The organism is Rhodococcus sp. 5G237, from assembly GCF_053764735.1.
This window is the reverse complement of record NZ_JBSNCD010000008.1, coordinates 172,318-229,072: the sequence shown is the minus strand read 5'-3', so window position 1 is coordinate 229,072 and position 56,755 is coordinate 172,318. Positions and strand designations below refer to the sequence as shown.

Sequence of the window (56,755 nt, the reverse complement as noted above, 5' to 3'; positions counted from 1 at the left end):
GTGAACACCTGGCGCGGCTTGCGCGCGAGCGCCACGAGCAGGTCGAACTCGAGGGGCGTGAGCGAGATCGCCTCGTCGCCGCGGGTGACCTTGTGGGCGGGGACGTCGATGGTGATGTCCCCGATGGTCAGGACCTCCGCCGGTTCCTGCTCGGTGCGACGCAGCCGGGCCCGCACGCGTGCGACGAGCTCCTTCGGCTTGAACGGCTTGACGATGTAGTCGTCGGCGCCCGATTCGAGGCCGAGCACGACGTCGACGGTGTCGGACTTGGCGGTGAGCATCACGATCGGCACACCGGAATCCGCGCGGAGCACACGGCACACGTCGATGCCGTTCATGCCGGGGAGCATGAGATCGAGCAGGATGAGGTCGGGCCGGATCTCGCGCACGGCGCCCAGCGCCTGAGTGCCGTCCCCCACCACGAACGGTTCGAATCCCTCGCCGCGCAGCACGATCGTGAGCATCTCGGCCAGCGCGGTGTCGTCGTCGACTACCAGAATCCTCGGCTTCATAGCCTCTATCGTGTCACCCCTTCACCGTCGTGAAGCAGATTTGAGATGTCAACGGCGAGTTGTCGCGGGGAGGTCTGCGGGCCTGCGACCTCCCACGGAGACATCCACTGCTGCTGCGCGAGCTCGTCGTACACCTCGCCGGTGCGGTGTTGCAGGCCGGCATCGCGCTCGTAGGCGTCGCGATCGCGGTCGGCCTCGGTCGCGGCGCGGTTACGGGCACGCTCGGCGGCGAGGGCGACCGGAACGCGGAGCAGCACCTGCAGATCGGGCACCGGGAGCCCGAACCGTTCGAACTCGAGACGGCGGATCCACTCCACCGCCGGGCCGGTCGCATCCTGGTTCCGGCGCGCCGCGGTGTACGCGGCGTTGGACGCGACATACCGGTCGAGCAGCACGATGTCGTTGTCGGCGAGCAGCTTCCGCAGCTCGTCGGCAGCATCGCGTCGGTCGAGCGCCCACAGCAACGCCATCGCCTCGACGCTCGAGGCGGTGTCGCCGTGCTGCCCGCGCAACGCCTCCGCGCCCAGATCGGCGTGGATCGACTGCCCGTACCGCGGGAAGGCCAGCGTCGCGACCTTCCGTCCGGCCTCGCGCCAGGTCTCGACGAGACCGGCGGACAACGTCCGCTTGCCGGCCCCGTCGAGACCCTCGACGACGATCAGATCACCCATGTGCCCTGTGATTCCCGTCGAATCAACGGGATCAGTACCGGTAGTGCTCGGGCTTGTACGGGCCCTCGACGTCGACACCGATGTACTCGGCCTGCTCCTTGGTCAGCTTCGTGATCTGTCCACCGAGCGCCTCGACGTGGATCTTCGCGACCTTCTCGTCGAGGTGCTTGGGCAGGCGGTAGACCTCGTTGTCGTACTCGTCGGGCTTGGTCCACAGCTCGATCTGGGCGATCACCTGGTTGGCGAACGAGTTGCTCATCACGAAGGAGGGGTGGCCCGTGGCGTTGCCCAGGTTGAGCAGGCGGCCCTCCGACAGGACGATGATCGAATGGCCGTCGGCGAAGGTGAACTCGTCGACCTGCGGCTTGATGTTGATCCGCGTGACGTCGGCGGCCCGCTCGAGGCCGGCCATGTCGATCTCGTTGTCGAAGTGGCCGATGTTGCCGAGGATGGCCTGGTGCTTCATCGCCTTCATGTGCTCGAAGGTGATGATGTCCTTGTTGCCGGTCGCAGTGATGACGATGTCGGCCTGGCCGATGAAGTCCTCGACCGTCACGACGTCGTAGCCGTCCATCATGGCCTGCAGGGCGTTGATCGGGTCGACCTCGGTGACCGAGACGCGTGCGCCCTGGCCGCGCAGGGCCTCGGCGCAGCCCTTGCCGACGTCGCCGTAGCCGCACACGAGCGCGGCCTTGCCGCCGATGAGGACGTCGGTGCCGCGGTTGATGCCGTCGAGCAGCGAGTGCCGGGTGCCGTACTTGTTGTCGAACTTGCTCTTGGTGACCGAGTCGTTGACATTGATCGCGGGGAACGCGAGCTCGCCGGCTGCGGAGAGCTGGTACAGGCGCAGGACGCCCGTGGTGGTCTCCTCCGTGACGCCCTTGACGGACTCGGCGACGGTGGTCCACTTCTTCGAGTCGGCCGCGAGCGAGCGGCGCAGCAGCTCGAGGAAGACCTTGTACTCGGCGGAGTCCTGCTCCTCGTCGATCGGCGGGACGACGCCGGCCTTCTCGAACTGGGCGCCCTTGAGCACGAGCATCGTGGCGTCGCCGCCGTCGTCGAGGATCATGTTGGCGGGTTCGCCGGGCCAGGTGAGCATCTGCTCGGCCGCCCACCAGTACTCCTCGAGGGTCTCGCCCTTCCAGGCGAAGACCGGGACGCCCTTGGGCTCTTCGGGGGTGCCGTGCGGGCCGACGACGACGGCCGCGGCGGCGTGGTCCTGGGTGGAGAAGATGTTGCACGACGCCCAGCGCACCTGCGCGCCGAGGGAGACGAGCGTTTCGATGAGCACAGCGGTCTGGACCGTCATGTGCAGCGAGCCGGAGATCCGTGCGCCCTTCAGCGGCTGCACCTCCGCGTACTCGCGACGCAGCGCCATCAGGCCCGGCATCTCGTGTTCGGCGAGCCGGATCTCCTTGCGCCCGAACTCGGCGAGGGACAGATCGGCGACCTTGAAATCGAGACCGTTGACCCGGTCGGCTACGAGCGTGGTGTCAGACACGTGCAGATGCCTCTTCCTGTCGGCAGACGATGTTGGTTCCAGGCTATACAACCTGCGCAAGAAGAGGCCCGGCAGATCGTCCCCCGACGGGATCCGTCCGTCGCACCTCCGTACGGCGCCCGGGCGTCAACCGCGTACGGCGGCCCGTTCGACGAACGGCACGAGCAGATCGGCGAGGTCGGCGGCGACATCACGCCCCGAGGCCGGGGGCATCGAGACGAAGCTCAGCGCGACCCGCACGACAGCGCGCGCGAGGATCCCGGCGTCGGACTCGGACGCCGCGATCCAGCTGTGGTGGAAGGTCTCCGTGAGGCGACCCGCGCCCCGTTCGAGGATGGGGGCGGCGTCGGTCGTGATCAACCGCAGCAGGTCGGGTTTGGCCTCCCCGCTCAGCAGCGACTGCACCAGGGGGTCGGCGGCGGACGCCTCGAAGAAGAAGGTGAATCCGTCCACGAGCGCGGCCCGCGCGTCGCCGACGTGGGCGTACACCGAATCGGCCACGGCGTCGACGAACTCGTCGACCAGACGCAGCGCATAGCCCTGGGCGAGCCCCTGCCGGGAGGAGAACTCCTTGTACAGGGTCTGCCGGCTGATGCCGGCAGCCCGGGCGACGTCGCTCATGGTGACGGCCGACCAGTCGCGTTCGTGCAGCAGCTCGCGCATGGCGTCGAGGATCGTCGAGCGCAGCAGCACCCGACTTGCCTCGTGGAAGGGAACCCGCGCGTTCGACATGGTGGGAACGCTCTCACGCGCGGAAGTGCTCGTCAAAGCAAGGCGGGTCGTGATCCCCCGGGCAGCGGTTCACCGGCGGGCGATCTCGACCATCTCGAAGTCGGCCTTGGCGGCGCCGCAGTCCGGGCACGACCAGTCGTCGGGGATGTCCTCCCATCGGGTGCCGGGTCCGATGCCCTCGTCGGGCCACCCTTCGGCCTCGTCGTATTCGAATCCGCAGACGAGACAACGGAACAGACGGTAGTCGGTACTCACGGGGTGTGCTCCTCGAAATCGGTCTTCTCCCGGACTCCGCAGTCGGGACACGGCCAGTCGTCGGGTACGTCGGACCACGGGGTGCCGGCCGGAAAGCCCTCGCGGGGAACGCCGGCGGTCTCGTCGTACACGAACTCGCAGACGGGACAGCGGTAGGACGCCACGATCATTTTCCTTCCGCGGCAGCGGGATCCGATGCTCCGTAGCGGGCCAGGATCTTCTCGCGTCGACGCGGTTCGATATTGACGCGGGTGATGTCGCCGTCGTAGTGGTCGAGCACGCGGTGGTCCATGACCTTGCGCCACAGCGGTGGGATGTAGGCGAGGGTGATCATCGTCGCGTAGCCCGCGGGCAGTTGCGGTGAGATCTCCATGCTGCGCAGGGTCTGGTAGCGCCGCGTGGGATTGGCGTGATGGTCGCTGTGCCGCTGCAGGTGGTACAGGAAGATGTTCGTCACCAGGTGGTCGCTGTTCCAGCTGTGCGCGGGCGAGCAGCGCTCGTAGCGTCCCTTCGCCGTCTTCTGCCGCAGCAGACCGTAGTGCTCGAGATAGTTCACGACCTCGAGCAACGAGAACCCGAAGACCGCCTGGATCACGAGATACGGCGCGATCGACAGACCGAAGACGCCGAGAAGCACCGCGTACAGCACGACGGAGATCGCCCACGCGTTGAGGACGTCGTTGTGCACGCTCCACACCGGCTTGTCGAGCCGCTCGAGGCGGGCTCGTTCGAGGCGCCACGCCGACCGCAGACTGCCGACGACGCTGCGGGGCAGGAATCGCCAGAAGCTCTCCCCGAACCGGGCCGAGGCCGGGTCCTCCGGGGTGGCGACCCGCACGTGGTGGCCGCGATTGTGCTCGATGTAGAAGTGCCCGTAGAACGACGGGGCGAGCGCCCACTTCGACAGTCGCCGTTCGAATTCGACCTTCTTGTGGCCGAGCTCGTGCGCCGTGTTGATACCGATGCCCGCGACCACGCCGACCGAGATCGCGAGTCCGATCTTCGACATCACGCCGAGCCCGCCGTCGATGCCGAGCCAGGACAGGTCGCCGGCCGACCAGAGGTAGCAGGCGAAGACCAGCGACGCGAACTGGAAGGGCAGGTAGAGGTAGGTGCAGTAGCGGTAGAAGCGGTCGTTCTCGAGTTGCTCGAACAACTCGTCGGGTGGGTTCTCGCCGTCGGGCCCGACGAACAGGTCGAGCAGCGGGACGAGGACGTAGATCAGCAGGGGGCCGATCCACCACAGGATCGGGGTGACGCTCTGCAGGCCGAGTTCGTTACCGCCCCACACCAGGGCGGTGGCGACGAACAGCGCCGTCGGGGGCACCAGGCCCAGAAGCCACAGATGGCGCTTTCGGTCGCGCCACTGAAGGTCGGGTCGATCCACCGAATCCGCGGATGCCGTACTCATGTCGGGTCTCCTCATCACCGTCGATGGCGCCGGGCACGCCACCACACGGTGACGCACACCACTCATGCCTTGACTCTAGGCCGCTATTCGTCCGAGGTCTAGACATTTGGAGGAATTTGTAAATCTCCCGAAGATGCGTCCGGAAACGACGAAGGCGAGCCCGTGCGGGCTCGCCTTCGATTCGATTCCGTCCCTACCGGGACTTTGCTTCAGGACTCGTCGGTCGCCGATCCCGGTATCTCGCCGAGCCGGGCCCGGAAGACCTGGGTGTCCGCGGCACAACCGTGGACGGTCGGATTCCGGTCGCACGCCGACAACCACGCCGAGTCGCCGGGCCTCAGCGTCACCGACTCGCCGTCGCACTCGACGCGGGCATCGCCTGCGGTGCACAGCAGGATCTGTGGTCCGTCGGCACCGACCCCGAGGGCGTCGCCCGGGGCGAGATCGATGCGGGACAACGCGAACTCCGGTGCCGGGGTGCGGTAGCGGCGCTCGATCGGGCCCTGCCCCGTCCCGGTCTCCGCCGACTCCTCCGGTACGGCTTCGAGAATCGGCACCGAGGCCGCACCGAAGTCGAGCACCCGCAGCAGTTCGGGCACGTCCACATGCTTCGGGGTGAGACCACCGCGCAGCACGTTGTCGGAGTTCGCCATGATCTCGACACCCATGCCGTGCAGGTAGGCGTGCAGATTTCCCGCGTCGAGGTACAGACCCTGGCCCGGCTGCAGGGTGATGCGGTTGAGCAGCAGCGAGGCGAGCACTCCGGCGTCGCCGGGATAGAAGTCCGCCAGCTGCAGGGCCGTGCGCACCTCCGGAACGAAATCGCGTTCGCCGTTCCGTCCGGCTGCGAGATAGGTGACGCAACCGTCGAGCACACGCGGCAACAGCGCCGCGAGAGCGGGCGGGGGCAACGTGATCCAGGTGGTGAACAGTGCCCGCAGACCACTCGAATCGGGTTGGCCCGCGAGCAGTCCTACATAGGGGTCGAGTTCCGGCACGGCCAGCGCCTCGAACAGCTCCACGGTCCGTTTCGGATCGCGAAAGCCGGCCAGGGCCTCGAACCGGGTCAGAGCCACGACGAGTTCGGGCTTGTGGCTGGCGTCCTTGTAGTTGCGGACGGGCGAGTCGATCGGGATGCCGAGTGCTTCCTCACGAGCGAAGCCCTCGGCTGCCTGACCGGCGCTGGGATGCGCCTGCAGCGACAGCGGTTCCTCCGCCGCCAGCAGCTTGAGGAGGAAGGGCAGGCGGGGACCGAATGCCCCCACCGTGCGATCACCGAGGTGTCGCTGCGGATCGGCCGACAGTACGTCGAGCAGCGAGTGCTCGTCGCCGTCCGAATCCACCAGCCTGGCGGGATCGGCCGGGTGCGCACCGAGCCACAACTCGGCCTCGGGATGATGGGACGGCACATTGCGGCCACGCAGGGCGGCGATCGCGGTCCGCGATCCCCAGGCGTACGAGCGCACCGCACCTTCGAGTCGGTGCACTATCTCCCCCCTGCCAATCCGAGATATGCGGCCGCCATCTCTGTGCGGACGGTCAACACTGCCACCTGTTCCAGCACGGTCGGAACCGTGCTCGATTCGAACTCTCCGATCACGGACATCAATTCCACATCCGGAAGTGCCGCCGTCCTGCGCTGCGCCGCCGAGCGGTCGGGGTCGGTGCTGAGTACGAACACCCGTGCCGGTGCGATCGGTGCCGGTCCGTCCAGCTCCTCGTCGTGGAAGAACGGGTCGTAGTTCTCACCGCTCGCGGTGACGACGTTCGTGAGCCGGTCGCGCGCGACCAGCACGTCGCTCAGCGCCGCCGCGCCGGCAACCACACCCGCTTCCTGGAGCAGGGACTCCGACGCGTGCCGGGCGAGCACCGCAGTCGCGGCGGAATCACCCGCGAACACCACGCGGCGCGACTGCATGCGCACCGCGAGCGACTTGGCGGGATTGTGGAAGACCTCGTTCGCCGGGTGATTGCGCGCCGCTTCCTCGTCGGCCGTGTCGGCGACCTGGGCGAGCGGCGGGACACCGGTGATCCGGACGGCGCGCTGCAGCACACCGAGCACCGCGCAGAACACCGCGACGTGCCGGGCGAGTACGTACCGGGTCTGGACCCGGACGCGCGGCGGCAACGACATCGCGCGACCGGCCGAGACCGCCCGCACCGGACCTTCGTCGGGGGCGTCGACGACGACCTCCGCGCTGCGACGCAGTCCGGCGTCGATGCTGCGCGCCAGCTCGGGATCGCCGGCGTCGTTCCCCGAGACCACCACGACGTCGAGCGCGCCGACCCACGGCGGGGTGGCCGGCGCGGAAACCAGGGGCACACCGGCCTGCCCACCGAACATCGCGACGACCAATTCGGCGGCCGAGCGGGCGCGGGCGTCGGTGCCGACGAAGACCACACTGCGGGGGTGCATATCGGTGAGCCGGCCGAGCAGACCTTCGTCGACCGCCGCGGCGACCGCGCGGATCTGGGCGCCGCCGAGGGCCGCGCTCCTGAGGATGCCGTCGACATCGGCGGCGAGAACACCGCCCGCATCGTCGAAGTCGAACAGCGGTGAGGGTGCCGTCACGACCGCATCACCTTCCTTCCGCCGCCGCGACCTCGGCGAGTCGGCTGACAGGGCCCGGTGGGGCCACCGACCCGAGATCGGTACTCCGCCGAACCGACACCGGCACGACCTGTACCGGCACTTCGATTATTCCCGTTGTCCCTCCGTCTACGCACGAACGACGGAAAGGATCTCCTTCACCAATGCCTCGACCTCACCGTCCGTGCGGGCCTCCACGTTGAGCCGCAGCAACGGCTCGGTGTTGGACGCGCGCAGGTTGAACCATGCGTTGTCGGGCAGGTCGACGGTGACACCGTCGAGCCGGTCGATCGACACCGCGCGGTCCTCGAACGCCGCGACGACGGCCTCGGTGCGCTCGGCGGCATCGGCGACCGTCGAGTTGATCTCGCCCGACGCCGCGTACCGGTTGTAGGAGCTCATCAGCTCGGAGAGCGGACCGTCCTGCGAGGCGAGTGCGGCGAGGACGTGCAGGGCCGCGAGCATGCCGGAGTCGGCACCCCAGAAGTCGCGGAAGTAGTAGTGCGCCGAGTGTTCCCCGCCGAAGACGGCACCGGTCTCGGCCATCTGCTGCTTGATGAACGAATGCCCGACCCGGGTGCGCACCGGCTTGCCGCCCTGCTCGGCGACGAGTTCGGGCACCACGCGCGAGGTGATGAGGTTGTGGATGATCGTCGAACCGGGTTCCTTGGCGAGTTCGCGGGCGGCGACGAGCGCCGTGACCGCGGACGGGGTGACCGGCTCGCCACGCTCGTCGACGACGAAGCAGCGGTCGGCGTCGCCGTCGAAGGCCAGACCCACGTCGGCGCCGGACTCGACGACCAGACGCTGGAGGTCGACGAGGTTGGCGGGGTCGAGGGGGTTGGCCTCGTGGTTCGGGAAGGTGCCGTCGAGTTCGAAGTACAGGGGCACGAGATCGACGGGCAGGGCGCCGAAGACGGCGGGGACGGTGTGGCCGCCCATGCCGTTGCCGGCGTCGACCGCCACCTTCAGCGGCCGCATCTCCGCGAGATCGACCAGGCCGCGGACGAACGAGGCGTAGTCCTCGAGGACGTCCTGCTCGGTGATGCTGCCGCGCTCGCCGTCGTAGGCGGGCACACCCTCGACGAGGTCGGCGGAGATCTGTGCCAGACCGGTGTCCTGGCCGACGGGCTTGGCACCGGCACGGCAGAGCTTGATGCCGTTGTACTTCGCGGGATTGTGGCTGGCGGTGAACATGGCGCCGGGTGCGTCGAGCAGGCCCGACGCGAAGTAGAGCTGGTCGGTGGATGCGAGGCCGATCAGCACCACGTCGAGCCCCTGGGCGGTGACCCCGTCGGCGAAGGCCTGCGAGAGCGAAGGGGACGAGGCGCGCATGTCGTGCCCGATCACCACACGGTCCGCGCTGCCCTCACTGCGCAACAGGCGTGCGAACGATGCTCCGACCTCGCGGACGAACTCTTCGTCGATCTGCTCTCCGACGACTCCCCGTACGTCGTAGGCCTTGATGACTGCTGACACCGACTCGGCAGCTCTCGCCACTGTATTAGCTCCTGAACTCGACTCGTGCGATGCCGTCCTCCGCGACATCGCACTCGCTCAGCCTAGTGCGAACGGCTCAGGACGTGGGATCGGGAAGAACACGCAGGTGGCCGCGTCGGCCGGTGCGTGCGGTGGGCGGCACGACGGCCCGTTGGGGTTCCTCGGCGTCGTCGTCGCTCGAGTCGGAACGGGAACGCTCCCCCAGGCCGGCCTCGCGTACGGCCTCGGCGAGGGCGGTCAGATCGTCCTCGTCGGGGGTGGCCGACGAGAACGCTCCCTCGTATCGGACGAGTTCCCAGCCCTTGGGTGCCGTGATGCGCGAACCGTGCATCTCGCAGAGATCCCACGAGTGCGGTTCCGCGACGGTCGCCAGGGGACCGACAACGGCAGTGGAGTCCGAGTACACGTAGGTCAGCGTCGCAACAGCAGGGTTCTTGCACCCAGGCCGGCAGCATCGACGCAGTGTTCTCACGACTGGGAGCGTAGCGCGCCGGACGCGCCAGGACTATTCGGACACACCGAAAGGGTGGAGCGATTTTCGTGTCGTAGTGTCCATGGCATGGTCCGCGCACGACGTTCCCGCCCTGTGTCGTCCCGTTCCGTGGCACGCCGCGGCAGGGGAATCCGCGGTCCCCTGTTCCCGCAGAGCCTGCCCGCGTGGAAGACACGCGCCGAGAAATTCGACCTGCTCGTCCTGGGGGCGTTCGCGCCGATCGACGCGCGCTGGCACGACCGCCTCACCAAGCTCGACATCGCCGTCGACGAGGTCCCGAAGATCCGGGCGCGCGACCCCGACTCGGTCAACTGGCCGGACGAGGTGGTTGCCGACGGGCCGGTGCCGCTGTCCCGGCTCGTGCCGGCGGGGATCGATCGACGAGGCGCTGCCACCCGGGCGCGGATCGTGTTGTTCCGCCGGCCTCTCGAGGTGCGCGCGAAGGATCCGGACGATCTGACGGATCTGGTGCACGACGTCCTCGTGCACCAGGTGGCCACCTATCTCGGCGTGGAGCCGGAAGTGGTGGATCCGACACTCGGTGAGGACGACGAGGACTGAAGAACCTTCCCGAAACATGACGAAGGCCGGGTTGCTCGTCCCCCACGGCCGCAACCCGACCTTCGTCGTCCGACTCGGTGTTTCACTCGGTCCCGTACTCCCCGTACCGGGCCGAACCCCTCGTCAGACTATTCCGCGCTTGAGGCGACGGCGTTCCCTCTCGGAAAGCCCGCCCCAGATACCGAACCGCTCGTCGTGGGCGAGTGCGTATTCGAGACAGTCGTCCCGGACCTCACACCCCATGCAGATGCGCTTGGCCTCTCTGGTGGAGCCACCCTTCTCGGGGAAGAATGCCTCCGGATCGGTCTGCGCACAGAGCGCACGCTCCTGCCACTGCTCCTCGCCATCCGCTGGGTCGCCGAATCCCGAGATCAAACTCAGGACGGGCACCCCGACGTCCGGGTAGTCACAGACAGCCTCGACTGCAGTATCGCTTCGAGTGAGCTCGAAGCTGTCGCGCTCGCCGGCCATTGTCCCTCCTCACCTGCAGCGCCGAATCATGACCGGGGATCAACCCGCTGCCACCCTTCGAATACTCGTTCGAATGCGGGTTCACCGCAAGGGATCTCGAATTCGATTATCGAATGACATGTATGTGATTAGACACTTCGGGTGTGTCGCGGTCAAGCGGAGCGGCGTTGTTCACATATCATCGGCCGCTTTGCCGAAACGCGTTTCGGACGGCGCGCGACCGGGTAGGCGACGCACCGCTTAGGCTTGGGCCGTGAATGTGACTGTATTGGTCGGAGGTGTCGGTGGGGCGCGTTTTCTCTCAGGTTTGCGCCGGCTTCTCGATATTTCCCCGGGCGTGGAGCCGAATCCGGACGCGGCACACCGCATCACCGCGATCGTCAACGTCGGCGACGACGTGTGGATGCACGGCCTGAGGATCTGTCCGGATCTCGACACCTGCATGTACACCCTCGGCGGTGGGATCGACACCGAACGCGGCTGGGGCCGCGCCGGTGAGACCTGGAACGCCAAGGAGGAACTCGCCGCCTACGGGGCGATCCCCGACTGGTTCGGTCTCGGCGACCGCGACATCGCCACCCACCTGATCCGGACGCAGATGCTGCGGACCGGCTATCCGCTCTCCGCGATCACCGAAGCGCTGTGCACGCGGTGGAAGCCGGGGGTGACCCTGCTGCCGGTCTCCGACGACCGCAGCGAGACCCACGTCGTCATCACCGATCCCGAGGACGGTGAACAGCGGGCCGTGCACTTCGAGGAATGGTGGGTCCGCCACCGCGCCCAGGTGCCGACCCACAGCTTCGCCCACATCGGCGCAGAAGAGGCCAAGCCGGCTCCCGGTGTGCTCGAGGCGATCGAGAACGCCGACGCCGTCGTCCTGGCTCCGTCGAACCCCGTTGTGAGCGTCGGGGCGATCCTCGCGATCCCCGGTATCCGCGGAGCGCTGCGCACCACCTCGGCGAAGGTCGTCGGCCTGTCCCCAGTCATCGACGGCAAGCCCCTGCGCGGCATGGCCGATGCGTGCCTGGACGTCATCGGAGTGGAGACCACCGCCGAGGCGGTCGGCCGGTACTACGGTGCCCGCTCGGGCACAGGCATTCTCGACGGCTGGCTCGTGCACTCGACCGACAGCGCCGAGGTGCCGGGCGTCGAGGTCCGATCCGTTCCCCTGCTCATGACCGACACCGACGCGACGGCCGAGATGGCCCGCGCCGCCCTCGACCTCGCCGGAGTGACCCTGTGATGCCGGACGCCGTCGCCGACCCCGCAGTGCGCGACCACGCGCCGGGCGGCCCGATCGAGATCCTGCCCGTCGCCGGACTTCCCGAGTTCCGGCCCGGCGACGACCTGGCCGCAGCCGTCGCTCAGGCCGCGCCGTGGCTGGCCGACGGGGACGTCCTCGTCGTCACCAGCAAGGTGGTCTCGAAGGTCGAGGGGCGGATCGTCGCCGCGCCCACCGATCCCGACGCCCGCGACGCGCTCCGCCGGCGCCTGGTGAACGAGGAAGCGGTGCGCGTGCTGGCACGCAAGGGCCGCACCCTCATCACCGAGAACAAGCTCGGCATCGTGCAGGCGGCCTCCGGCATCGACGGATCCAACGTCGACAGCGCCGAACTCGCGCTGCTGCCCGAGAACCCCGACGCGAGCGCAGCGGCACTCCGCGAACGGATCGGTGCGCTGCTCGGCGTCCGGGTCGCCGTGGTGGTCACCGACACCATGGGCCGCGCCTGGCGCAACGGCCAGACCGACGCCGCGATCGGCTCGTCCGGGCTTCCCGTCCTGCACGGCTACGCCGGCTCGCACGACTCGCAAGGCAACGAACTGCAGGTGACGTCCGTGGCGGTCGCCGACGAGATCGCCGCCGCAGGCGATCTGGTCAAGGGCAAGCTCGGCGGTGTGCCCGTCGCCGTGGTGCGCGGACTCGACCTGCCCGACGACGGATCCACCGCCCGCGCCCTGATCCGCAGCGGCGAGGACGACCTGTTCTGGCTCGGCACCGAGGAGGCCCTCGAACGCGGTCGGCGCGAGGCACTGCTGCTGCGCCGGTCCGTGCGGCAGTTCGCCTCCGAACCCGTCGATCCCGAGGATCTGCGCGAGGCGGTCGCCGAGGCCCTCACCGCACCCGCACCCCATCACACCCGCCCGGTGCGGTTCGTGTGGGTGCGCACCGAGCAGGTGCGGCGCCGGCTCCTCGACCGCATGCGCGACAGGTGGGCCGAGGATCTCCACGGCGACGGACTCGACCCGGTGGCCGTCGAACGCCGACTCTCCCGCGGCGCGATCCTCTACGACGCACCCGAGGTGATCGTCCCGTTCTGGGTGCCCGACGGCGCACACCACTATCCGGATGCGCGTCGCACCGCGGCGGAGGCGACGATGTTCACCGTCGCCGCCGGCGCCGCGGTGCAGGGTCTGCTCGTGTCCCTCGCCACCCGCGGGCTCGGAAGCTGCTGGATCGGTTCGACGATCTTCGCTCCCGAGGTGGTCCGCGAGGAACTCGGGCTTCCTGCCGAGTGGTCGCCGCTCGGGGCGGTCGCCGTCGGTTACCCGCTCATCGAACCGGAGCCGCGCGAACCCGCGGACCCGGGCGAAGCGCTCGTGGAGCTGTAGCCGTGTCGGCACGTTCCCTGCACGCCTCCGCGATCGACCGGCTCACCGCCTGGCGCACCGACTCCGAGGACGCCGAATCGCTGCGGCACACGATGCTGGCGTTCCTCGATTCTGCGCCCGACGGGTGCCTGCGCGACCACGTGCCCGGGCACATCACGGCGTCGTCGATCGTGCTCGACGTCGACCACCGCAACGTGTTGCTCACCCTGCATCCGCGGGTGGGGCGGTGGATCCAGCTCGGCGGTCACTGCGAGCCGTCGGACGAGACGGTCGTCGACGCGGCCCTGCGCGAGGCCACCGAGGAATCCGGCATCGCCGAGCTGGTGATCGATCCGGAACTGCTGTCGGCGCACACGCATCCGATCATGTGCTCCCTCGGGGTGCCCACCCGTCACCTCGACCTGCGGTTCCTGGTGACCGCACCCGTCGGTGCCCGGCCGGTGCGCAGCAACGAATCCACCGACCTGCAGTGGTGGCCCGTCGACGCGCTACCACCGGAGGCCGAGCACGAGACGATCGCGCACATGGTCCGGCTCGCCGCGGCCCGACGGGCCTGAGACGACGCGGCCCGACGGGCCTGAAACGACGCGGCCCGACGGGCCTGAAACGACCACGCTCGTCCCGGCGGGTCGCCGGGACGAGCGTGAGGTCGGAACCGGCCGTGAGGTCAGAACCGGACAGGGCCGAGTTCGGGGTATTTCGGGGTGATGCCGTCGCCGGAGGACACCCCGCGCAGCCGCCGGCCCACCCAGGGGACGAGGAACTCGCGCATCCACGCACGGTCTGCGGCGCGTTCCTGGGCCCGTGTGAGGACGGGCGCCTCGTCGAACTCCACCGGTCCGAGACCGTGTGCGACGCCCAGCAGGTCGAGCACGCGGATCGCCATGTTGTGGTGGCCGGCCGCGGACATGTGGAGCCGGTCGAAGTCCCACATGCGCAGATCGCGGTACTCGTCGAACCGCCAGAAGTCGACGATGGTCGCCCCGTGCCGGTCGGCGATCGCCCGGACGAGTTCGTTGTACACGGCCCAGCGGCCGCGCAGCATCCCGAAGACCGGTGCCCAGCTGCCGTCGTAGGCCGTCCACATCAGGATGCGGGCGCCGGTCGCGGCGAGCTTGCCGATCGCCTCGTCGTACTCGGCCGCGAGCGCGTCGAGGTCGAGCTTCGGACGCATGAGGTTGTTGCCGCCGGCATAGATCGTCACGAGATCGGGACGCATCGCCACGGCGGTCTCGAGCTGCTCGTCGACGATCGGTCGCAGCAACCGGCCCCGGATGGCGAGGTTCGCGTACGCGAAGTTCTCCGAGTGCCGCGCCAGCTCACCGGCGACGAGATCGGCCCAGCCGCGCAGCCCGTTGGGACGCGACGGATCCGGATCGCCGACTCCCTCGGTGAACGAATCACCGAGGGCCACATACCGTTCGAAGCTCACTTCGTCCTCTCGACTCAGACGTCGGTACTGAAGCGGATGCCGCCGTCGGGGATCTTCACCCCGGGCCACACCCGCGCACCGCGCAACAGCTCACACCGGGCACCGATGTCGGCGCCGTCGCCGATCACGCCGTCGCGGATCAGGGCGCGCGGACCGACCCGCACACCGAAACCGATGATGGTCCGCTCGATCACCGCACCCGCCTCGACCCGTGCGCCGTCGAAGATCACCGCGCCGTCCAGGCGGGCGCCGGCACCGATCTCCGCGCCGCGGCCGACGACCGTGCCGCCGATCAGCAGTGCGCCGGGAGCGACGGAGGCACCCGGATGCACGAGCGACTCGCCGCGCTGCGGCGGAAGCGCCGGCGACGGGGCGATACCGCGGACCAGATCGGCCGAGCCGCGGACGAAGTCCTCCGGGGTGCCCATGTCGCGCCAGTAGGCGGCGTCGACATGGCCGTAGACCTTCTTGCCCTCGGTCAGCAGCGCCGGGAACACCTCGCGCTCCACCGAGACCGGGCGGCCCTCGGGGATCTGCTCGATGATCTCGCGGCGGAAGACGTAGCAACCGGCGTTGATCTGATCGGTCGGCGGATCCTGGGTCTTCTCGAGGAAGGCGGTCACCCGGCCGTCCTCGTCGGTCGGCACACAGCCGAAGGCACGCGGATCGCTCACCCGCACCAGGTGCAGGGTCACATCCGCTTCCGTACGCACGTGGGTGTCGAGCACGGCGCCGAGATCGGTGCCACCGAGCACGTCGCCGTTGAAGACCATGACGTTGTCGGCGCGCAGCTTCGGCAGCACATTGCGGATACCACCGCCGGTGCCGAGCGGCTCGGTCTCGGTGACGTACTCGATCTCGAGGCCGAAGTCGGACCCGTCGGCGAAGTACTCCTCGAAGACCTCGGCCTTGAACGAGGTGCCGAGCACGACGTGCTTGATGCCCGCCTCACGGATCCGCGCGAGCAGGTGGGTGAGGAAGGGCACCCCCGCGGTGGGCAGCATCGGCTTGGGTGCCGACAGCGTCAACGGCCGTAGCCGCGTGCCCTGTCCGCCGACCAGAATCACCGCATCGGTGTGCGGTGCCGAATCACTCGTCATCGTCTCCCCTGTTCACTGTCGTGCCGACCGGAATGTTCTGGTCGGTCCTCCCGTTCCGACGCTCCCGCACGGCCGCCGCGACCGCCACTCGCGATCGCACCGCGAGCCCGGCCCGCAACGCCCACCGCAGCGGTGCCTGCCACCCGTGGGGGTGACGGTCCGCCTGGAAGCGGTAGGCACTCTCATGATGTGCCGGAAGCATCAGTTCGGGGTGCCGTCCGGCCGCGTGGCCCTTGGCGTGCGTGACCACCGCGGACGGCACGTACACGTTGAGCCAGCCCGCTCGTCCGAGCCGGTCGCCCAGGTCCACGTCCTCCATGTACATGAAGTATCGCGAATCGAAGCCGTCGATCGAATCGAAGGCGGCGCGCCGCAGCAGCAGGCACGATCCGGACAGCCAGCCCACGGGGCGTTCGCTGATCTCCTCGTTCTCCTGGCGGTAGCGGCGCGTCCACGGATTGGCCGGCCAGACGGTGCCGAGCAGCGCGTGACCGGCACCGGAGGCGAGGGTGGGGACGGTGCGCGCCGAGGGGTAGACGCTTCCGTCGGGTTCGTGGATCAGCGGCCCGAGCGAACCGGCGCGGGGCCAGCGACGCGCCGCGTCGAGCATCTCGTCGAGCGAACCGGGGTGCCACCGGACGTCCGGGTTCGCGACGACGACGAACTCCGCGGACGGGTCGACCTCGGCGACCGCGCGGTTGATCGCACCGCCGTAACCGATGTTCCCGCCGGTCCGGAGCAGTCGCACGTTCTCGTGTGCCGCCTCGGCGGCCTCGGGAGCACCGTCGGTCGAACCGTTGTCGGCCAGGATCACCTGCGTCGGCAGAACGGTCGCGGAGGTGAGCGAGGTGAGAAAGTTCTCGAGGTGCTCTCCGGGCGAGTAGGTCACCGTCACCACGGCCAGCGTCGATTCCACGCCGGTCACCTTAGCGACCTCGACGGTGTGCGACACCTCACGGGCCGCTTCGTCGGATGTCATCGTGCAGGCGGCACGACTCCGTCACCGGCGATCGCCTCGTGCAGTGCCTCCCGCCACGGACGGAAGGGTGTCAGGCCGGCGCCGATCCATGCGCTGTCGTCGAGCACCGAGTAGGCGGGCCGGGGCGCGGGGCGGACGAACTCGTCGCTGCTGCACGGGTGCACCCGCTCCGGATCGGCGCCGATCTCCTCGAAGACCGCTCGGGCGAGGTCGAACCACGTCGCTTCCCCGGCGTTGGTCGCGTGCAGGATCCCACCGGGGATGCCGTCGGCGCGGGAGGCGAGTTCGAGCAGGCCGTCCGCCAGGTCGCGGGCATAGGTGGGGCAACCACGCTGGTCGTCGACGACGCGCAGGGTCTCGCGTTCGCCCTCGAGTCGACGCATGGTCGCGACGAAGTCGCTGCCGTCGCCCGTGTACACCCAGGCGGTGCGCACGACGTGCGCGGTGGGCAGCGCCTCCAGCACCGCTCTTTCACCTGCGAGTTTGGTGCGTCCGTAGGCCGTGCGCGGGCCGGTCGGCGCGTCCACCCGGTACGGCTCGCTCGCGTCGCCGGCGAAGACGTAGTCGGTGGAGACATGGACGAGACGGGCACCCTTGTCGGCGCAGACGGCGGCCAACACGCCCGGGCCCGTGCCGTTCACCACAGCAGCCCGGTCCTCGTCGGTCTCGGCCGCGTCGACGGCGGTGTACGCGGCGGCGTTGATCACCACGGATCCCGGTTCGACCGCGGCGGCCACGGCCTGCGGATCGGTGATGTCCACCTCGGACGATCCGACACCGCGGATCGGTATCCCCGCCGCGGTGCCGCGGTTCACGAGATGACGGCCGAGCTGGCCACGGGCTCCGGTGACGAGAACGCTACGCACTCGGAGAAGTCTGGCACGCCGGAGTGGTGCGCGCCGGGCGAGCGTCCCCACCAGTAGCCTTCAACCGAGAGCTACATACACAGACCCCGTACCACCCACAGGAGGAGTACCAGGTGCCGCCAGAGCCGCGTCGCCGCACCGGCCGACGTCCCGATCCGACGGGACGTCGCACCCGCGCGGGCGATCCGACAGCTGCCGACGGCAGGTACGGGTCGGATCCCGGTCCCCGGCAGTCCCGGCGTTCCGCCCGGCGCGAGCCCCCCTCGCGCAGCCCCGGAGCACCGGCGGAGGCGCGGGTGTACAGCGGCAGGCCGTGGCAGATCGCCGTCGCGATCGCGGCGTGCCTGGTGCTGGTCGTCACCGGTGTGGCGTGGCGCAGCGTCGACGCGCTGCAGTCGTCGCTGGCCTCGGTCCGCGGCCTGGCCCTCGGCGACGGCGAGGACGGCGCCGTCGACATCCTGCTGGTGGGCACGGACAGCCGCACCGACGCGCACGGCAATCCCCTCTCCCAGCGCGAGCTCGACGCGTTGCGCGCGGGTGAGGAAGTAGCGAACAACACCGACACGATCATCCTGATCCGCGTACCGAACGACGGCCGGTCTGCCACCGCGATGTCGATCCCCCGCGACACCTACGTCGAGGTGCCCGAGATCGGGATGTCGAAGATCAACGCGGCCTACGGCGCCACGAAGGCGAACCGGCGCGCCGAGCTCGTCGAAGCGGACGCCGACGCGACCGAGGCCGAACTCGAGAAGGAATCGACCCAGGCAGGCCGGGAGGCGCTCATCGAGTCGGTCGCCGACCTGACGGGTGTGACGGTCGACCACTACGCCGAGGTCGGACTCCTCGGCTTCGTGCTGCTCACCGACGCCGTCGGCGGTGTCGACGTGTGCCTGAACGCACCGGTCGACGAGCCGCTGTCGGGTGCCCGTTTCGATGCCGGTGAGCAGACCCTGCAGGGTTCGGACGCACTGAGCTTCGTCCGCCAGCGTCACGACCTGCCGCGCGGCGATCTCGACCGGATCGTGCGGCAGCAGGTGTTCATGGCGTCGCTGGCACAGAAGGTGCTCAGCGCCAAGACGTTGTCCAACCCGTCGAAGGTGAGTCAGCTGACCGCCGCGGTGCAGCGTTCGGTGGTGCTCGACTCCGATTGGGACATCATGGCGCTCGCGACGCAGTTGCAGGGCCTCGCCGGTGGCGACGTGACCTTCTCGACGATCCCGGTGCAGGACATCAACGCGATGACCGACTACGGCGAGTCGGTCGTGCAGGTCGATCCGGACGAGGTGCGCTCCTTCGTCGCCGAGTTGATCGGCCGCGAACCGGACGGCAGCGAGACCACCTCGACCCCGGTGCCCGCTCCCGACATCGACGCGTCGACCGTCACGGTCGACGTCGCGAACGCCGGATCCGTGTCCGGCCTGGCCTCCCAGGTCTCCACGGCTCTGTCCGAGGAGGGCTACGTCGAGGGCGAGGTGGGCAACTACACCGGTTCCGGTGTGGGCACGTCGACGGTCTTCGGTGCCGACGAGGACTCCGACGAGACCCGCGCGGTGGCCGCGGCGCTCGGTGGTCTCGCCACCGAGTCCGATCCCTCGCTCCCGGCCGGCACCGTGCGGGTCGTGCTCGCCGGCGACTACACCGGCCCCGGCTCGTCGTCGTACTCCGGTTCGTCCACCGCCGCATCCGCCTCCGACATCGGCGTGAGCCCGGCCGGTGGCACCGCCACCCCGGCTCCCGCCGCACCGCCCATCGATGCGGGCTCCGACGGCCCGCGCTGCGTGAACTGACACCTGTGTGAACCGACAGTCGCGCGAACAGAATCCGAGAAGAAGGACATCGTGACCACCCTGACCGACGCACTGCTCGACCCGATCCTCGCCGAAGATCCGGCGGGTCCGCGGATCACCTGGTACGACGACGCGACCGGCGCGCGGATCGAACTGTCGGCGCTCACCCTCGCCAACTGGGCTGCCAAGACGGCCAATATGATTCGCGACCAGTTCGGAGTCCTTCCGGGAGGTCGGGTGGCGGTGCTGCTTCCCGCCCACTGGCAGAGCGCCGCGGTCCTGCTGGGCGTGTGGTGGGCAGGGGCCGAGGTCGTCCTCGACGCCGACCCGGATGCCGATCTCGCTCTCGTCACCCCCGACCGGTTGGACGAGGTCGACACGGTTGCCGAGGTCGCGGCGTTGTCGCTCGACGCCTTCGGTGCCCCCGTGCGCGACCTGCCGCCCGGGATCACGGACTATGCGACGGACGTGCGGATGCACGGCGACCAGTTCCGATCCTCCGGTGCGGGCGACGCGGTGCTCGCCGGACGTTCACAGTCGGACGTGCTCGCTGCCGCCACGGAGTCGGCGTCGGCGGCGGGTATCGGCACCGGCGAGCGCGTGTTGTCGTCCCGGTCCTGGTCTCAGCCCGACGATCTCGTCGCCGGACTGCTCGCGGTGCTCGCGGCCCGGGCGTCGCTGGTGCAGGTGAGCAATCCCGACCCGGAGGCCACCGAACGCCGCGTCGCGAGCGAGAAGATCACGGTTCGTCTGGACGGGTGATCCCGCGCTCCGCGCGGTAGCCGCCGTCGGCGAGTCCCGCCTCGATCTCGAACCTGTTGCGGGACCCCGGGTTGCGGAGTTCCTCCCACAGATAGCGCGCCGCGAAGCCGATGCCGTAGCGGGCCCACTGGTCGACGTGGATCGCCTCGTGCCGCAACAGCCGGCGCGGCGGGGCCTTCCGGGTGAGGAAGACCCCGCCGACGGTGGTGCCGCCGCGCGCGAACCCACCACGCATTCCGGTGGCGACGTAGAGGCCGTACTCGTGATCGAATGTCACGGTGCCGCCCCACATCCGGGCCCAGCACAACGCCAGCATCGTCACGACCCGCACGGCGGGCACTCCACGCGCTGCCCGGGTCGCACGATCGGGCATCCCTCTCGCCACGAACCGAGTCTACCGACCCGACCGCACCACGACCTCAGCCCGCCGCGGCGGCGACCGGCGACACCCTGCTCGCACGTTGCGCCGGGATCAGCGAGGCGATCACGCCGGCACCGCCACCGGCGAGGACGATGCCTGCGAGCTGCCACCAGGGAACCGATCCCAGGCCGACATGCTCCGCCCCGATCACCGACGCGGTTCCGGCCGTCCCGAGCAGCAGTCCCAGAGCCACGCCCAGGACGGACGCCACGCCCGCGATGATCAGCGCCTCGCGGACGAGCACGCTCCGCACCCCCGCCCGCGACAGGCCGACTGCCCGCAGCACCGCGTTCTCCCGGCGCCGCTCGAGCACCGACAACGCCATCGTGTTGCCCACCCCGATCAACGCGATCACCACGGCCACCGACAACAGCCCGCCGACGATCATCAGCATGGTATCGAGGACCTTCTCGAACATCTGACGCGTCTGCACCGCGCCCTCGACGGTGCTACCGGGGAACGCCGTCGCGGCGACTCGGGAGACCTCGTCGGAGACCGCAGCGAGATCGGCGTCGGACAACCCGTCGTCCAGCTTCAACCACACCGTGTCCGCCGCGGAACGAGCTAGCGCACTCAGATCACCGATGTCCATCAGGTCCGGGCCACCACGTTCGGTGGTCGCGACCGTCAATGCGCGCGTACCGACTTCGCCGCCGACCGTCACGATCTCGCCGTCGCCCACCCCCAACTCGGCGGCGAGAGACTCCTCGAGCACGATCGTTCCCGGTTCCGGCAATCGGAGGTCTGCGCGGACGGTGGACGCCGCCGATCGCGCGTCGAGACCGAGCACCGAGAACTCCGTGTCCGCGACGGTGACCGAACCCGTCGCGACCTCGACACCCGACCGGACGCCGTCGATCGCCGTCAATCGCTCGGCCGCACCGGCCGGAACCGCACCCGGCGCAGCCACCACGAGGTCCACCGGCAGGTTCTCGTCGAGGAGGTCGGGGGCGCCGGCCTTCAGAGTGCCGATGCCGACGACCAGAGTCGAGGTGAGAGTGACACCGATGAACAGGGCCGTCGCGGTCGAGGCCGTGCGTCGCGGAGCCCGGCGGACATTGCCCGCCGCCAGTGCCGCGACGGGACCGCCGAACCGGGCCAGCGCATCCCCGACCGTTCCCACCGCAGCCGGCACCATCCGGCGGGAGGCGAGGATCGTCCCGACGAAGAGCAGCAATCCGCCGGGGCACGCGAGGAGCACGTTGGCGGTCGCGACTCCGAGGACGAGCAGTGCCGCTCCCATCGTGATCGCTCCTGCTGCGCAGATGCGGCGGAGCCGGGAATCCGAGACCGGTTCGGGCTGCGTCTCGAGTGGTTGCAGCGCTGCGAGCGCGGGGACCCGGGTCGATGCGCGCGCCGCACCGTTCGCGGCGACCACCGTCATCACGCTTCCGAGAACGAGGCCCAGCAGGATCGTCGCGGGGGTCACCGAGACCGATGTCAGGGGCAGCGGGACGTCCGCTGCCCGGGCGAGAGCGACGACCGCCGCGGCGAAACCGCATCCGGCCAGCACCCCGAGGACAGCCGAGACGAAGCCGACGACGAGCGCTTCACCGCGCACACTGCGGCGCACCTGCGCGGCGGTGACGCCGACACAGCGCATGAGCGCGAGCTCGCGGGTCCGGGCGGCCAGCAGCACCGCGAAGGTGTTCGCGATCACGAGTCCGGCGACGACCACGGCGATGGCGGCGAAGCACAGCAGGATGTTGCGCAGCAACGCGATGTCGCCGACGTAGGAATCGGCGACCCGGGTGGCCCGATCGGCACCCGACATCACCTCGGCCTCCGGTACCAGCGCCGCGACGACGTCCCGCACTGCGGAAGCGTCTCCCGTGACACGGATCTCCCAGTCCGTGACCTCCCCCGTCCACGAACGCACCGGTCCGGAATCGGCGAAGATCGTGCGCGAATCGAGTGCGAGAGGGGAACCGCCGAGGTCGACGGTGCCCACCACTTCGACGGTCGCGGGCACCGTCGCACCGAGCACGTCGCCGATCGTCATCGAATCGCCGATCGCCCGGCCCGACGACGAACCGACGAGAACCTCGCCGGGGCCCTCCGGCCACCGGCCGTCCTGCAGTTGCTGCCAGCGCAGGCCGTCGTCGGATGCGATCGACACGGCCTCCCCGGTACCGGATCCCCCGGCCGCGTCGGTCACGATCACCGGACCGGACACGTCCAACGCGGTCGTTTCCACACCGGGGAGTGCGACGATCTCGGCGAACAGGTCGTCGGGCTCCGTATCCGATCCACCTTCGGTGACCACGGTTGCCACCCCCTCGTAGCGGGCGGCGGTGGACTTCGTGATCGAAGAATCGACGGTATCGCCGAGCACGAGAGTGGTCACGACGAAGGCCACCGCGACGAGCACTGCGAGCACCGACGCGACGTACCGGCCTCGGTTGGCGCGGGCCTGCGCGAGAACGAGATGTCTCATCGGACCGACACCGCCACACTCGACATGCGCAGTCCGCGCATCGCGTCGATCACGGAATCCGCTGTGGGGTGCAGGATCTCACCGGCGAGTCGACCGTCGGCCAGCAGCACCACTCGATCGGAGTACGACGCGGCGACCGGATCGTGCGTCACCATCACCACGGTCTGCCCGGTCTCTCGCACACTCGAACGGAGCATCGAGAGCACTTCGGCGCCGGACTGCGAATCGAGATTGCCGGTGGGCTCGTCCGCGAAGATCACGTCGGGTTGCGGCAGAAGCGCGCGGGCCACCGCGACACGCTGCTGTTGACCACCCGACATCTCGTGCGGTCGGTGATCGAGACGGTCGGCGAGGCCGAGGCGACCGGTGACCTCGTCGAACCAGGCTGCCGAAGGGCCGGTGCCGGCGAGCCGCATCGGCAGGAGCATGTTGTCGCGGGCGGTCAGGACCGGCAGCAGGTTGAATGCCTGGAACACGAAACCGATGCGGTCGCGGCGCAATCCGGTGAGGACGGAGTCGGAGGCCGCACCGATCTCCACGTCGTCGCGACGGCCGTCACCGTGGAGGACGACGCGCCCTGCGTCGATGTCGTCGAGGCCTGCGAGTGCGTGCATGAGAGTCGATTTGCCCGATCCGGACGGGCCCATGATCGCGGTGAACCGGCCGCGTTCGAAGGTGACGGACACGCCGTCGAGGGCGCGCACCTCGGCGTCGCCGCGTCCGTAGACACGCACGACGTTCTCGGCGGAGCAGGCCGGGACGAAAGAACTGGTCGAAGTCATACCATCGACCGTAGAAATTCTGCGGCGCAGGAACATCGGAGAACAGGGCGATCTTCCCTCAACCCGCGTCATACCCCGGTAGGACACGCTCGGTCCGGGGTCCGCCCGCGGTCCTACTCTCCCGTGCCGAGCAATTCGTCGGGGCGGACGAGCCCGGCCCGGAACGCGAACAGCACGGCCTGCACCCGATCGCGCGAACCGGTCTTCGCGAGAACCCGGCCCACATGGGTCTTCACCGTGGCCGCCGACAGCACGAAGCGTTCGGCGATCTCCCCGTTCGTCAACCCGTGTGCCATCGCGACGAGCACCTCGAGTTCGCGGGGGGTGAGGTCCTCGGGCAGCTCCACACGCCGCGCAGGGGAATCACCGCCGAGCAGTGGCGAAACATGCTGCAGCAGACGACGTGTCGCACGCGGCGCCATGACGGCGTCGCCGCGGTGAACGGTGCGGACCGCGGAGAGCAGGTCCTCGGGAGGGGCGTCCTTGAGCAGAAACCCACTGGCACCGGCAGCGATGGCCTGCACCACGTACTCGTCGTTGTCGAAGGTGGTGAGCACCACGACCTTCGGTGCATCCGGATCACGAAGCAGGGTGCGAGTCGCCGAAATCCCGTCGAGGTGGGGCATCTGGACGTCCATGAGCACGACGTCCGCATGCACCCGCCCGAGTACCGCGATGGCAGCTTCGCCGTCGGATGCCTCGGTGACCACCTCGATGTCGGGCTGCGATTCGAGCACCATGCGAAAACCCGCTCGTACGAGTTGCTGGTCGTCGACGAGTGCGACGCGGATGGGAGCGGCGGATTCGGTCACGTCCGTCACCCTATGTGGGGAGTTCTGCGCAGACACGATAGCCACCGCCCTGCCGGGGGCCGGCGTCGGCGCGGCCACCGTGCAGCCGAGCCCGTTCCTCGATGCCCGTCAGCCCCTGTCCGCCGGGTCGCGCCTCCACCAGTGCTGCGGCCCCACGGCCGTCGTCGACGATCTCCACGACGATGCGGTCGCTGTGCCACCGGAGTGTGACCTCGGCGTGCGCGCGAGGTCCGGCATGCTTGAGGACGTTCGTGAGGGACTCCTGCACGATCCGGTAGATCGACAGGCCGAGCCCTTCGGGCACCGCACAGGGCTCGCCGGCGACCGACAGTGTCACCTCGAGCCCGCTCGCCCGGATCCCGTCGACGAGCACCGGCACGTCGTCGACGCCCGGAGTGGTGGTGAACTCACGTGGCGAATCCTCGCGCAGCACCGACAGCAGTGAACGCATATCCGTGAGCGCGCGTCGACCGGTTTCGGAGATCGTACCGAGGACGTCGGCCGCGGTCTGCGGGTTCGCCGCGGCCGCGTATCGTCCGCCGTCGGCCTGCGCGATGATCGCGGTGAGGGAATGAGCGACGATGTCGTGCATCTCCCGGGCGATCCGGGTGCGTTCCTGCGTCGCTGCGAGTTCCGCTTCCTTGAGACGCTCGAGTTCGAGCAGCCGATTACGTTCGGTCAGGGCGTCCATCTCCCGCAGCCGCAATCCGCGCATCCGGCCGAACGCCCACACGCCGGCGACGAACATCGCGACAAGCACCGCCGAGGTCACCGTGGCGAACACCGTGCGACCCTCGTACTGGTCGAAGTACCGCGCACCTGCTGCGGCACCGCCGACGACTCCCAGCACCAGTCCGGCGTTCGCGGCCCAGCGCGGCGCGTAGGCGGCGAGCGCGTACACCGCCGCCGGGACCGCGAACGCCGCGACGGCATTCATCGCGGGAAGGACCACCAGATGCGTGTAGGCGGCCACGGCGACTGCCCCACCGGCGATGACGGGACGCGTGCGCCGCCATGCCAGTGGCACCGTCATGGCGAGCGCGATGGCCGTCCCCGGAAGGCCGTAGTCGTCGACGGTCCCGGTCAGCCCTACGAAGACGAGCAGACCGGCAAGCGTCGCATCGATCGCCCATATGTGGGCACGACTCCAGCGATGCCACCGCTCGACGAGAGGCATCTCGGGCTCCGTCAGCCGAGCAGTTTCTGCCGCAGCGCCTCGTCCTTCTCGAGCACCATCTGCTCGAGACCCGCCTGGAACTTCTCCATCTGCTCGCGCAGCGCCGGGTCGGAGGCGCCGAGGATGCGCGCGGCGAGCAGACCCGCGTTGCGGGCGCCGCCGATCGAGACGGTGGCGACGGGGACACCGGCGGGCATCTGCACGATCGACAGCAGCGAATCCATGCCGTCGAGGTACTTGAGCGGCACCGGGACACCGATGACCGGCAGCGGGGTCGCCGAGGCGACCATGCCGGGCAGGTGGGCGGCGCCGCCGGCGCCCGCGATGATGACCTTGATCCCGCGACCGGCGGCGTCCCTGGCGTAGTCGAGCATCCGCTGCGGCGTGCGGTGCGCCGAGACGACACCCACCTCGAAGCGGATCCCGAACTCGACCAGCGCCTCGGCCGCGGCCTGCATGGTCGGCCAGTCCGAGTCGCTGCCCATGATCAGACCGACCTGCGCACCCTGTGCCACGTCACTCACCGCTTTCTCCCGTGTGTTCGTTCCAACCGTCGGTCCACACCGCGTGCGAGAGCCAGTGCGCCGCGCGTTCCGCGCGTTCGCGCACGGCGGCGACGTACTCCGGATCGTCGATCGATCCGGACGGCGCACCGAGCACGTTGACGTGGCCGATCTTGCGGTCCTTGCGCTCGCCCTTGCCGTAGAGGTGCACGTGCACGTCGGGCATCCGGGCGAACAGGTGGTGCAGCCGCTCGTCCATGCTCATCGCCGGTGCCTCGGGCGCGCCGAGCACGTTCGCCATCACCGTCACCGGCGCGATCGGGCTCGTATCGCCGAGCGGGTAGTCGAGCACGGCGCGCAGGTGCTGTTCGAACTGGCCGGTGCGGGCACCGTCCATGCCCCAGTGACCGGAGTTGTGCGGACGCATCGCCAGTTCGTTGACGATCAGCTCACCGGAGCGCGTCTCGAACAGCTCGACCGCCATCACACCGACGACGCCGAGCTCTCCGGCGATGCGCAGCGCGAGCTGCTCGGCCGCGGTGGCGACGTCCTCGGGCAGGTTCGGGGCGGGTGCGATGACGACGGCGCACTGGCCGTCGCGCTGGACGGTCTCGACGACCGGCCACGACGCGCCCTGGCCGAACGGGGACCGCGCGACCATCGCCGACAGCTCGCGCGTCCACTCGACCTTCTCCTCCGCGAGGAGCGGGACACCGGCGGCGAGCTGATCGGCGACGACCCTTTCGAGTTCGGCGTGGTCGTCGAGGATCCACACGCCGCGGCCGTCGTAACCGCCGCGTGCAGCCTTGAGCACGTACGGATCGCCGAGCGCGTCGAGGGCGGCGCGGGCGTCCTCGACGGAGGTGATCTCCGCGAACTTCGGCATCGGTGCGCCGAGCTCACCGAGCCGCTTGCGCATCGCGATCTTGTCCTGGGCGTAGATCAGGGCCTGCGGGGGCGGCAGCACGGCGACGCCTTCGCGCTGCAGGACCTCGAGATGTTCGGTCGGAACACCCTCGTGGTCGAACGTGAGTGCGTGCGCACCGGTCGCGGCGCGACGGAGGGCGTCGAGGTCGTCGTGGCTGCCGAGCACCACGTTCGGGCTGACCTGCGCGGCGGGTTCGTCGGCGCTCCCGGCGAGGACGCGGAGTGTCTGACCGAGCGCGATCGCCGCCTGATGGGTCATCCGCGCGAGCTGTCCACCACCGATCATCGTGACGACCGGCATGCCCGTCGTCAGAGTGCGGGGCGTGTCGGATCTGGGGGACGATTCAGGTCTGCCTGTCACGGCTGTCCATGGTGTCACAGCATGTCGTGACGTCGTTCCGCTGCTCCCCCGCCGAGCGTCGAGGGACCTCTCACCGACCCGCGCGGCGTGTGGGGATGCCGACATGTGTGGTCGGGTTTCGGAAATTCACCTCTTCGTTTCGTACACTTCTCCAAGTGACAATCGTCGATGAAGCGTTGAGCAGAGTTCCCCAGCCTTTCCGGGGGCTGTTGCTCCGGCATCGCGAATTGATCAAATTCGCCATCGTCGGCGGCACCACCTTCGTGATCGACTCGGCGATCTTCTACACGCTCAAGCTCACAGTTCTGTCCGAGAAGCCGGTGACCGCCAAGATCATCGCCGGTGTCGTCGCGGTGATCTGCTCGTACATCCTCAACCGCGAATGGTCCTTCCGTAATCGCGGCGGTCGCGAGCGCGCCCACGAGGCGTTCCTGTTCTTCTTCGTCAGCGGTATCGGCGTCGTGCTCTCGTTCATCCCGTTGTGGATCTCGAGTTACGTCTTCGACCTGCGCGTACCCGAGGTGAGCCTCGCGACGGAGAACATCGCCGACTTCGTCAGCGCGTACATCATCGGCAACCTGCTGCAGATGATCTTCCGCTTCTACTGCTTCAAGAAGTTCGTCTTCCCGGAGGAGATGGTCCCGGACGCTCCCCTGGGCGAGCCCAGCGAGCAGCTCGACCGGTCCTGACGGGAAGAAGGTCTAGCGAGGTTCGCGCGTGCCGGTCGGCGTGTAGGCGTCCCGATCGCGGGGCGCGCCGAGGAACAGCGCGAACAGTGCCGGCCGGCGCCGCTGCAGTTCGAGGCGACCACCGTCCGCCTCCGCGAGAGCGCGCGCGAGCGCCAGTCCCACCCCGGTCGACCCGCCGCCGGAGAAGCCGCGGTCGAAGACGTACGGCGCGACCTCGTCGCCTACGCCCTCCCCCTCGTCGGCCACCTCGACGCACACGGTGACGTCGCCGCGGGTCGCGACCTGCCGCACCGAGACAGTGCACGTGCCGCCTCCGTGCACGAGCGCGTTGTCGACCAGCACCGCCACCGCCTCACGCAACCGCGAACCGGTCACCGCCGCCCGCAACGACGGATCGCCGCGCAACACCAGTTCCCGTCCCGCCTCCTCGTAGGGGCCGCGCCAGTCGGCGACGACACCGGTGAGTTCGCCGACCACCGAGACGTCGGTGCGCTGGTCGGCACTGCTGTCGCGGGACTGGCGCACGAGACCGTCGATCGCGGTGGTCAGCCGGTCCACCTGCGCCATGGCCGCCTCGGCCTCCTCCACCACAGCAGGATCGTCGTGGGTGGACAGCTCGTCGAGCCGCAGCCGGATCGCGGTCATACGGGAGCGGAGTTGGTGCGAGACGTCGCCGACGAGCGCGTGCTCGCGCTGCAGGCGGTGCGAGATCTCGACGGCGGCCGAATCCAGTACGTCGGAGACGCGATCGAGTTCGGGGATACCGTGCCGGCGGGCCACCGGGCGGAAGTCGCCCTCGGCGAGACGGGCCGCCCGGTTCGCCACGTCGCGCAGCGGGTCGGCGAGTCGTCGAGCGGTCGCCACCGCGACCAGCGCCCCGGCCGCGACGGACAGCAGCACCAGCAGGCTCACCGCGGCGAGCACCTGCTGCTGCAGCGTCCGCATGCTCTCCGAGGGCACCTCGATGAGCAGCGAGCCGGACGTCCCCATCGACAGCGACTCGACGATCGACGCCCCGAGCACCGGCGTGCCGATGTCCAGCCGCGCCGCGACGTTCTCGGGTGTCGGGTAGACCACGACGGCCCGCCCGTCGGTGGGGACGAGCAGGCGCAGGGAACTCGTGTCGAGACCACCGACGACGAATCCGTCGGTGCCCTCCTGGGCGATGATCTCGTCGGCCATGCGCTCGAGCCGGTTCTGCAGGTCGCGGCGGGCGGTGTCCTCGACGAACAGGAACGCCGTGTAGGCCAGCGGAATGCCGAGCAACAGCGCGACGAGCAGCACGGTCGCCAGGACGGCGTTGAGGATGCGGCTGCGCACGCCGGAGACGCTAGTCGGTGTTCAGCCGGAAACCGACACCGCGCACCGTGGCGATGCGACGTTCCCCTGCCGGTCCCTCGTCGCCGATCTTGCGGCGCAGCCACGACATGTGCATGTCGAGCGTCTTCGAACCACGCAGGTCGGCGTCGCCCCACACCTCCTCGAGGATCGCGTCGCGGGAGACGACCTGCCCCGCGTGCTCGAGCAGCACGCGCAGGAGTTCGTACTCCTTGTTGGCGAGCGTCACCTCGGAGCCGTCCACGAGGACACGGCGCGCGGCGCGTTCGAGCCGGATCCCGGCGACGTCCACGATGTCGTCGTTCTCCGGGCCGCCGCGCCTGCGCAACAGCGCGCGCACGCGCGCCATGAGCTCGGCGAGACGGAACGGTTTGCCGACGTAGTCGTCGGCGCCGGCATCGAGACCGACGACGAAGTCGACCTCGTCGGTGCGGGCGGTGAGCATGAGCACGGCCAGATCGGAGCGGCTCGCCCGGATCTGGCGACACACCTCGAGTCCGTCCATCCCGGGCAGACCGAGGTCGAGGATGAGCAGTTCGAACCTGCCCGACAGTGCCTGTTCGAGCGCGGCCGGACCGTTGTCCTCGACGGTCACGTCGTACCCTTCGCGTCCCAGCGCGCGGGACAGCGGTGCAGCGATTGCGTCGTCGTCTTCGGCGAGTAGAACGGCAGTCACCACGCCAGCCTACGGATCGGGGTTCGCTTTGTCGGGATTACCGGCGGGTCGTGTCGGCACACCTGCGACTCGCGGTCACCACGCCTTGCGGTGCTCGTGCTCGTCGCGCCGGTAGCGGGTGGTGTGACGGTCGTCGGGGCGCTGGTCCTGCGCGTCGAAGGCCTGCCGGTAGAGCAGGGCGTGTACCTGCTGGACGTCGGGGATGTCGTCGAACTCGATGGGATCGTCGGCGGCGGAGACCACGACGAGCGTGCCGGTCCGGAACATCCGGTCGACGAGGCCGTGCCGGAACTGGACGTTGCTGATCCGGCCCATCGGGATGTCGATACCCGTGTGGGTGAGCACACCGGTACGGACGAGGACGCGCCGGTCGGTGACGAGGAAGTGCGTGGTGAGCCACCCGACGAAGGGAGGGACGCACCGCCAGCCGACGAGGCCGATCCACGCCGCGGCCACGGCGAGGCCGCACCAGTTCGCGGCGGCACCGTCGAGCCGTGCCTGGACGAGTCCCAGCAGGAAACCGGCGACCATCGTCGACACGAGGAAGGTGGCCGTCGGCAGCACGAGAGACTTCCAGTGCGGATGCCGATGCAGCAGCAACTCTTCCTCGGGTGCGAGGGCGTCCTCCGGGTATCCCATACCGCCCACGATGGCATATGTCGGTCTTGTACCGATGCGAGCGGTCGCAGGGCGCTCAGACCGGTCGCAGATGTGTGATGTCGCCCGCAGCGACCGCCACGGACTCTCCCCCGCCGTCGGGGCGGATCACGATCCGTCCCTGGTCGTCGACGTCGGTCGCGATGCCGTGCAGTTCGGTGTCGCCGGGCAGGATCGCACGGACGCGCTGCCCGACCGTGCTGCATCGTTCGCGGTAGGCCGCGGCGAGTTCGGTGGTGTCCCATCCCGCGCGGGCCCACGCCCGGATCCGCTCGCCGAAGCCGGCGAGCAGCGCCTGCGCGAGCGGTGTGCGATCGAGTTCGGTGGCGTCCTCGAGCAGCAGCGAGGTGGCGGTGGGGACGGGCAGTTCGTCGCGTCCGAGGGTGGCGTTGATGCCGATCCCCGCGACGACCGTGGGCACCGGCGAAGTGGCCGCGACCTCCACGAGGATCCCGGCGAGCTTGCGCCCGTCGACGAGGACGTCGTTGGGCCACTTCAGTTGTGCCGCAACGCCGGTCACGGATCGCACGGCGTCGACGGAGGCGATGCCGCACAGCAGCGGGAGCCAGCCGATGTTCTGCAGCGGGCACTCGGGCAGCCGCAGCAGGACCGACACGATGACCTGCGCGCCGGGCACACCGTTCCAGGTGCGCGAGTGGCGGCCGCGACCACCGTGCTGGAACTCGGCGAGCAGCACGCGACGGTCGTCGCCGGTCGCGGCGACGGCGAGCAGATCCGCGTTCGTCGAGGCCGTGTCGGCGACGACGTCGAGACGTGTGTAGAAACCTTCGCGCTCGACGCCGACGAGGGCATCGCGCAACGCCGCCTCGTCGAGCGGTGTGCGGAGGGCGAGGAGATCGGTCGTGGGCCGGTCGGATGCCATGTACACAGCCTAAAGTGGGCCTTCGCTACCTACCCGCCGGTAGGTCCGGAGCGGTGGTCCGGCCTTCGGGACCTCGATGCAGCGGCCTTGTATGACGATCGCTAAGCTGACTGGCCATGACCACTGTCCAGGAGCCGTCCGCGCCCGAGGCGGCGAGTACGCCCGATATCCACACCACCGCCGGCAAGCTGGCCGACCTGCGCAACCGTCAAGCACAGGCCAAGGTCCCGGTCGGTGAGGCCGCAGTCGAGAAGGTTCACGCCAAGGGCAAGCTGACCGCTCGCGAGCGCATCCAGGCGCTCCTCGACGAAGGATCGTTCGTCGAGCTCGACGCCCTCGCTCGCCACCGCAGCACCAACTTCGGCCTGGCCGACAACCGTCCGCTCGGCGACGGTGTCGTCACCGGCTACGGCACGATCGACGGCCGCGACGTCTGCGTCTTCTCGCAGGACGCCACCGTCTTCGGCGGCAGCCTCGGCGAGGTCTACGGCGAGAAGATCGTCAAGGTCATGGACCTGGCCCTCAAGACCGGCCGTCCGCTGATCGGCATCAACGAGGGCGCCGGCGCGCGCATCCAGGAGGGTGTCGTCTCCCTCGGCCTCTACGGTGAGATCTTCCACCGCAACGTGCAGGCCTCCGGTGTCATCCCGCAGATCTCGCTGATCATGGGCCCCGCGGCCGGTGGTCACGTCTACTCCCCCGCTCTCACCGACTTCGTCGTGATGGTCGACCAGACCAGCCAGATGTTCGTCACCGGCCCCGACGTCATCAAGACCGTCACCGGCGAGGACGTCACGATGGAGGACCTCGGCGGCGCCCACACCCACATGGTCAAGTCGGGTGTCGCGCACTACGTCGCCGACGGCGAGCAGGACGCCCTGGACTACGTCAAGGATCTGCTGTCCTACCTGCCGAGCAACAACCAGGCCGCTGCACCGCGCCTCGCGCCGAGCGACCCGATCGAGGGTGCGATCGAGGACTCCCTCACCGCCGAGGACATCGAACTCGACACGCTCATCCCGGATTCGCCGAACCAGCCGTACGACATGCACGAGGTCATCCGTCGCCTGCTCGACGACGACGAGTTCCTCGAGGTCCAGGCCGAGCGCGCCAAGAACATCATCGTCGGCTTCGGTCGCGTCGACGGCCGCAGCGTCGGCATCGTCGCCAACCAGCCCACGCAGTTCGCCGGCTGCCTCGACATCGACGCGTCCGAGAAGGCCGCGCGTTTCGTCCGCACCTGCGACGCGTTCAACGTGCCGATCATCACGCTCGTCGACGTTCCCGGCTTCCTGCCCGGCACGGAGCAGGAGTACAACGGCATCATCCGTCGCGGTGCCAAGCTGCTCTACGCCTACGGCGAGGCGACCGTCGGCAAGATCACGGTCATCACCCGCAAGGCCTACGGCGGCGCGTACGACGTCATGGGTTCCAAGCACATGGGTGCCGACGTCAACCTCGCGTGGCCGACCGCGCAGATCGCCGTCATGGGTGCCTCCGGCGCCGTCGGCTTCGTCTACCGCAAGCGCCTGCTCGAGGCCGCCAAGAACGGTCAGGACGTCGACGCGCTGCGCCTCGAGCTGCAGAACGAGTACGAGGACACGCTGGTGAACCCGTACATCGCCGCCGAGCGCGGTTACGTCGACGCGGTGATCCCGCCGTCGCACACGCGCGGTCAGATCGTCTCCGCGCTGCGCCTGCTCGAGCGGAAGATGGTTTCGCTCCCGCCGAAGAAGCATGGAAACATTCCGCTGTGACGCTCAGCGGCAGGACCGGGCGCAGCTCGGTCCTGCCGCGACCGTACGGCGTAGCACGTCGCCGACGACGTGCGATGAACCCGAGAGAGGGATCGACATGACAGCGACCCGGTGGGCATCCGATGCCCGTGTGGACGCGTACCCGGGGGGTGCCCTGTGACAGCGACGGCAGAGGACAAGATCATCACCGAGTTCGAGGTCGAAGAGCAGTCGCCCGCGGTCGAGGCCACGGCCGCCGACGACGCGACCGAAGCCGCCCAGGAGAGCACCGCGGTCGCCGAGACCGCGGCCGCCATCCGCATCGTCAAGGGCAACCCCGCCGACGAGGAGATCGCGGCTCTCGTCGCCGTGCTCGCCGCTGCCGCTGCGTCGGCAGGCGACGAGGTGGTCGACACCCGGCCGCCCGAGACCTGGGGCGATCCGACGCGGATGCACCGGCAGTGGGCGCCGTTCTCGCCGTATTCGTACCCGAACCGCGGCTGACATGCCCCGGCTCGTTCTGGCCTCGGCTTCACCCGCCCGCCTCGCGGTTCTCCACGCGGCGGGCGTGAAACCGTTGGTGCAGGTGTCGGAGGTCGACGAGGACGCACTCATCGCGTCCCTCGGCCCCGGCACGCCACCGGCGCAGGTCGTCACCGAGCTGGCCCGCGCCAAGGCCACCGACATCCTGCCCGTCCTGCGCGAGCAGAAGCTGCGCGACGCCGTCGTCATCGGCTGCGACTCGATGCTGCTGATCGACGGCGCTCTGCAGGGCAAGCCCGGCACCGTCGAGGCGGCCCGCGAGCGCTGGCGGACGATGGCCGGCCGCAGCGGCGAGCTGCTCACGGGTCACGCCGTGCTCCGTATCCGCGACGACGAGGTCGTCGCGGAGGCCGCCGACCACAGCGGCACCGTGGTGCACTTCGGCACCCCCACGGACGAGGAACTCGAGGCCTATCTCGACAGCGGCGAGCCGCTCGAGGTGGCCGGGGCCTTCACGCTCGACGGTCACGGGGGCTGGTTCGTCGAGCGCATCGAGGGCGATCCGTCGTCGGTGATCGGCATCGGGCTCCCGCTGGTGCGCCGCCTCCTCGCCGAGGCCGGCATCTCCGTCGCACGTCTGTGGGCCGAGAACGCCGCGATCCCCGTCGAGGCGCTCGAGAACTGAGCCGTACCGGGCACTATCGGGTCGTGCCGCCGTACAGGGTCTTCTGCAACGAGCCCACCATCGCCTCGGCCTTGGTCTTCGCACGCTCGGCATCCACGCCGTGGAACATCTCGTCCACGGTCCCGCACCACAACTGCAACCACCGCTCGAACCGGGCGGGGGTCAGTCCGTGGTGTCCGTGCAGCGCCCGGTGCACCGGTACGAACGCTCCGCGATAGCGGGTCGTGCGGAAGAGGATCTGCTCCCAGAAGTCGCCGACGACCACCAGATGGTCGTCGAGTCCGACCACGGCGAGGACGTCGAAGGCCGGCGCGAGCACGGGATCGTCGAGGGCCCGTTCGTAGAACCGCCGGACCAGCAGGTCGATATGCTCCCGCGATGCGAGCTCGACCGGGGCCGGCCGGTCGCCGGGGGTGTCACTGCGGGTCACGTCCCGTCACGGTACCGCCTAGAATCGACGGCGCACCTGCCACCACAGCCTCAGGAGCCCATGTGCCCGTCGCACCCGATAGCAACCCTTCGTTCGCGGTATACGCCGATCCCAACCGTCTCGTGTCGACGGAGTGGTTGTCCGCTCATCTCGGCCATCCCGAAGTGAAGGTCGTAGAGTCCGACGAGGACGTCCTGCTCTACGACGTGGGGCACATCCCCGGTGCGGTGAAGATCGACTGGCATCTCGATCTCAACGACCCCGTCACCCGCGACTACATCGATGGCGAGCAGTTCGCCGCGCTCATGGATCGCAAGGGCATCCGCCGCACCGACACCGTGATCATCTACGGCGACAAGTCCAACTGGTGGGCCGCCTACGCGCTGTGGGTCTTCACCCTCTTCGGCCACGAGGACGTCCGCCTGCTCGACGGTGGCCGCGACGCGTGGATCTCCGAGAACCGCGACACCACCCTCGACATCCCCGTCGCCACGACGAGCGGTTACCCGGTCGTCGAGCGCAACGACGCGCTGATCCGCGCGTTCAAGGACGACGTCCTCGCGCACCTGGGCAAGGGCCCGCTGGTCGACGTGCGGTCGCCGCAGGAATACACCGGCGAGCGCACCCACATGCCCGACTACCCGGAGGAAGGCGCCTTGCGCGGTGGCCACATCCCCACCGCGGTGTCGATCCCGTGGGCGAAGGCAGCGGCGCCGGACGGCCGGTTCCGTGCGCGGCCCGAGCTCGAGGAGATCTACGGCGACATCGACCAGGACGCCGACGTGATCGCCTACTGCCGGATCGGCGAGCGCTCGAGTCACACCTGGTTCGTCCTCACCTACCTGCTCGGATACTCGAACGTGCGCAACTACGACGGTTCGTGGACCGAGTGGGGCAACGCCGTCCGCGTGCCCATCGTCAAGGGCGACGAGCCCGGAGAAGTGCCGGCCGCATGAGCATTCCCGCCCCGCTCGCCGAGATCGTCGACGACTTCGCCGCCGTCGAGGGTCAGGACAAGCTGCAGTTGCTGCTGGAGTTCAGCCGCGAGCTCCCGCCCCTTCCCGCGGAGCTGGAGGAGGCGGCGATGGAACCGGTGCCCGAGTGCCAGTCGCCACTGTTCCTGTCCGTCGACGCCTCCGACCGGTCGCGGGTGAAGCTCCACTTCAGCGCACCCGCCGAAGCGCCGACCACCCGCGGATTCGCATCGATCCTGCAGCAGGGACTCGACGGTCTCAGCGCACAGGAGATCCTCGACGTGCCCGACGACTTCTATGCCTCGCTCGGTCTCGCCGAGGCGGTCAGCCCGCTGCGGCTGCGAGGGATGAGCGCGATGCTCACGCGCATCAAGCGGCATCTCCGAGCCTGACGCGGTCATGGAGTTCACCGAGCTCGCCGACTACCGGATCCCCCCGGGCGTTCTCACCGAATGGCTGCCGTGTGCGGCCGAGGACGACTGGCGCGAGGACCCTCGCCCCGCCTCGTACATCCACGAGGCGCATCTGCGGCGTACCTCGGGGGTCCGGTACGGCGGGGGCCGCGACTCCTGGCTCGGCACGGCCTTCGAGGTCCCCGGGCCGCTCGACACCGAGCGGTTCCGGCGGGCCCTGCAGCGCTGGATCGACCGGCACGAACCGCTGCGCAGCCACGCGCACCTCGACGAGGAGCAGAGCGGCGGCGGTCTGGTGCGGCGCACCGCTCCCCCGGGCCGGGTGTCGGTGCGGCCCATCCGGCACGATCCCGCCGATCCCGACACCATCCACGAGCACCTGCTCGGCCTGTTCGACGACTACACGACCCCGCACCTGTGGCCGTCCTACGTCTTCGCGACGCTCGAGCGGACACCGGACGGGACACCCGACGGCGCAGAAAGCGCGAAGGACAGCGACGAGCGGTTCACGGTCTTCTTCGGCGCCGACCACTCCATCATCGACGGGTACTCGGTGGTGCTCGTGGCGCACGAGATCTCGGCGCTCTACGAGGAGGAGCGCACCGGTCGCGCCGCCGACCTGTTCCCGGTGGGCAGTTACATCGATTTCGGCGCCGCCGAACGCGACGAGTCCGCACAACTCGACGACGACGACGAGGCCGTGCAGATCTGGCGGCGGACCCTCACCGAATGCGGCGGCGAACCGCCCGCCTTCCCCCTCCCGATCGGGGCGCGACCCGCGCACGCCACGCCACAGCAACGACTGTCGGAACGCTGGTTCGACGACGACGAGGCGAGCGCCTTCTCCGCATGCTGCCGACGCGCCGGGACGGGATTCTTCGCCGGCGTGCTGGCGTGCTTCGGCCGGGCGACGGCCGAACTCACCGGCGCGGATCGCTTCCGGACCGTCGCGCCCGCTCACACCCGCGCCGGGCCGATCTGGGCGGGTTCGCTCGGATGGTTCGTCGGCCTGCGTCCGATCGACCTGAAGCTCACGGACACAACCGATTTCGAGACCCTGGCGATGCGGGCCGGCGACGAACTGCACCGCACCCGCGCGAGCGCGCGAGTGCCATTCGTGCGGGTGGGCGAACTCCTCGGCGTGCCCATCCGTCCACGTTTCGTCGTCTCGTACATGGACGTGCGGTTCGTGCCGATGGCCGCCCAGTGGCCCGAATGGAACGCTCAGGCGCTGCGCAGCCGCAGCTTCACCCACGACGTCTACGTCTGGATCAACCGCACGCCCGAGGGTGTGAACATGTCGGCGCGATTTCCCGACAATACGGTCGCGGGCGAGAACGTCCCGGGCCTTCTGACGCGCACCCGCGAACTGATGCACGAGGTTGCGGTGGGTGGACCGTGGATCGCACGGCCGGAAACGGCGGCAGTCCCACCTACCGGCGAGTAGCATTGTGCGCTCGAACGACCGCCGTAATGTATATGGGCATCCGGTTACATCGTCGATCCGAATGGCGCTTAGACTGCCCGTCGACGGAAATAACCTAACGATCGATCAACAGGAGGCTCCGTGCCCAGTCATGCCAGCGCGCAGATCACGAAGGTGCTCGTCGCGAACCGCGGCGAAATCGCTGTGCGGGTCATCCGAGCCGCCAAGGACGCGGGCTACGGCAGTGTCGCCGTCTACGCCGAACCGGACGCAGACGCACAGTTCGTGAAGCTCGCCGACGAGGCGTTCGCACTGGGCGGCACCACCTCGGCCGAGTCCTACCTGGTGTTCGACAAGATCCTCGACGCCGCGGCCAAGTCCGGCGCCGACGCCATCCACCCCGGCTACGGCTTCCTCTCCGAGAACGCCGACTTCGCGCAGGCCGTGATCGACGCCGGCCTCATCTGGATCGGCCCCTCGCCGCAGTCCATCCGCGACCTCGGCGACAAGGTCACCGCCCGCCACATCGCCGAGCGCGCCAAGGCTCCGATGGCGGCCGGCACCAAGGACCCGGTCAAGAACGCCGACGAGGTTGTCGAGTTCGCCAAGAAGTACGGCGTGCCGGTCGCGATCAAGGCCGCCTTCGGCGGTGGTGGACGCGGCATGAAGGTCGCGCAGACCATCGAGGAGATCCCCGAGCTGTTCGAGTCGGCCACCCGTGAGGCCGTCGCCGCCTTCGGTCGCGGCGAGTGCTTCGTCGAGCAGTACCTCGACAAGGCCCGCCACGTCGAGGCCCAGGTCATCGCCGACCAGCACGGCAACGTCATCGTCGCCGGCACCCGCGACTGCTCGCTGCAGCGCCGCTTCCAGAAGCTCGTCGAGGAGGCCCCCGCGCCGTTCCTGACCGACGAGCAGCGCAAGCGCATCCACGACTCCGCCAAGGCCATCTGCCGCGAGGCCGGTTACTACGGCGCCGGCACGGTCGAGTACCTCGTGCAGGGCGACACCGTCTCCTTCCTCGAGGTCAACACCCGCCTGCAGGTGGAGCACCCGGTCACCGAGGAGACCGCCGGCATCGACCTCGTGCGTCAGCAGTTCCGCATCGCCAACGGCGAGAAGCTCGAGCTCACCGAGGACCCGACCCCGCGCGGCCACTCCTTCGAGTTCCGCATCAACGGTGAGGACGCCGGTCGCGGCTTCCTCCCCGCCCCCGGCCCGATCACCGTCTACAAGGAGCCCACGGGCCCCGGCGTGCGTGTCGACTCGGGTGTGGTCCAGGGCGACGTCATCGGCGGCCAGTTCGACTCGATGCTCGCCAAGCTGATCGTCACCGGTGAGACCCGCGAGCAGGCGCTGCAGCGTGCTGCCCGCGCGCTGGCCGAGTTCGAGGTCGAGGGCCTGGCCACGGTCATCCCGTTCCACCGCCACATCGTCGAGAACCCGGCCTTCGTGGGCGACGGCGAGAAGTTCGACGTCTACACCAAGTGGATCGAGAACGAGTGGGAGAACACCATCGAGCCGTACACCGGTGGTGCCCCGATCGAGGACGAGGACGAGGCCCTGCCGCGTCAGAACGTCGTCGTCGAGGTCGGCGGACGTCGCGTCGAGGTGTCGCTGCCCGGCCAGTTCTCGCTCGGCGGTAACGGCGGCGGTGCCGGTGCGATCCGCAAGAAGCCGAAGCCCCGCAAGCGCGGTGGCGGCGGCGCGGGCAAGGCGTCGGGCGACGCGGTGACCGCACCCATGCAGGGCACGGTCGTCAAGGTCGCGGTCGCCGAGGGCCAGGAGGTTGCCGAGGGCGAGCTCATCGCCGTGCTCGAGGCCATGAAGATGGAGAACCCGGTCAACGCCCACAAGGCGGGCGTCGTCACCGGCCTGGCGGTCGAGCCGGGTGCCGCGGTCACCCAGGGCACCGTGCTCACCGAGATCAAGTAGGACGCCGCTCGAGCAACGCTCGGGCAATACGGCCGACGGTCCCCCGCATCTCTCACGATGCGGGGGACCTCGCCGTATCGGGTCCCTGGCGACCGGTTCACGCCGAATCTGTGTCCTCGCGGTCCCGCTCGTCCGCGCGAAAAACCACTAGCCTGGAGTCATGGCCGACCGCCCCGACATCCGCATCGGCACCGCCGAGCGTGAAGAAGCCGTAGCGCTGCTGGGCGAGCACTTCGCCGCGGGCCGTCTCAGCCTCGCGGAGTTCGACGAGCGGGTCGCACTCGCCACGCAGGCCACGGTGCGCGGTGACCTGATCCCCCTCTTCGCCGACCTACCCTCGGCGCCGGCCGCGATGGTCTCGACGGGGCCGCGGGATCTGGCGGAGCAGCTGCTCACGCTGGTTCCGTTCATCCTGGTCGCGCTGCTCGTGATCGTCGTCTTCCGGCATCCGATCGCGCTGCTCATCGCCTTCGGCGTGTTGTTCGTCGCGGGTCGCCGGGCCTACCGACTCCTCGGCGAGGGCCGCGGGCCGTCCTGACCTCACGGTGCCCGGCCGCGTCCTCCTGCTGTTGTGGAGATCCCGTAGTGGATATCACAGCCCTTCGAGGGGTGCCCGTGCCTGTCGCCGGTCCGACGGCACAGGTTAGTGTGGCCGGCATGCCCGAACACCCCGACATCCGGATCGGCAACGCAGAACGCAGTGAGGCGCTCGACCTGCTCGGCGAACACTTCGCGCTCGGCCGGCTGACGCTGTCGGAGTTCGACGAACGCAGCGCGAAGGCGTCGGCCGCGACGACGCGGGGTGATCTCCAGGTGCTGTTCACCGACCTGCCCGCCCACGTCACCGAGCTGCCCACCACGACCCGCGACGACCTCCCGGTGATCGCTCCGAAGAAGGATCCCGAGCGCTGGCGCGAGGTCGTGATGGGGCTGACCCCGCTCGTCGCGCTCGTGCTGTTCTTCACGTTCGACACGTGGTTGTTCTTCCTGCTGATCCCTGCCGTGGCCATCGTCCTGTTCGCCGGTCGCGACCGGGACGGGCACAGCACCGACAGCGGCGCCAACGCCCGGCGGGACGAGAAGAAGAACGCCTGAACCGTGCCGTCCATGCTCCTCCGGCACCGCGCTCTGCCGCTGATCGTCGCGGTCGTCGTCATCACCGCGATGCTGCTCTCCCCCGGCGGCACGGTGCCGAGCGGCCCGCCGCACGCCGACAAGGTCACACACGCACTGATGTTCCTGGCCCTCGCGCTCTGCTCCCGTTACGCACGGATCTCCCCCGTCGTCACGGTGGTGTGGCTGGGCCTCTACGGCGTGCTGACGGAGATCCTCCAGGCCACCGTCGCGGTCCGGCGTTCCGGATCGTTCTGGGACTGGTGCGCCGATCTCGTCGGCGTTGCGATCGGCCTCGCCGTCGTGGCCGTCGTCGGCTCACGTTCTCGCACGCGGTCGAAACCGTAAGCATCAACCCGTGATTCGTCACAAACCCTGCCGCTGGTAGCCTCCTCCGCGCCGACAGTCCGACGGGGGATCGGACGGGCTGTTCACGGGGGAACGAATGTCGCAGGAACAGGTCGCGGACGCACTACCGACGGTGCTCCCGCCGTATCTCTATCTACCGTGCGCGGAAGTGGTCTCGGATCCGGCCGATGCCACCGTCGACTATCGATATCTCAGCGACGGCCGCATCGCGCTGCTCGCCTACACGGCACTCGACCGTCTCCACTCCTGTTGCGGCGCCGGGCAACCGTGGCTGGTGCTGCCCACGCACGTGCTCCCGCGACTGCGTGAGGCACAGCCGTGGGATTCGCTGCTGCTCGACGTCCCGATACCCGAAGCGGAACGTCGACACCCGGCCTCCGGAGACGCGAGATGAGCCTGTACGTCGATCCCGACGAACTCGATCGGGCCGCAGGCATCTACACGGGTGCGGCCACGGACACCGCAGATCTCGTCGACACCTGCCCCACAAGCGTGGACGCGGGTCTCGCGACCGGCCCGCTCACCGGCATGCTTGCGCAGATCGTCACCGACCTCGCCGGCATGGTCGAGCTCCTCGGCGGAACGGGTGGCCTGCTGACGACCACAGCGCAGACGTACCGGGACGCCGACGACGAGGCCGCCGCCGCGCTCGTCCGGACATGGTCGGAGTGACCGTGCCGATCGACACCTTCATCGCCGGCAACCCCACCGATATCCGACGGGTCGAGGACTGGATTCGCACGACGCTGGGCACCACGATCGGGAACGTCGCCGACGCCGCGGCCCGGGCGCGTCGCATCGCCGACGACGCCTGGGACGGCGACGCTTCCGAGACCTACCTCGACAGGTCGAGCGAACACGTCCACGCCATCGACGATTTCCACGAGCGGACATCGAGGACCGCCGATGTCTTCGCGGGCCTGGCGGGCGAACTGTCGCGCGCCCTGTCCGACATGGCCGACATCCGCGCTCGCGCCGCCACTGCCGGTCTGTCCGTCTTCACCGACATGATCAGCGAGCCCCCACCGGCCTACGACGAAGCCACCACGCAAAGGGCTGCAGCGTACGAAGAGGCGCGCGGGGCGGCCGAGGCGGTTCACGCTCGCTGGTCGGTCGCAGTCGCAACCGCCACGAACACCTGGACCGGACACCCGTGGTCCGCGTCCTTCCTCGTGAGCACCGCGCTCGACTACGTCGACAAGACCCTGCAAGGCAGGATCGCGGACCTCCTCACCGTGCAGCAGCACCTCCGGACCGAGGCGATCCGTGAGATGGAGCGATCTCTCATGCTTTCGCCGGACACACCCTACGACGAGCTGCGACGCCTGTTCGGTAGTGCGCGGGAACCACTCGACGATCTGGTGGCGACCACCGGGCGCCTCGACGACATGGCGTCGATGTCCCGGACAGCCGGCCGAGCTGCGGGGGCCATAGGTCTCGTCGCCGGTGTCGGGCTCGACTATTTCGCGGGTGGTGAGTCCCTCGAACAGGCCGTGGTATCCAACGGTGTGGGTCTCGCTGCCTCGATAGCAACCGGTGCGGCGGTGGGAAGTGCGGTCGGGTCGATAGTTCCGGGCGCCGGCACGGCGTTCGGAGCGGTGGTCGGCGCGGGAGTGGGGACGGCCGCCGGAATCTTCACATCGGGAGCGGTCGACAACCTCTACGAGTCGAGTACCAAGTCCGTGTGGAGAGCGATAGGCGCCGGTTGGGAAGAGGTCGAAAGTGCTGCCGCAGCTACCGGAAAGTTGGCCGGCGCCACCGTCGGTGGAACGTTGCGCCTGGGAAGAGGAATACTCGATGCCGTCTTCTGATCGTCCCGATCTCCGGACTTACGGGGATCCTCGAGCCACCCCCGTCATCGTGTTCACTGCCCTCGTGGGCCTGTTGTGCCCGCTGCTGATCGTCGCGGCCGTGATCGAACGGGTGGCGGCAGGACTACCGTTCGCGTTTCCCGACGCTACGGCCTTCCTTCTGACACTGGGCGCAACCATCCTGATGTATCCGGTGCTCGGTATCCTCATGTACAGCCCCCGGATCAGCGCTGATCACATCGTCGCGGGCTCCGAGAGTTCTCAGCCGGTTCTCCTTCTCCGGCAATCCCCCTCGATATTCTGGAGCGCCGTCATTCAGATCGGGACATTCACGCTCATGCTCCTCGTGATCATCTGGGTCAGCGACGGGTCTCGGGAACAGCTGTCCGGAAGCATCGTCCTGACCGTACTCGCCTGCGTGTGGCAGGTCGGCTACTGCTTCTTCATCGTCCGACACAAACTGCGCCCCGGTTACATCGCACTCTCCGCGGAGGGAATCCGCTTCAGCGATCACGCCACGGACACCTGGATCCCCTGGGAGGCATCGACGTCCGGAGTGCTGACCGACCCCCTCTACGTCGTGATCGTCGCCCTACCGGTGCGTGGCGCCACCACGAGTTCACGGGTTCCACTGCCGTGGCGGATCATCGACGACCGCAAGGACAGCGACCTACGTCCCTCATCCCGACGCCACCCCGGTCATACTGCCCGCATCGACCGGCGCCGGTTCGCGATCGCACCCGAACTCCTCGACGCCGTACTCGACCACTATCTCCGCGACCCCGACGCCCGCGCCGAACTCACCGATCCCGACGCTGTCGCACGCCGAGTCGACGAGCTGCGCTCCTACGCACCCGGACCGCGGTGGCGACGCTACGGTCCGGTCCCCGTGCCGACCCTGAGCACGCCGGCGCCGAGGTGACGGTCAGGCGGTCACGTTCGAATCGACGAGCCGGGTCCGCAGGGCCTGCAGGGTGTCGTCGTCGAGACCGAGTCCGGCGGCGAAGTACTGCTCGATGGTTCCGTAGCGCGACAACGCCTCGTCGATCGCCACCTCGAGGTACTCGCGGCGCACCCCGAGCAGGGGTGTGATCAATTCCGGATCGCCGCCGAGCGATGCGAACCGGGCGAAGAAGTCGTCGAAATGCGGGAGCAGTTCGTCGTTCGTGCGCAGGTAGTCGGCGAACACGGCTTCCTGGTCGGCTCCGGCGAACATGAGCAGCGAGGCCGCCGCCCAGCCGGTGCGGTCCTTGCCGGCACTGCAGTGCACGAGCGCCGGGACCTCGCCGTGCGCGACGGTGCTCGCCAGGGTCCGGTACGACGCCACAGCGCTCGGCAGCGTGACGAACTCGCGGTAGCTCTGCCGCAGGTACTCGACGGCACGACCGTCCCCGAGCGTCTGGGCCACCAGCTCCGGGTTGGACACGAGTTCCGGCAGCGCGGCCGCGATCGATCCGCTCTGCCGGTCGGCGAGGACGTCGAGCCCGAGGTGCCGGGCACCGTCGGGGACGCGATCGGGACGGCGCTGCTGCTCCTCGAGCGTGCGCAGGTCGAAGACCGTCGCGATGCTCAGGGCGTCGAGGGTCTCGACGTCGGTGTCGGTCAGGCGGCTGAGGTCCGTCGAGCGGAAGACCACTCCGGTGCGGACCACGCCGCCGAACGAACTCCGGCAACCGCCGATGTCCCTCAGGTTGACCAGCGACGGAATCGCGAAGGATTCGCCCCCGGTTACGGTCTCGTCCAGTGCATCGGCCATGTCCGACAAGCTACCGCCGTCCGGCCGTGAACAGGTGGACCCACCCCTCATTCGTACTGCGAGGTCACCCTGTCGAGCGCGTCGAGGGCCTCGTCGAGCTCGTGGGTGGTGACGACGAGCGGCGGCCGGAAGCGGATGCCTCGCGTGCCTGTCCCGATCACGAGGACGTGTTCGTCGCGGTACAACCGTCGCAGCACCTCGTCGCGGATCTCCGGAGTCGGGAGGTCGACGGCGCACATCAGTCCGCGTCCGCGCGGCTCGGTGACGACCGGTCGTCGCGCGGCGAGCTGCTGCAACCCCGACAGCAGGTGCGCTCCGCTCAACCGGGCACGGTCGATGAGCCGGTCGTGCTCGACGACCTCGAGGATGCGGCGGGCCCGCACCATGTCGGTGAGATTGCCGCCCCACGTCGAGTTGATCCGCGAACTCACGGCGAACACGTTGTCGGGCACCTCGTCGATGCGTCCACCGGCCATGATCCCGCACACCTGCGTCTTCTTGCCGAAGGCGACGATGTCGGGGGTGACGCCGAGCTGCTGGTAGGCCCACGCGGTGCCGGTCGTGCCGGCGCCGGTCTGCACCTCGTCGAAGATCATCAGGGCGTCGTTCTCCCGGCACAACCGCGCGATCGCCCTGAAGAACTCGGGACGGAAGTGGTGGTCGCCGCCTTCCCCCTGGATCGGTTCGGCGACGAAGCACGCGATGTCGTGGGGACGTTCGGCGAAGGCGCGGCGTGCCTGTTCGAGGGCCATCTCCTCGGCCGCGGCGACGTCGCGTCCCTCGGTGAGATAGGGCGCATCGATCCGCGGCCAGTCGAACTTGGGGAACCGGTCGGTCTTGACCGGATCGGTGTTGGTCAGCGACAGCGTGTACCCGGTGCGGCCGTGGAACGCCTCGGTCAGGTGCAGCACCGATCCGCCCAGGTGGGCGGGCAGACCGCGGGCCTCGTTGAGACGGCTCTTCCAGTCGAACGCGACCTTGAGCGCGTTCTCCACGGCGAGCCCGCCACCGTCGACGAAGAACAGGTGCGGGAGAGCCGGGTCGCCGAGTACGCGCACGAAGGTCTCGACGAAGCGCGCCATGGGCACGGTGTAGATGTCGGAGTTGCTGGGTTTGTTCGCCGCGACGGCGGCGAGTTCGTGCGCTGCCTCAGGATCGGTCAGCGCGGGATGGTTCATTCCGAGCGTGGACGACGCGAAGAACCCGAACATGTCGAGCCACGTGGTTCCGTCCCGGGCGTCAACGAGGCGTACTCCGCGGGAACGGTCGAGATCGAGGACGAGGTCGAAACCGTCGGCGAGCATGTGCCGGTCGAGGATGCTGTGTACCCGGTCGGGGGCGAGGTTCTCGGCACCGTCCGGGTTTCGGAATGCAGTGCTCATGACCCCACCGTACGCGAGAATCAACGGGACAAACCCGGTATCACAGCAATACTTACGGCGTAGGGGCCTATCGTTCGTAAAATGTTTGCAGAACGACGGTGCTGCGGGTGGCGACGTTCGCGGTCGCGCGGATCTCCTGCAGCAACCGCTCGAGAGCGCGAGGAGACTCGACACGCACGAGGAGGATGTAGCTTTCGTCGCCCGCCACCGAGTGACACGATTCGATCGCGGAGATGTGCCGGAGGCGGGCCGGTGCATCGTCGGGTTGCGACGGGTCGAGAGGGGTGATCGCCACGAACGCCGACAACATCAGCCCGAGCGCTTCGGGATCGACGCGCGCACTGTATCCGCGGATCACGTTGCGCGCCTCGAGTCGGCGCACCCGCGACTGCACGGCCGAGACGGACAATCCTGCCTTCTCGGCGAGCGCCGCGAGCGTCGCACGACCGTCGGCGACCAGTTCGCGCAGCAGCATCCGATCGATGTCGTCCAGCGACTCCTTCGACGAGTCGTTTCTCGAGGATTCGGGCACCAGCGCAGGGTATCCGAGCAGTAAAGGAGCTCACCGATGAATGCGACCACCGATCTCGCCGATCGCGCGGCGACCGCCCTGAGGCAGTGCGGTGTCGGCGCCCTGTCCGACGACGGGGCGCTCGCGGTGACCAGCCCGATCGACGGCAGCGTGATCGGACACCTTCCGGTCCACTCGGCTGCCGAGGTCGACGCGACGATCACGGCGGCGGCACAGGCCTTCGAACAATGGCGCGACGTCCCCGCTCCGGTGCGCGGCCGCGTGGTGCGACGGCTCGGGGAACTTCTCGTCGAACACAAGTCGCATCTCGCCGAACTCGTCACCCTCGAGGCCGGGAAGATCCCGTCGGAGGCCGCGGGCGAGATGCAGGAGATGATCGACGTCTGCGAGTTCGCCGTCGGTCTGTCGCGGCAGCTCTACGGGCGGACGATGCCGTCCGAGCGCCCCGGGCACCGGCTCATGGAGATCTGGCATCCGCTCGGCGTGGTGGGCGTGATCTCCGCGTTCAACTTCCCCGTGGCCGTGTGGTCGTGGAACACCGCGATCGCGCTGGTGTGCGGCGACCCGGTGGTGTGGAAGCCGTCGGAGACCACCCCGCTCACCGCGCTCGCCTGCGACGCACTGCTGCGCCGCGCCGCCACCGATGTCGGCGCCCCCGAAGGGCTCCACCATCTTCTCCTCGGCGACCACACGGTGGGTGAAGCGCTCGTCGACGACCCCCGTATCGCGCTGGTGAGTGCGACCGGCTCCAGCCGGATGGGGCGGATCGTCGGGCCGCGCGTGGCGGCCCGGTTCGGCCGGAGCCTGCTCGAACTCGGCGGCAACAACGCGGCGATCGTCGCTCCGTCCGCCGATCAGGATCTCGCCGTCCGGGGCGTCGTGTTCGCGGCCGCCGGAACGGCGGGCCAGCGCTGCACCACCTTACGTCGGCTGATCGTGCACCGGTCGATCGCCGACGAGTTCGTCGAGCGCATCGCGAAGGCGTACTCGGGTCTGCGGGTGGGGAATCCGCTGGACGAGGGTGTCCTCGTGGGTCCGCTCATCTCGGAACGGTCCTACGAGGCGATGACCGCGGCGCTCGACCGCGCGCAGGCCGACGGGGGCACGCTCGTCGTCGGCGGCGACCGGGTGGAGGTCGCCGGTGGTGGCGTGTACGTCTCGCCCGCGCTGGTCCGGATGCCCGCGCAGACCGAGGTGGTGCGCGAGGAGACCTTCGCCCCAATCCTGTACGTCCTCGACTACGACGACCTCGACGAGGCGATCGCCTTGCACAACGGTGTACCACAGGGCCTGTCGTCGGCGATCTTCACGCTCGACCAGCGCGAGGCGGAACTGTTCCTCGCCCGATCGGACTGCGGCATCGCCAACGTCAACATCGGCACCTCGGGTGCCGAGATCGGTGGCGCGTTCGGTGGGGAGAAGCACACCGGTGGCGGGCGCGAATCCGGATCGGATGCGTGGAAGGCATACATGCGGCGGGCGACGAACACCGTCAACTACTCGACGGAGCTGCCGCTCGCCCAGGGTGTCGAGTTCGGCTGATCCCGAACGACGTTCGGGGGTCCGGGCGGCTAATGGTTGCGCAGTGCGTCGATCAGCTCGTCCTTCTTCATGTCGGAGTAACCGGTCATGCCCAGTTCCTTCGCACGCTTCTTCAGGTCGTCGACCGTCCAGTCGTCGTAGGAGCCGGACTTGCCGCCCTTCTTCCCGACCTGCGACTTGCCCTCGTTCGCAGCCGCGTTGGAGATCCGGGCCGCCTTCTCCTTCGAGGCGCCGTCCTCGCGGAGCTCCTCGTACATCTTCTCGTTCTTGATCGACGGATTCGGCATCGTCTTCTCCTTCCGTGGTCCTTCCGCACGGGTACCCGACGACACTGCGCCCAATCAGAGGATATGTGGTCTGCACCACATGCTGTGGTAGACCTTGGGCATGTATCCAGGGAACTTCGTCGCCACCACGCCCGACAAACCCGCGATCATCCGCCCCGCCACCGGGGAGTCGCTGACCTATCGCGAACTCGACGAACGCTCGATCCGGCTGGCGAAGTACCTGAGGTCCCTCGGTCTCGAGCGCGGCGATCACATCGCCCTGATCTCGAACAACGACCTGCGGGTCATGGAGGTCTACTGGGCGGCCCTGCGCTCGGGCCTCTACATCACCGTCGTCAACTGGCACCTGACCCCGGCCGAAGCCGCCTACATCGTCGACGACTGCGGCGCGAAGGCCCTCGTCGTGTCGGCGCAGGCCGTCGGTGCGGTCGACCTGTCCCCCGGTGCGTATCCCGGCGTCACCCACCGGTTGGCGTTCGGTGGGTCGCCGGCCGGTTTCGAGGAGTACGACGCCGCGCTCGCCGGTTTCGACGCGACACCGCTCGACGACCAGCCCCGGGGCCAGGACATGCTGTACTCGTCGGGCACCACGGGCCGGCCCAAGGGCATCAAGCCGAAGCTCCCTGACGGGCAGGTCCAGGACATCCCCGACCCCTACACGGCGGTCTTCGCCCCGATGTACGGATTCGACGACAGCACCGTCTACCTGTGCCCTGCACCGCTGTACCACGCTGCGCCACTGCGCTTCTGCGGCACGATCCAGTCGGTCGGCGGCACCGTGATCCTCATGGACCACTTCGATCCCGAGGAAGCGCTCGCGCTCATCGACCGCTACTCGGTCACGGCGAGCCAGTGGGTGCCGACGATGTTCGTCCGGATGCTCAAGCTCCCCGAGGAGATCCGCGCGAAGTACGACGTGTCGAGCATGAAGGTCGCGATCCACGCCGCGGCGCCGTGCCCTCCCGAGATCAAGCGGGCGATGATCGAGTGGTGGGGGCCGGTGATCAACGAGTACTACGCCTCCACCGAGGGCGCCGGCGCGACGTTCATCGACTCCGCCCAGGCCCTCGCACATCCCGGCTCGGTGGGCCGTGACGGTGCCCTGGGCACCGTCCACATCTGCGACGACCAGGGGCAGGAACTGCCCACCGGCTCGATCGGCACGGTGTGGTGGGAACGCGACGAGCGTCCGTTCGAGTACCACAACGACCCGGTGAAGACCGAGGAGGCGACGCATCCCGAGCATCCGACGTGGACGACCAGCGGCGACATCGGTTATCTGGACGAGGAACGCTATCTCTACCTCACCGACCGGGCCGCGTTCACGATCATCTCGGGCGGCGTCAACATCTACCCGCAGGAATCCGAGAACGTCCTCACGCTGCATCCGAAGGTGTTCGACGTCGCGGTGATCGGCGTGCCGAACGAGGAGATGGGCGAGGAGGTCAAGGCCGTCGTGCAGCTCGTCGACGGAGTCGAGCCGAGCCCGGAGCTCGAGCAGGAACTGCTCGCCTACGTCCGCGACCGCGTGTCGCACTTCAAGGCGCCGCGCAGCATCGATTTCTCCGACGATCTCCCGCGCACTCCCACGGGCAAGCTCGTCAAACACAAGCTGCGGGCGCGTTACGTGGAGCCGGTGCGCGGATGAGCCGCCCGAACACCGACACGACCCCGGTGCTCGACGAACTCGCCGGACAGTTGCCCGCCGGCGCGCTGGTCACCGATCCCGACATCCTCGCCGGCTACCGGCAGGACCGTGCACAGGACCCCGATGCCGCGGTTCCGCTCGCGCTCGTGCGCGCGACGTCCACCGCGGACGTGCAGGCGACACTGCGGTGGGCGAACGCCCACAGGGTGCCGGTGGTGCCCCGCGGTGCCGGCACGAGCCTGTCCGGCGGGTCCGGTGGGCTCGCCGACGGGATCGTGCTCAGCACCGAGAAGATGCGGGCGATCACCGTCGACACCGCGACCCGCACCGCCGTCGTCCAGCCCGGTCTGCTCAACGTCGAGGTGAAGCAGGCCGCGGCCGAACACGGACTCTGGTATCCACCGGATCCGTCGTCGTTCGAGATCTGCACGATCGGCGGCAACGCGGCCACCAACGCCGGTGGGCTGTGCTGCGTGAAGTACGGGGTGACGACCGACTACGTGCTCGGACTCGAGGTGGTCCTCGCCGACGGCACCGCGGTGCGGCTCGGTGGTCCGCGGGTCAAGGACGTCGCGGGCCTGTCGCTGACGAAGCTGTTCGTCGGCAGCGAAGGCACCCTCGGGGTCATCACCGAGGTGACCCTGCGCCTCGTCCCACCGCCGCCACCGGCCTCCACGATGGTCGCGACCTTCGCCACCGTGCAGGCCGCCGCCGACGCGGTCGTCGCGATCACCGCGGTCCTGCGACCGGCGATGCTCGAGTTCATGGACAGGGCGTCCATCGGGGCGGTGGAGGACATGCTGCGCATGGGACTCGACCGCACCACCGAGGCCATGCTCATCGCACGCTCCGACGCACCCGGCAGCGCCGCCGCGGAGGAGATCGAGATCATGGTGCGGGCCTGCCGCGAGGCCGGCGCCGACGATGTCTTCGCGACCGACGACCCCGAGGAGGGGGAGGCGTTCACCGTCGCCCGCCGCATGGCGATCCCGGCCGTCGAGCGCACCGGCAGCCTGTTGCTCGAGGACGTCGGGGTGCCGATCCCCGCACTGCCGGAACTGGTGCGCGGAATCGCCGATCTCGCAACCGAACACGACGTCACCGTCGCCGTGATCGCCCACGCCGGGGACGGCAACACCCACCCGCTGATCGTCTACGACCCCGCCGACGAGGACATGACAGCGCGGGCGCAGATGGTCTTCGGGAAGATCATGGATCTCGCGATCGAACTCGGCGGCACCATCACCGGTGAGCACGGTGTCGGCCGGCTCAAGAAGGCCTGGTTACCCGATCAGGTGGGACCGGACGTGATGGCCTTGACCGAGCGGATCAAGGCCGCGCTCGACCCGAACGCGATCCTGAATCCCGGCGTGGTGATCTGATGACCCGCACCACATCGGCAGCGGTCATAATCGTCGCGTGAACACCCGTGTGCCCCCGTCGACGGCCGCCCTGCCGCTGCGCGAGACCAAGTACCGCGAGCTCGAACAGTATCCCGAGTTCGGCTCCGTCACGGCCTGGCTTCGCGATGTCGTGTCGTCGATCGTGCCCAACGCCCGCATGAGCGAATGCGAGTACTGGTCCGTCGTGTGTCTTCCCACCGGGGAGCCGGACGACCCGCGGAAGCCGCTGGTCTCGGTGCACGCCGGCAACATGGCGGTCGCCGGGGTGTTCCTCGACCTCTCCGACGGGCAGCGGAGCCTCGCCGGCTACGTCCGCGTGTCGGGGCCCGAGTTGGAGAAGGCCTCGGGCTCGACCCGCGAGCAGCTCGCGGCGGACTCCCCCGACCTCTCCTTCGTCGACGAGGGCTCCGTGGTGTCCGTGGTGTGGAGTGACGAACCCGCCGCGCGGGAGCAGTTCGAGGCGCTGCCGTGGCGGGCCCCGGCGCGGGCGCTCGTGACGGAACTGATGCGTGGCGGCCGCAACTGCTGGGCCGACGATCACTGCCGGCAGATCGCCCGGTTCGCGTACGACGACTGAGCGGGTTCACGTGCGGCGACTGAGTGTGTCGGTCGGCGGGTAGACGATGGGATGGTGACCGACATCCTCGATCGTTTCTCCGCGCCGACCCGGGCGTGGTTCGCCGGGGCGTTCGAGTCCCCGACCCCGGCCCAGCTCGGCGCGTGGGATTCGATCTCCTCGGGAGCCCACACGCTCGTCGTCGCCCCCACCGGCTCGGGCAAGACCCTGTCGGCATTCCTGTGGTCGCTCGACCGGCTCTCGTCCACCCCGGCCGACGAGCACGCAGCGCGCGAGCACCGCACCCGCGTCCTGTACGTCTCGCCGCTCAAGGCCCTCGCCGTCGACGTCGAGCGCAATCTGCGGTCTCCGCTCGTGGGCATCACGCAGACCGCGAAACGGCTCGGTCTGACGCCGCCCGACATCACCGTCGGTGTGCGTTCCGGCGACACCTCCCAGGCCGATCGTCGCGCCCTGGCGCGCACGCCACCGGACATCCTCATCACGACGCCCGAGTCGCTCTTCCTCATGCTCACCTCGTCCGCGCGGGAGAACCTCGTCGGTGTCGAGACGGTGATCGTCGACGAGGTCCACGCGGTGGCGGGGACGAAACGCGGGGCGCACCTCGCGCTGTCGCTCGAGCGTCTCGACCAGCTCCTGCGCGCGCCGGCCCAACGCATCGGGTTGTCGGCCACCGTGCGACCGCACGAGGAGGTCGGCCGGTTCCTCGCCGGTTCCGCCCCCATCCGGATCGTCGCGCCGCCCTCGGCGAAGACGTGGGATCTCGCGGTGCGCGTACCGGTCGAGGACATGACCGAACTCGGGGTCTCCGAGCCCGACGAGGAATCGTTCTCTCCCACACCGCAGGCCGGGTCGATCTGGCCGCACGTCGAGGAGCAGATCGTCGATCTCATCACCGAGCACCGGTCGACGATCGTGTTCGCCAATTCGCGGCGACTGTCCGAACGTCTCACCGCCCGGCTCAACGAGATCCATGCCGAACGTCTCGGCGAGGAGGTGGACCGCGAGGGCGCACCGCCTTCGCAACTCGGATCGCCCACCGAGACCACCGCCGGCGCTGCACCCGTGCTCGCCCGCGCCCACCACGGGTCGGTGAGCAAGGACCAGCGCGCCCTGATCGAGGACGACCTCAAGTCGGGCCGGTTGCGGTGTGTGGTGGCGACGTCGAGTCTCGAACTCGGCATCGACATGGGTGCGGTCGATCTCGTGATCCAGGTCGAGGCTCCGCCCTCGGTGGCCAGCGGTCTGCAACGTGTCGGCCGCGCCGGGCACCAGGTGGGCGAGACCTCACGCGGCGTGCTGTTCCCCAAGCACCGCACCGATCTCGTGCACTGCGCGGTGACCGTCGAGCGGATGGTCGAGGGGCACATCGAAGCGCTGCAGGTCCCGGCGAATCCGCTGGACGTGCTCGCCCAGCAGACGGTCGCGGCAACGGCCCTCGAACCCGTCGACGTCGACGACTGGTTCGACACGGTGCGGCGCAGCGGATCGTTCGCGACGCTCTCCCGCGGCGTCTACGAATCCGTCCTCGACCTGCTCGCCGGTCGCTATCCGTCCGACGAGTTCGCCGAGCTCCGCCCCCGGGTGGTGTGGGACCGCACGGCCGGCACCCTCACCGGCAGGCCCGGCGCCCAGCGACTCGCGGTCACCTCCGGCGGCACGATCCCCGACCGCGGCCTGTTCACCGTGTACATGGTCGGCGAGAAGAACACGCGGGTGGGCGAACTCGACGAGGAGATGGTCTACGAGTCGCGGGTGGGCGACGTCTTCGCGCTCGGTGCCACCAGCTGGCGGATCGAGGAGATCACCTTCGACCGGGTGCTGGTCTCCCCCGCCTACGGCCGGCCCGGCCGGTTGCCCTTCTGGCACGGCGACAGTCAGGGTCGACCCGCCGAACTCGGTGCCGCGCTCGGTGCATTCCTGCGCGAGATGGGGCACGCCTCACCGGAGGACGCCGAGACCCGCTGCCGCAAGGGCGGTCTCGACGACTACGCGACCGGCAATCTCATCCGCCTGCTCGACGAGCAGCGCACCGCCACCGGGCACCTGCCCACCGACCGCACGCTCGTCGTCGAACGGTTCCGCGACGAACTCGGCGACTGGCGGCTGGTGCTGCACTCGCCGTTCGGGTTGCGGGTGCACGCACCGTGGGCGCTCGCGGTGGGCGCGCGACTGCTCGAACGCTACGGCGTCGAATCCCATCCCACGCCCTCGGACGACGGCATCATCGTCCGGTTGCCCGACACCGACGACGCCCCGCCCGGCTCGGAGATCTTCGTCTTCGACACCGAGGAGATCGACGACATCGTCACCGAACAGGTCGGCGGCTCGGCGTTGTTCGCGTCCCGTTTCCGGGAGTGCGCGGCGCGGGCCCTGCTCCTGCCCCGCCGCAATCCGGGCAAGCGCGCCCCGTTGTGGCAGCAGCGTCAACGATCGGCGCAGCTGCTCGACGTCGCTCGCCGCTATCCCGACTTCCCCATCCTGCTCGAGACGGTGCGCGAGTGCCTGCAGGACGTCTACGACCTGCCTGCTCTGCGCGACCTGCTCGGCAGCATCGCCCAGCGCAGGATCCGGCTGGTGGAGGTCGAGACCCCCACGGCCTCACCGTTCGCGACGTCGCTGCTGTTCTCCTATGTGGGCGAGTTCCTGTACGAGGGCGACAGCCCGCTCGCCGAACGTCGGGCGGCGGCACTGTCGCTCGACTCGACGCTGCTCGCCGAACTCCTCGGCCGGGTCGAGCTGCGCGAACTGCTCGACGCCGACGTCATCACCGAGGCCGAGCACGAACTGCAACGCCTGACCCCACAGCGACGCGCACGCGACGCCGAGGGCGTCGCCGATCTGCTGCGTCTGCTCGGTCCGCTCACCGACGCCGAGCTGCGCGAGCGCACCACCGACGACCCGACGTCCTGGATCGAGGATCTCGAAGCGCAACGACGCGCACTGCGTGTCTCGTACGCGGGGGAACACCGGTGGGCGGCGATCGAGGACGCCTCACGTCTGCGCGACGCGCTGGGCGTGCCCCTGCCGATCGGCGTTCCGACGGTGTTCGTCGAACCGGTCCCCGACCCGCTCGGCGATCTGATCGCACGGCACGCCCGTACCCACGGCCCGTTCACCACCGCGCAGGCCGCCGCCCGGTTCGGACTGGGCACGGCGGTCGTCGAATCCGTTCTCGGCCGGCTCGCGTCCGAGAAGCGCGTCACGGCAGGCGAATTCCGTCCGGGTGCGAGCGGATCGGAATGGTGCGACACGGAGGTACTCCGAAGGCTGCGGCGCCGGTCGCTCGCCGCCGCCCGGCAGGACGTCGAACCCGTCAGCACCACGACCCTCGGACGATTCCTGCCCGACTGGCACCACCTCGGCACCGGCCCGGGCACGAGCGCGCTCTACGGCATCGACGGTGTTCTCACCGTCGTCGAACAACTCGCCGGGGTACCGGTGCCCGCGAGCGCCCTCGAACCGCTGATCCTCGCTCCCCGCGTGCGCGACTACACCCCGACGATGCTCGACGAACTCACCACGACCGGCGAGGTCCTGTGGTCGGGCACCGGATCCATCTCCGGGAAGGACGGCTGGGTGGCGCTGCATCCGGCCGATCTGGCTCCGGTGAGCCTGGCCCCGGTCGACGACATCGAGCTCGGACCGGTGCACCGGGCGATCCTCGACTCGCTCTCGGGCGGCGGCGCGTACTTCTTCCGGCAACTCGTCGACGCCGTCACCGCCCTCCACACCACGGCGAGCGACACGACGGTCGCCGACGCCCTGTGGGAGCTGGTGTGGAGCGGGCACGTCGCGGGCGACACCCTCGCCCCGCTGCGTGCCCTGATCGGCGACACCTCCCGCGCCAAGCCCGCCCACCGCACCCCGCGCCGGGCACCGCGCGCCCGGATGTACCGGGCCCGGCCCACGCTGCCGAGCCGCACCGGGCCACCGACCGTCAGCGGCCGATGGTCGATGCTGCCCGCACGCGAGACCGACGCGACGGTCCGCGCGCACACCACCGCCGAACTGCTGCTCGAGCGGTACGGCGTGGTCACCCGCGGTGTCGTCGTCGGTGAGGGCGTGCCCGGTGGTTTCGCGACGATGTACAAGGTGCTCAGCCGGTTCGAGGAGACGGGCCGGTGCCGGCGCGGCTATTTCGTCGATTCGCTGGGCGGAGCGCAGTTCTCGACGCCGTCGGTCGTCGACCGTCTGCGGTCGTTCTCGGATTCGATCGAGGGCCGGCACTCGGAAACCGCGGCCATCACCCTCGCGGCGTGCGATCCCGCCAACCCGTACGGTGCGGCACTGCCGTGGCCGAAGTCGTCGGCCGACGACGACGCGCCGCGACACCGGCCGGGCCGCAAGGCCGGTG

General features: G+C 69.2%; 58 protein-coding genes (2 of these 58 running past the window's edge). 26 read left to right on the top strand and 32 right to left on the bottom strand.

The genetic code is table 11. The features are described from left to right. From mtrA to ACWPOC_RS20160, 11 genes are all read right to left on the bottom strand, one after another. Positions 1 to 512, bottom strand: partial view of an MtrAB system response regulator MtrA gene (mtrA, locus tag ACWPOC_RS20210; protein WP_455409229.1) — the 5' portion only. It extends 166 nt beyond the left edge of the window; only the first 512 of its 678 coding nucleotides appear in the window; it begins with the start codon at positions 510 to 512; its stop codon lies off the left edge, out of view. Positions 513 to 517: 5 nt separating this feature from the next. Further along, the gene (locus tag ACWPOC_RS20205) at positions 518 to 1,183 is read right to left on the bottom strand and encodes a dTMP kinase (RefSeq protein ID WP_120279859.1); all 666 of its coding nucleotides are present in this window, start codon (positions 1,181 to 1,183) and stop codon (positions 518 to 520) included. 31 nt (positions 1,184 to 1,214) lie between these two features. Further along, complete coding sequence (gene ahcY, locus ACWPOC_RS20200) at positions 1,215 to 2,684, bottom strand: adenosylhomocysteinase (RefSeq protein ID WP_019288500.1); 1,470 nt, start codon at positions 2,682 to 2,684, stop codon at positions 1,215 to 1,217. Between the two features lie 126 nt (positions 2,685 to 2,810). Next, positions 2,811 to 3,416, bottom strand: a complete 606-nt coding sequence (locus ACWPOC_RS20195) for a TetR/AcrR family transcriptional regulator (protein ID WP_019288501.1) — start codon at positions 3,414 to 3,416, stop codon at positions 2,811 to 2,813. Positions 3,417 to 3,485: 69 nt separating this feature from the next. Further along, on the bottom strand, positions 3,486 to 3,671 hold the full coding sequence (locus ACWPOC_RS20190) for a rubredoxin (protein WP_120279860.1): 186 nt from the start codon (positions 3,669 to 3,671) through the stop codon (positions 3,486 to 3,488). Then, the gene (locus tag ACWPOC_RS20185) at positions 3,668 to 3,835 is read right to left on the bottom strand and encodes a rubredoxin (RefSeq protein ID WP_174247009.1); all 168 of its coding nucleotides are present in this window, start codon (positions 3,833 to 3,835) and stop codon (positions 3,668 to 3,670) included. Before ACWPOC_RS20185 ends, ACWPOC_RS20190 begins: the two co-directional genes overlap by 4 nt. Before the next feature lie 2 nt (positions 3,836 to 3,837). Next, positions 3,838 to 5,082, bottom strand: coding sequence for an alkane 1-monooxygenase (locus ACWPOC_RS20180; protein ID WP_112320082.1), 1,245 nt, complete (start codon positions 5,080 to 5,082; stop codon positions 3,838 to 3,840). Positions 5,083 to 5,291: 209 nt separating this feature from the next. Continuing rightward, positions 5,292 to 6,569: a mannose-6-phosphate isomerase, class I gene (gene manA, locus ACWPOC_RS20175; RefSeq protein WP_120279861.1), complete on the bottom strand. Its 1,278-nt coding sequence runs from the start codon at positions 6,567 to 6,569 to the stop codon at positions 5,292 to 5,294. Beyond that, positions 6,569 to 7,654 (bottom strand): tobH protein, encoded by a 1,086-nt coding sequence (locus ACWPOC_RS20170; protein ID WP_120279862.1) that lies wholly within the window; start codon positions 7,652 to 7,654, stop codon positions 6,569 to 6,571. Before ACWPOC_RS20170 ends, manA begins: the two co-directional genes overlap by 1 nt. Positions 7,655 to 7,801: 147 nt before the next feature. Continuing rightward, a complete protein-coding gene (locus tag ACWPOC_RS20165) occupies positions 7,802 to 9,172 on the bottom strand; it encodes a phosphomannomutase/phosphoglucomutase (RefSeq protein WP_024101508.1) in 1,371 nt (456 codons plus the stop codon). 76 nt (positions 9,173 to 9,248) lie between these two features. Further along, positions 9,249 to 9,644 carry a DUF3499 domain-containing protein gene (locus ACWPOC_RS20160; protein WP_172414905.1) on the bottom strand — a complete coding sequence of 132 codons (396 nt, stop codon included), beginning with the start codon at positions 9,642 to 9,644 and terminating at the stop codon, positions 9,249 to 9,251. Positions 9,645 to 9,731: 87 nt separating this feature from the next. Between ACWPOC_RS20160 and ACWPOC_RS20155 the strand changes: the two genes are divergently transcribed. Further along, entirely contained in the window at positions 9,732 to 10,226 is a 495-nt protein-coding gene (locus tag ACWPOC_RS20155; RefSeq protein WP_059382262.1) for a metallopeptidase family protein, read from the top strand. Between the two features lie 123 nt (positions 10,227 to 10,349). Here ACWPOC_RS20155 and ACWPOC_RS20150 read toward each other — a convergent pair whose 3' ends face one another. Further along, positions 10,350 to 10,616: a WhiB family transcriptional regulator gene (locus tag ACWPOC_RS20150; RefSeq protein WP_167388378.1), complete on the bottom strand. Its 267-nt coding sequence runs from the start codon at positions 10,614 to 10,616 to the stop codon at positions 10,350 to 10,352. Between the two features lie 334 nt (positions 10,617 to 10,950). On the opposite strand from ACWPOC_RS20150, the gene cofD reads away from it, so the two are divergent. Genes cofD through ACWPOC_RS20135 form a run of 3 tightly spaced genes read left to right on the top strand, consistent with a single transcriptional unit; the run spans position 10,951 to position 13,864 of the window. Next, positions 10,951 to 11,940, top strand: coding sequence for a 2-phospho-L-lactate transferase (gene cofD, locus ACWPOC_RS20145; RefSeq protein WP_085468524.1), 990 nt, complete (start codon positions 10,951 to 10,953; stop codon positions 11,938 to 11,940). Beyond that, the gene (locus tag ACWPOC_RS20140) at positions 11,940 to 13,307 is read left to right on the top strand and encodes a coenzyme F420-0:L-glutamate ligase (RefSeq protein ID WP_229579377.1); all 1,368 of its coding nucleotides are present in this window, start codon (positions 11,940 to 11,942) and stop codon (positions 13,305 to 13,307) included. The genes cofD and ACWPOC_RS20140 overlap by 1 nt, the downstream gene beginning before the upstream one ends. A gap of 2 nt (positions 13,308 to 13,309) precedes the next feature. Then, positions 13,310 to 13,864: an NUDIX hydrolase gene (locus ACWPOC_RS20135; RefSeq protein WP_120279864.1), complete on the top strand. Its 555-nt coding sequence runs from the start codon at positions 13,310 to 13,312 to the stop codon at positions 13,862 to 13,864. 110 nt (positions 13,865 to 13,974) lie between these two features. Here the strand turns inward: ACWPOC_RS20135 and ACWPOC_RS20130 are convergent, their stop codons facing one another. From ACWPOC_RS20130 to rfbD, 4 genes are read right to left on the bottom strand one after another with little or no spacing between them, the layout of a single operon-like run. Further along, positions 13,975 to 14,739, bottom strand: a complete 765-nt coding sequence (locus ACWPOC_RS20130; protein WP_120279865.1) for an SGNH/GDSL hydrolase family protein — start codon at positions 14,737 to 14,739, stop codon at positions 13,975 to 13,977. Between the two features lie 14 nt (positions 14,740 to 14,753). After that, complete coding sequence (gene manB, locus ACWPOC_RS20125; protein ID WP_059382268.1) at positions 14,754 to 15,839, bottom strand: mannose-1-phosphate guanylyltransferase; 1,086 nt, start codon at positions 15,837 to 15,839, stop codon at positions 14,754 to 14,756. After that, positions 15,829 to 16,755 (bottom strand): glycosyltransferase family 2 protein, encoded by a 927-nt coding sequence (locus ACWPOC_RS20120; protein WP_120283531.1) that lies wholly within the window; start codon positions 16,753 to 16,755, stop codon positions 15,829 to 15,831. The genes manB and ACWPOC_RS20120 overlap by 11 nt, the downstream gene beginning before the upstream one ends. Before the next feature lie 59 nt (positions 16,756 to 16,814). Next, positions 16,815 to 17,684 carry a dTDP-4-dehydrorhamnose reductase gene (gene rfbD / locus ACWPOC_RS20115; protein WP_120279866.1) on the bottom strand — a complete coding sequence of 290 codons (870 nt, stop codon included), beginning with the start codon at positions 17,682 to 17,684 and terminating at the stop codon, positions 16,815 to 16,817. Positions 17,685 to 17,980: 296 nt separating this feature from the next. Between rfbD and ACWPOC_RS20110 the strand changes: the two genes are divergently transcribed. Next, positions 17,981 to 19,474, top strand: coding sequence for an LCP family protein (locus ACWPOC_RS20110; protein WP_120279867.1), 1,494 nt, complete (start codon positions 17,981 to 17,983; stop codon positions 19,472 to 19,474). A 51-nt stretch (positions 19,475 to 19,525) separates the two neighbouring features. After that, complete coding sequence (locus tag ACWPOC_RS20105; RefSeq protein ID WP_120279868.1) at positions 19,526 to 20,236, top strand: TIGR03089 family protein; 711 nt, start codon at positions 19,526 to 19,528, stop codon at positions 20,234 to 20,236. On the opposite strand, the gene ACWPOC_RS20100 is transcribed toward ACWPOC_RS20105, so the two are convergent. The 7 genes from ACWPOC_RS20100 to ACWPOC_RS20070 form a co-directional block, all read right to left on the bottom strand. Continuing rightward, positions 20,214 to 20,609 carry a hypothetical protein gene (locus tag ACWPOC_RS20100; protein ID WP_120279869.1) on the bottom strand — a complete coding sequence of 132 codons (396 nt, stop codon included), beginning with the start codon at positions 20,607 to 20,609 and terminating at the stop codon, positions 20,214 to 20,216. The genes ACWPOC_RS20105 and ACWPOC_RS20100 overlap by 23 nt on opposite strands. A 46-nt stretch (positions 20,610 to 20,655) precedes the next feature. Further along, positions 20,656 to 23,094: an ABC transporter permease gene (locus ACWPOC_RS20095; RefSeq protein ID WP_455409228.1), complete on the bottom strand. Its 2,439-nt coding sequence runs from the start codon at positions 23,092 to 23,094 to the stop codon at positions 20,656 to 20,658. Next, positions 23,091 to 23,876, bottom strand: coding sequence for an ABC transporter ATP-binding protein (locus tag ACWPOC_RS20090; RefSeq protein ID WP_230823954.1), 786 nt, complete (start codon positions 23,874 to 23,876; stop codon positions 23,091 to 23,093). The genes ACWPOC_RS20095 and ACWPOC_RS20090 overlap by 4 nt, the downstream gene beginning before the upstream one ends. A 113-nt stretch (positions 23,877 to 23,989) precedes the next feature. Next, positions 23,990 to 24,688 carry a response regulator transcription factor gene (locus ACWPOC_RS20085; protein WP_120283533.1) on the bottom strand — a complete coding sequence of 233 codons (699 nt, stop codon included), beginning with the start codon at positions 24,686 to 24,688 and terminating at the stop codon, positions 23,990 to 23,992. 10 nt (positions 24,689 to 24,698) lie between these two features. After that, positions 24,699 to 25,865 (bottom strand): sensor histidine kinase, encoded by a 1,167-nt coding sequence (locus ACWPOC_RS20080; RefSeq protein WP_455409227.1) that lies wholly within the window; start codon positions 25,863 to 25,865, stop codon positions 24,699 to 24,701. A gap of 11 nt (positions 25,866 to 25,876) precedes the next feature. Beyond that, the gene (purE, locus tag ACWPOC_RS20075; RefSeq protein WP_016694898.1) at positions 25,877 to 26,389 is read right to left on the bottom strand and encodes a 5-(carboxyamino)imidazole ribonucleotide mutase; all 513 of its coding nucleotides are present in this window, start codon (positions 26,387 to 26,389) and stop codon (positions 25,877 to 25,879) included. Continuing rightward, a complete protein-coding gene (locus tag ACWPOC_RS20070; protein ID WP_159417873.1) occupies positions 26,382 to 27,656 on the bottom strand; it encodes a 5-(carboxyamino)imidazole ribonucleotide synthase in 1,275 nt (424 codons plus the stop codon). The genes purE and ACWPOC_RS20070 overlap by 8 nt, the downstream gene beginning before the upstream one ends. Positions 27,657 to 27,811: 155 nt before the next feature. On the opposite strand from ACWPOC_RS20070, the gene ACWPOC_RS20065 reads away from it, so the two are divergent. Further along, positions 27,812 to 28,345, top strand: a complete 534-nt coding sequence (locus ACWPOC_RS20065) for a GtrA family protein (RefSeq protein ID WP_024101520.1) — start codon at positions 27,812 to 27,814, stop codon at positions 28,343 to 28,345. A gap of 12 nt (positions 28,346 to 28,357) precedes the next feature. Here the strand turns inward: ACWPOC_RS20065 and ACWPOC_RS20060 are convergent, their stop codons facing one another. From ACWPOC_RS20060 to ACWPOC_RS20045, 4 genes are all read right to left on the bottom strand, one after another. Then, complete coding sequence (locus ACWPOC_RS20060) at positions 28,358 to 29,665, bottom strand: sensor histidine kinase (protein WP_455409226.1); 1,308 nt, start codon at positions 29,663 to 29,665, stop codon at positions 28,358 to 28,360. 10 nt (positions 29,666 to 29,675) lie between these two features. Then, positions 29,676 to 30,359 (bottom strand): response regulator transcription factor, encoded by a 684-nt coding sequence (locus ACWPOC_RS20055; protein ID WP_024101522.1) that lies wholly within the window; start codon positions 30,357 to 30,359, stop codon positions 29,676 to 29,678. Positions 30,360 to 30,434: 75 nt separating this feature from the next. Further along, complete coding sequence (locus ACWPOC_RS20050) at positions 30,435 to 30,998, bottom strand: PH domain-containing protein (RefSeq protein WP_455409225.1); 564 nt, start codon at positions 30,996 to 30,998, stop codon at positions 30,435 to 30,437. A gap of 55 nt (positions 30,999 to 31,053) precedes the next feature. After that, positions 31,054 to 31,899, bottom strand: coding sequence for a biotin--[acetyl-CoA-carboxylase] ligase (locus tag ACWPOC_RS20045; RefSeq protein ID WP_120279876.1), 846 nt, complete (start codon positions 31,897 to 31,899; stop codon positions 31,054 to 31,056). A gap of 116 nt (positions 31,900 to 32,015) precedes the next feature. Between ACWPOC_RS20045 and ACWPOC_RS20040 the strand changes: the two genes are divergently transcribed. The 3 genes from ACWPOC_RS20040 (at position 32,016) to ACWPOC_RS20030 (ending at position 34,803) form a co-directional block, all read left to right on the top strand. After that, positions 32,016 to 33,656 carry an acyl-CoA carboxylase subunit beta gene (locus tag ACWPOC_RS20040; RefSeq protein WP_120279877.1) on the top strand — a complete coding sequence of 547 codons (1,641 nt, stop codon included), beginning with the start codon at positions 32,016 to 32,018 and terminating at the stop codon, positions 33,654 to 33,656. 156 nt (positions 33,657 to 33,812) lie between these two features. Further along, on the top strand, positions 33,813 to 34,139 hold the full coding sequence (locus ACWPOC_RS20035) for an acyl-CoA carboxylase subunit epsilon (protein ID WP_016696115.1): 327 nt from the start codon (positions 33,813 to 33,815) through the stop codon (positions 34,137 to 34,139). A 1-nt stretch (position 34,140) separates the two neighbouring features. Next, positions 34,141 to 34,803, top strand: coding sequence for a Maf-like protein (locus ACWPOC_RS20030; RefSeq protein WP_120279878.1), 663 nt, complete (start codon positions 34,141 to 34,143; stop codon positions 34,801 to 34,803). Positions 34,804 to 34,816: 13 nt separating this feature from the next. Here ACWPOC_RS20030 and ACWPOC_RS20025 read toward each other — a convergent pair whose 3' ends face one another. Beyond that, the gene (locus tag ACWPOC_RS20025) at positions 34,817 to 35,233 is read right to left on the bottom strand and encodes a group III truncated hemoglobin (RefSeq protein ID WP_120279879.1); all 417 of its coding nucleotides are present in this window, start codon (positions 35,231 to 35,233) and stop codon (positions 34,817 to 34,819) included. Between the two features lie 62 nt (positions 35,234 to 35,295). On the opposite strand from ACWPOC_RS20025, the gene ACWPOC_RS20020 reads away from it, so the two are divergent. The 11 genes from ACWPOC_RS20020 to ACWPOC_RS19970 all read left to right on the top strand — a co-directional run bounded on the left by ACWPOC_RS20020 (position 35,296) and on the right by ACWPOC_RS19970 (position 44,193). After that, positions 35,296 to 36,189 carry a sulfurtransferase gene (locus tag ACWPOC_RS20020; protein WP_060651314.1) on the top strand — a complete coding sequence of 298 codons (894 nt, stop codon included), beginning with the start codon at positions 35,296 to 35,298 and terminating at the stop codon, positions 36,187 to 36,189. After that, positions 36,186 to 36,599 carry a SufE family protein gene (locus ACWPOC_RS20015; RefSeq protein ID WP_120279880.1) on the top strand — a complete coding sequence of 138 codons (414 nt, stop codon included), beginning with the start codon at positions 36,186 to 36,188 and terminating at the stop codon, positions 36,597 to 36,599. The genes ACWPOC_RS20020 and ACWPOC_RS20015 overlap by 4 nt, the downstream gene beginning before the upstream one ends. 7 nt (positions 36,600 to 36,606) lie before the next feature. Then, positions 36,607 to 38,067, top strand: coding sequence for a condensation domain-containing protein (locus tag ACWPOC_RS20010; protein ID WP_455409224.1), 1,461 nt, complete (start codon positions 36,607 to 36,609; stop codon positions 38,065 to 38,067). A 120-nt stretch (positions 38,068 to 38,187) separates the two neighbouring features. Further along, positions 38,188 to 39,978, top strand: a complete 1,791-nt coding sequence (locus ACWPOC_RS20005) for an acetyl/propionyl/methylcrotonyl-CoA carboxylase subunit alpha (protein WP_088897687.1) — start codon at positions 38,188 to 38,190, stop codon at positions 39,976 to 39,978. Between the two features lie 160 nt (positions 39,979 to 40,138). Further along, positions 40,139 to 40,516: a DUF1707 SHOCT-like domain-containing protein gene (locus tag ACWPOC_RS20000; RefSeq protein WP_248690404.1), complete on the top strand. Its 378-nt coding sequence runs from the start codon at positions 40,139 to 40,141 to the stop codon at positions 40,514 to 40,516. Between the two features lie 119 nt (positions 40,517 to 40,635). Continuing rightward, positions 40,636 to 41,073 carry a DUF1707 SHOCT-like domain-containing protein gene (locus tag ACWPOC_RS19995; protein WP_258258571.1) on the top strand — a complete coding sequence of 146 codons (438 nt, stop codon included), beginning with the start codon at positions 40,636 to 40,638 and terminating at the stop codon, positions 41,071 to 41,073. A gap of 3 nt (positions 41,074 to 41,076) precedes the next feature. Next, positions 41,077 to 41,439, top strand: a complete 363-nt coding sequence (locus ACWPOC_RS19990; protein ID WP_455409223.1) for a VanZ family protein — start codon at positions 41,077 to 41,079, stop codon at positions 41,437 to 41,439. A gap of 97 nt (positions 41,440 to 41,536) precedes the next feature. Next, positions 41,537 to 41,854, top strand: a complete 318-nt coding sequence (locus ACWPOC_RS19985) for an SAV_915 family protein (RefSeq protein WP_455409222.1) — start codon at positions 41,537 to 41,539, stop codon at positions 41,852 to 41,854. Next, a complete protein-coding gene (locus ACWPOC_RS19980) occupies positions 41,851 to 42,132 on the top strand; it encodes a hypothetical protein (RefSeq protein WP_059382293.1) in 282 nt (93 codons plus the stop codon). The genes ACWPOC_RS19985 and ACWPOC_RS19980 overlap by 4 nt, the downstream gene beginning before the upstream one ends. A gap of 2 nt (positions 42,133 to 42,134) precedes the next feature. Next, positions 42,135 to 43,271 (top strand): hypothetical protein, encoded by a 1,137-nt coding sequence (locus ACWPOC_RS19975; RefSeq protein ID WP_455409221.1) that lies wholly within the window; start codon positions 42,135 to 42,137, stop codon positions 43,269 to 43,271. A 49-nt stretch (positions 43,272 to 43,320) separates the two neighbouring features. Further along, the gene (locus ACWPOC_RS19970) at positions 43,321 to 44,193 is read left to right on the top strand and encodes a hypothetical protein (protein WP_455409220.1); all 873 of its coding nucleotides are present in this window, start codon (positions 43,321 to 43,323) and stop codon (positions 44,191 to 44,193) included. 3 nt (positions 44,194 to 44,196) lie between these two features. Here the strand turns inward: ACWPOC_RS19970 and ACWPOC_RS19965 are convergent, their stop codons facing one another. The 3 genes from ACWPOC_RS19965 to ACWPOC_RS19955 form a co-directional block, all read right to left on the bottom strand. Further along, positions 44,197 to 45,027 (bottom strand): tyrosine-protein phosphatase, encoded by an 831-nt coding sequence (locus tag ACWPOC_RS19965; RefSeq protein WP_120279887.1) that lies wholly within the window; start codon positions 45,025 to 45,027, stop codon positions 44,197 to 44,199. Positions 45,028 to 45,074: 47 nt separating this feature from the next. Then, positions 45,075 to 46,409: an L-lysine 6-transaminase gene (gene lat / locus ACWPOC_RS19960; protein ID WP_159417866.1), complete on the bottom strand. Its 1,335-nt coding sequence runs from the start codon at positions 46,407 to 46,409 to the stop codon at positions 45,075 to 45,077. Between the two features lie 67 nt (positions 46,410 to 46,476). Next, positions 46,477 to 46,941, bottom strand: coding sequence for an Lrp/AsnC family transcriptional regulator (locus ACWPOC_RS19955; protein ID WP_016692799.1), 465 nt, complete (start codon positions 46,939 to 46,941; stop codon positions 46,477 to 46,479). A 36-nt stretch (positions 46,942 to 46,977) separates the two neighbouring features. Here ACWPOC_RS19955 and amaB point away from each other — a divergent pair, with 36 nt between their 5' ends. Beyond that, a complete protein-coding gene (amaB, locus tag ACWPOC_RS19950; protein WP_455409219.1) occupies positions 46,978 to 48,483 on the top strand; it encodes an L-piperidine-6-carboxylate dehydrogenase in 1,506 nt (501 codons plus the stop codon). Between the two features lie 29 nt (positions 48,484 to 48,512). Here the strand turns inward: amaB and ACWPOC_RS19945 are convergent, their stop codons facing one another. Continuing rightward, the gene (locus ACWPOC_RS19945; protein ID WP_059382299.1) at positions 48,513 to 48,770 is read right to left on the bottom strand and encodes a DUF7218 family protein; all 258 of its coding nucleotides are present in this window, start codon (positions 48,768 to 48,770) and stop codon (positions 48,513 to 48,515) included. A gap of 100 nt (positions 48,771 to 48,870) precedes the next feature. Here ACWPOC_RS19945 and ACWPOC_RS19940 point away from each other — a divergent pair, with 100 nt between their 5' ends. The 4 genes in view from ACWPOC_RS19940 to ACWPOC_RS19925 are tightly spaced (at most 51 nt apart) and all read left to right on the top strand, a layout consistent with a single transcriptional unit that may run on beyond the window. Continuing rightward, the gene (locus ACWPOC_RS19940) at positions 48,871 to 50,418 is read left to right on the top strand and encodes an AMP-binding protein (RefSeq protein ID WP_229565212.1); all 1,548 of its coding nucleotides are present in this window, start codon (positions 48,871 to 48,873) and stop codon (positions 50,416 to 50,418) included. Further along, positions 50,415 to 51,800 carry an FAD-linked oxidase C-terminal domain-containing protein gene (locus ACWPOC_RS19935; protein WP_120279891.1) on the top strand — a complete coding sequence of 462 codons (1,386 nt, stop codon included), beginning with the start codon at positions 50,415 to 50,417 and terminating at the stop codon, positions 51,798 to 51,800. The genes ACWPOC_RS19940 and ACWPOC_RS19935 overlap by 4 nt, the downstream gene beginning before the upstream one ends. Before the next feature lie 37 nt (positions 51,801 to 51,837). After that, positions 51,838 to 52,398 carry a hypothetical protein gene (locus tag ACWPOC_RS19930; RefSeq protein ID WP_088897675.1) on the top strand — a complete coding sequence of 187 codons (561 nt, stop codon included), beginning with the start codon at positions 51,838 to 51,840 and terminating at the stop codon, positions 52,396 to 52,398. A 51-nt stretch (positions 52,399 to 52,449) separates the two neighbouring features. Further along, positions 52,450 to 56,755, top strand: partial view of an ATP-dependent helicase gene (locus tag ACWPOC_RS19925; RefSeq protein WP_120279892.1) — the 5' portion only. Its footprint extends 257 nt past the window's final position; only the first 4,306 of its 4,563 coding nucleotides appear in the window; the start codon lies at positions 52,450 to 52,452; its stop codon lies off the right edge, out of view.

Excerpts from the sequence above, each read along its gene's own strand:
- ACWPOC_RS20205 (WP_120279859.1), bottom strand. The coding sequence starts at position 1,183 with ATGGGTGATCTGATCGTCGTCGAGGGTCTCGACGGGGCCGGCAAGCGG.
- ACWPOC_RS20195 (WP_019288501.1), bottom strand. The coding sequence starts at position 3,416 with ATGTCGAACGCGCGGGTTCCCTTCCACGAGGCAAGTCGGGTGCTGCTG.
- ACWPOC_RS20180 (WP_112320082.1), bottom strand. The coding sequence starts at position 5,082 with ATGAGTACGGCATCCGCGGATTCGGTGGATCGACCCGACCTTCAGTGG.
- ACWPOC_RS20155 (WP_059382262.1), top strand. The coding sequence starts at position 9,732 with ATGGTCCGCGCACGACGTTCCCGCCCTGTGTCGTCCCGTTCCGTGGCA.
- ACWPOC_RS20140 (WP_229579377.1), top strand. The coding sequence starts at position 11,940 with ATGCCGGACGCCGTCGCCGACCCCGCAGTGCGCGACCACGCGCCGGGC.
- manB (WP_059382268.1), bottom strand. The coding sequence starts at position 15,839 with ATGACGAGTGATTCGGCACCGCACACCGATGCGGTGATTCTGGTCGGC.
- ACWPOC_RS20100 (WP_120279869.1), bottom strand. The coding sequence starts at position 20,609 with ATGCCCGATCGTGCGACCCGGGCAGCGCGTGGAGTGCCCGCCGTGCGG.
- ACWPOC_RS20095 (WP_455409228.1), bottom strand. The coding sequence starts at position 23,094 with ATGAGACATCTCGTTCTCGCGCAGGCCCGCGCCAACCGAGGCCGGTAC.
- ACWPOC_RS20090 (WP_230823954.1), bottom strand. The coding sequence starts at position 23,876 with ATGACTTCGACCAGTTCTTTCGTCCCGGCCTGCTCCGCCGAGAACGTC.
- ACWPOC_RS20080 (WP_455409227.1), bottom strand. The coding sequence starts at position 25,865 with ATGCCTCTCGTCGAGCGGTGGCATCGCTGGAGTCGTGCCCACATATGG.
- ACWPOC_RS20050 (WP_455409225.1), bottom strand. The coding sequence starts at position 30,998 with ATGGGATACCCGGAGGACGCCCTCGCACCCGAGGAAGAGTTGCTGCTG.
- ACWPOC_RS20045 (WP_120279876.1), bottom strand. The coding sequence starts at position 31,899 with ATGGCATCCGACCGGCCCACGACCGATCTCCTCGCCCTCCGCACACCG.
- ACWPOC_RS20040 (WP_120279877.1), top strand. The coding sequence starts at position 32,016 with ATGACCACTGTCCAGGAGCCGTCCGCGCCCGAGGCGGCGAGTACGCCC.
- ACWPOC_RS20030 (WP_120279878.1), top strand. The coding sequence starts at position 34,141 with ATGCCCCGGCTCGTTCTGGCCTCGGCTTCACCCGCCCGCCTCGCGGTT.
- ACWPOC_RS20015 (WP_120279880.1), top strand. The coding sequence starts at position 36,186 with ATGAGCATTCCCGCCCCGCTCGCCGAGATCGTCGACGACTTCGCCGCC.
- ACWPOC_RS20010 (WP_455409224.1), top strand. The coding sequence starts at position 36,607 with ATGGAGTTCACCGAGCTCGCCGACTACCGGATCCCCCCGGGCGTTCTC.
- ACWPOC_RS20000 (WP_248690404.1), top strand. The coding sequence starts at position 40,139 with ATGGCCGACCGCCCCGACATCCGCATCGGCACCGCCGAGCGTGAAGAA.
- ACWPOC_RS19995 (WP_258258571.1), top strand. The coding sequence starts at position 40,636 with ATGCCCGAACACCCCGACATCCGGATCGGCAACGCAGAACGCAGTGAG.
- ACWPOC_RS19985 (WP_455409222.1), top strand. The coding sequence starts at position 41,537 with ATGTCGCAGGAACAGGTCGCGGACGCACTACCGACGGTGCTCCCGCCG.
- ACWPOC_RS19980 (WP_059382293.1), top strand. The coding sequence starts at position 41,851 with ATGAGCCTGTACGTCGATCCCGACGAACTCGATCGGGCCGCAGGCATC.
- ACWPOC_RS19965 (WP_120279887.1), bottom strand. The coding sequence starts at position 45,027 with ATGGCCGATGCACTGGACGAGACCGTAACCGGGGGCGAATCCTTCGCG.
- lat (WP_159417866.1), bottom strand. The coding sequence starts at position 46,409 with ATGAGCACTGCATTCCGAAACCCGGACGGTGCCGAGAACCTCGCCCCC.
- amaB (WP_455409219.1), top strand. The coding sequence starts at position 46,978 with ATGAATGCGACCACCGATCTCGCCGATCGCGCGGCGACCGCCCTGAGG.
- ACWPOC_RS19945 (WP_059382299.1), bottom strand. The coding sequence starts at position 48,770 with ATGCCGAATCCGTCGATCAAGAACGAGAAGATGTACGAGGAGCTCCGC.
- ACWPOC_RS19940 (WP_229565212.1), top strand. The coding sequence starts at position 48,871 with ATGTATCCAGGGAACTTCGTCGCCACCACGCCCGACAAACCCGCGATC.
- ACWPOC_RS19935 (WP_120279891.1), top strand. The coding sequence starts at position 50,415 with ATGAGCCGCCCGAACACCGACACGACCCCGGTGCTCGACGAACTCGCC.